Source organism: Brevibacterium oceani (assembly GCF_013623835.1).
GTDB classification, from domain to species: Bacteria; Actinomycetota; Actinomycetes; order Actinomycetales; family Brevibacteriaceae; genus Brevibacterium; species Brevibacterium oceani.
Genome location: NZ_JABKDE010000014.1, coordinates 1 through 55883, shown reverse-complemented (window position 1 = coordinate 55883; position 55883 = coordinate 1). Strand labels below are relative to the sequence as shown.

General features: G+C 66.1%; 46 protein-coding genes. 29 read left to right on the top strand and 17 right to left on the bottom strand.

Annotated elements, in window-relative coordinates:
• Positions 1-361 precede the first annotated feature (361 nt).
• From HK401_RS20025 to HK401_RS20015, 3 genes are all read left to right on the top strand, one after another.
• Entirely contained in the window at positions 362-1441 is a 1080-nt protein-coding gene (locus tag HK401_RS20025; protein WP_181276439.1) for a glycosyltransferase family 2 protein, read from the top strand.
• Positions 1438-2352 (top strand): hypothetical protein, encoded by a 915-nt coding sequence (locus HK401_RS20020; protein WP_181276438.1) that lies wholly within the window; start codon positions 1438-1440, stop codon positions 2350-2352. Before HK401_RS20025 ends, HK401_RS20020 begins: the two co-directional genes overlap by 4 nt.
• An 81-nt stretch (positions 2353-2433) precedes the next feature.
• On the top strand, positions 2434-2895 hold the full coding sequence (locus tag HK401_RS20015; RefSeq protein WP_181276437.1) for a DUF3151 domain-containing protein: 462 nt from the start codon (positions 2434-2436) through the stop codon (positions 2893-2895).
• 154 nt (positions 2896-3049) lie between these two features.
• Here the strand turns inward: HK401_RS20015 and HK401_RS20010 are convergent, their stop codons facing one another.
• On the bottom strand, positions 3050-3373 hold the full coding sequence (locus HK401_RS20010) for an ArsR/SmtB family transcription factor (protein ID WP_181276436.1): 324 nt from the start codon (positions 3371-3373) through the stop codon (positions 3050-3052).
• 222 nt (positions 3374-3595) lie between these two features.
• On the opposite strand from HK401_RS20010, the gene HK401_RS20005 reads away from it, so the two are divergent.
• Entirely contained in the window at positions 3596-4672 is a 1077-nt protein-coding gene (locus tag HK401_RS20005; RefSeq protein WP_181276435.1) for an NADH:flavin oxidoreductase/NADH oxidase, read from the top strand.
• Between the two features lie 110 nt (positions 4673-4782).
• Entirely contained in the window at positions 4783-6345 is a 1563-nt protein-coding gene (locus tag HK401_RS20000) for an MFS transporter (RefSeq protein WP_181276434.1), read from the top strand.
• A gap of 20 nt (positions 6346-6365) precedes the next feature.
• Here the strand turns inward: HK401_RS20000 and HK401_RS19995 are convergent, their stop codons facing one another.
• Together HK401_RS19995 and HK401_RS19990 are read right to left on the bottom strand one after the other, a co-directional pair.
• Positions 6366-7022 (bottom strand): TetR/AcrR family transcriptional regulator, encoded by a 657-nt coding sequence (locus tag HK401_RS19995; protein ID WP_181276433.1) that lies wholly within the window; start codon positions 7020-7022, stop codon positions 6366-6368.
• A 240-nt stretch (positions 7023-7262) separates the two neighbouring features.
• Positions 7263-7535: a GlsB/YeaQ/YmgE family stress response membrane protein gene (locus tag HK401_RS19990; protein WP_181276432.1), complete on the bottom strand. Its 273-nt coding sequence runs from the start codon at positions 7533-7535 to the stop codon at positions 7263-7265.
• A 204-nt stretch (positions 7536-7739) separates the two neighbouring features.
• Here HK401_RS19990 and HK401_RS19985 point away from each other — a divergent pair, with 204 nt between their 5' ends.
• Positions 7740-9185, top strand: a complete 1446-nt coding sequence (locus HK401_RS19985; RefSeq protein WP_258234370.1) for an alpha,alpha-trehalose-phosphate synthase (UDP-forming) — start codon at positions 7740-7742, stop codon at positions 9183-9185.
• A 29-nt stretch (positions 9186-9214) separates the two neighbouring features.
• Positions 9215-10345: an FUSC family protein gene (locus HK401_RS19980; RefSeq protein ID WP_309136060.1), complete on the top strand. Its 1131-nt coding sequence runs from the start codon at positions 9215-9217 to the stop codon at positions 10343-10345.
• Between the two features lie 66 nt (positions 10346-10411).
• On the opposite strand, the gene crcB is transcribed toward HK401_RS19980, so the two are convergent.
• The 3 genes from crcB to HK401_RS19965 are packed head-to-tail and all read right to left on the bottom strand — an operon-like array spanning position 10412 to position 11786.
• On the bottom strand, positions 10412-10792 hold the full coding sequence (crcB, locus tag HK401_RS19975) for a fluoride efflux transporter CrcB (protein WP_181276430.1): 381 nt from the start codon (positions 10790-10792) through the stop codon (positions 10412-10414).
• Positions 10789-11256 (bottom strand): fluoride efflux transporter FluC, encoded by a 468-nt coding sequence (locus HK401_RS19970; RefSeq protein ID WP_181276429.1) that lies wholly within the window; start codon positions 11254-11256, stop codon positions 10789-10791. Before HK401_RS19970 ends, crcB begins: the two co-directional genes overlap by 4 nt.
• Positions 11253-11786, bottom strand: coding sequence for a universal stress protein (locus HK401_RS19965; protein ID WP_181276428.1), 534 nt, complete (start codon positions 11784-11786; stop codon positions 11253-11255). Before HK401_RS19965 ends, HK401_RS19970 begins: the two co-directional genes overlap by 4 nt.
• 316 nt (positions 11787-12102) lie before the next feature.
• On the opposite strand from HK401_RS19965, the gene HK401_RS19960 reads away from it, so the two are divergent.
• The 4 genes from HK401_RS19960 (at position 12103) to HK401_RS19945 (ending at position 18059) form a co-directional block, all read left to right on the top strand.
• Positions 12103-13677, top strand: a complete 1575-nt coding sequence (locus tag HK401_RS19960; RefSeq protein WP_181276427.1) for a sensor histidine kinase — start codon at positions 12103-12105, stop codon at positions 13675-13677.
• Entirely contained in the window at positions 13677-14507 is an 831-nt protein-coding gene (locus tag HK401_RS19955) for a response regulator transcription factor (RefSeq protein WP_181276426.1), read from the top strand. The genes HK401_RS19960 and HK401_RS19955 overlap by 1 nt, the downstream gene beginning before the upstream one ends.
• 133 nt (positions 14508-14640) lie before the next feature.
• Complete coding sequence (locus tag HK401_RS19950; protein WP_373563666.1) at positions 14641-15480, top strand: ABC transporter ATP-binding protein; 840 nt, start codon at positions 14641-14643, stop codon at positions 15478-15480.
• Entirely contained in the window at positions 15477-18059 is a 2583-nt protein-coding gene (locus HK401_RS19945) for an ABC transporter permease (RefSeq protein WP_181276425.1), read from the top strand. The genes HK401_RS19950 and HK401_RS19945 overlap by 4 nt, the downstream gene beginning before the upstream one ends.
• A gap of 244 nt (positions 18060-18303) precedes the next feature.
• Here the strand turns inward: HK401_RS19945 and HK401_RS19940 are convergent, their stop codons facing one another.
• Positions 18304-19554 carry an aminotransferase-like domain-containing protein gene (locus HK401_RS19940; RefSeq protein ID WP_181276423.1) on the bottom strand — a complete coding sequence of 417 codons (1251 nt, stop codon included), beginning with the start codon at positions 19552-19554 and terminating at the stop codon, positions 18304-18306.
• A 293-nt stretch (positions 19555-19847) separates the two neighbouring features.
• On the opposite strand from HK401_RS19940, the gene HK401_RS19935 reads away from it, so the two are divergent.
• Entirely contained in the window at positions 19848-21134 is a 1287-nt protein-coding gene (locus HK401_RS19935; protein ID WP_181276422.1) for an adenylosuccinate synthase, read from the top strand.
• A gap of 438 nt (positions 21135-21572) precedes the next feature.
• On the opposite strand, the gene HK401_RS19930 is transcribed toward HK401_RS19935, so the two are convergent.
• Positions 21573-22205 (bottom strand): GntR family transcriptional regulator, encoded by a 633-nt coding sequence (locus HK401_RS19930; protein WP_181276421.1) that lies wholly within the window; start codon positions 22203-22205, stop codon positions 21573-21575.
• 87 nt (positions 22206-22292) lie between these two features.
• On the opposite strand from HK401_RS19930, the gene HK401_RS19925 reads away from it, so the two are divergent.
• The 3 genes from HK401_RS19925 to HK401_RS19915 all read left to right on the top strand — a co-directional run bounded on the left by HK401_RS19925 (position 22293) and on the right by HK401_RS19915 (position 24908).
• Entirely contained in the window at positions 22293-23153 is an 861-nt protein-coding gene (locus HK401_RS19925) for a helix-turn-helix transcriptional regulator (protein ID WP_181276420.1), read from the top strand.
• Between the two features lie 126 nt (positions 23154-23279).
• On the top strand, positions 23280-23693 hold the full coding sequence (locus HK401_RS19920; protein ID WP_181276419.1) for a VOC family protein: 414 nt from the start codon (positions 23280-23282) through the stop codon (positions 23691-23693).
• 168 nt (positions 23694-23861) lie between these two features.
• Positions 23862-24908 carry an NAD(P)-dependent alcohol dehydrogenase gene (locus HK401_RS19915; protein ID WP_181276418.1) on the top strand — a complete coding sequence of 349 codons (1047 nt, stop codon included), beginning with the start codon at positions 23862-23864 and terminating at the stop codon, positions 24906-24908.
• 3 nt (positions 24909-24911) lie between these two features.
• Here the strand turns inward: HK401_RS19915 and HK401_RS19910 are convergent, their stop codons facing one another.
• Positions 24912-26072: a GAF domain-containing protein gene (locus tag HK401_RS19910; RefSeq protein ID WP_258234368.1), complete on the bottom strand. Its 1161-nt coding sequence runs from the start codon at positions 26070-26072 to the stop codon at positions 24912-24914.
• 187 nt (positions 26073-26259) lie between these two features.
• Between HK401_RS19910 and HK401_RS19905 the strand changes: the two genes are divergently transcribed.
• Complete coding sequence (locus tag HK401_RS19905) at positions 26260-28080, top strand: flavin-containing monooxygenase (protein ID WP_181276415.1); 1821 nt, start codon at positions 26260-26262, stop codon at positions 28078-28080.
• A gap of 128 nt (positions 28081-28208) precedes the next feature.
• Here HK401_RS19905 and HK401_RS19900 read toward each other — a convergent pair whose 3' ends face one another.
• Positions 28209-29018, bottom strand: a complete 810-nt coding sequence (locus HK401_RS19900; RefSeq protein WP_258234367.1) for a putative endonuclease domain-containing protein — start codon at positions 29016-29018, stop codon at positions 28209-28211.
• A 351-nt stretch (positions 29019-29369) separates the two neighbouring features.
• On the bottom strand, positions 29370-29891 hold the full coding sequence (locus tag HK401_RS19895) for a TetR/AcrR family transcriptional regulator (RefSeq protein WP_181276413.1): 522 nt from the start codon (positions 29889-29891) through the stop codon (positions 29370-29372).
• 167 nt (positions 29892-30058) lie between these two features.
• Between HK401_RS19895 and HK401_RS19890 the strand changes: the two genes are divergently transcribed.
• On the top strand, positions 30059-31636 hold the full coding sequence (locus HK401_RS19890; RefSeq protein WP_181276411.1) for an MFS transporter: 1578 nt from the start codon (positions 30059-30061) through the stop codon (positions 31634-31636).
• A gap of 312 nt (positions 31637-31948) precedes the next feature.
• Here the strand turns inward: HK401_RS19890 and HK401_RS19885 are convergent, their stop codons facing one another.
• The 3 genes from HK401_RS19885 to HK401_RS19875 are packed head-to-tail and all read right to left on the bottom strand — an operon-like array spanning position 31949 to position 35230.
• Positions 31949-33496 (bottom strand): tripartite tricarboxylate transporter permease, encoded by a 1548-nt coding sequence (locus HK401_RS19885; protein WP_181276410.1) that lies wholly within the window; start codon positions 33494-33496, stop codon positions 31949-31951.
• Position 33497: 1 nt separating this feature from the next.
• Positions 33498-34172, bottom strand: a complete 675-nt coding sequence (locus tag HK401_RS19880; protein WP_309136059.1) for a tripartite tricarboxylate transporter TctB family protein — start codon at positions 34170-34172, stop codon at positions 33498-33500.
• Positions 34169-35230 carry a Bug family tripartite tricarboxylate transporter substrate binding protein gene (locus HK401_RS19875; protein ID WP_309136058.1) on the bottom strand — a complete coding sequence of 354 codons (1062 nt, stop codon included), beginning with the start codon at positions 35228-35230 and terminating at the stop codon, positions 34169-34171. The genes HK401_RS19880 and HK401_RS19875 overlap by 4 nt, the downstream gene beginning before the upstream one ends.
• Before the next feature lie 233 nt (positions 35231-35463).
• Here HK401_RS19875 and HK401_RS19870 point away from each other — a divergent pair, with 233 nt between their 5' ends.
• The 10 genes from HK401_RS19870 (at position 35464) to HK401_RS19825 (ending at position 48387) form a co-directional block, all read left to right on the top strand.
• On the top strand, positions 35464-37776 hold the full coding sequence (locus tag HK401_RS19870; protein WP_181276407.1) for a S9 family peptidase: 2313 nt from the start codon (positions 35464-35466) through the stop codon (positions 37774-37776).
• A 328-nt stretch (positions 37777-38104) separates the two neighbouring features.
• Positions 38105-39082 (top strand): ABC transporter substrate-binding protein, encoded by a 978-nt coding sequence (locus HK401_RS19865; RefSeq protein WP_181276406.1) that lies wholly within the window; start codon positions 38105-38107, stop codon positions 39080-39082.
• A gap of 96 nt (positions 39083-39178) precedes the next feature.
• Positions 39179-40159: an ABC transporter permease gene (locus HK401_RS19860; RefSeq protein WP_181276405.1), complete on the top strand. Its 981-nt coding sequence runs from the start codon at positions 39179-39181 to the stop codon at positions 40157-40159.
• A 5-nt stretch (positions 40160-40164) separates the two neighbouring features.
• On the top strand, positions 40165-40956 hold the full coding sequence (locus HK401_RS19855; protein ID WP_181276403.1) for an ABC transporter ATP-binding protein: 792 nt from the start codon (positions 40165-40167) through the stop codon (positions 40954-40956).
• Positions 40957-41068: 112 nt separating this feature from the next.
• Entirely contained in the window at positions 41069-41626 is a 558-nt protein-coding gene (locus HK401_RS19850) for a TetR/AcrR family transcriptional regulator (RefSeq protein WP_181276401.1), read from the top strand.
• Positions 41623-42027, top strand: coding sequence for an SMR family transporter (locus HK401_RS19845; RefSeq protein ID WP_181276400.1), 405 nt, complete (start codon positions 41623-41625; stop codon positions 42025-42027). Before HK401_RS19850 ends, HK401_RS19845 begins: the two co-directional genes overlap by 4 nt.
• Positions 42024-42338 (top strand): DMT family transporter, encoded by a 315-nt coding sequence (locus HK401_RS19840; RefSeq protein WP_181276399.1) that lies wholly within the window; start codon positions 42024-42026, stop codon positions 42336-42338. The genes HK401_RS19845 and HK401_RS19840 overlap by 4 nt, the downstream gene beginning before the upstream one ends.
• 364 nt (positions 42339-42702) lie before the next feature.
• Entirely contained in the window at positions 42703-45024 is a 2322-nt protein-coding gene (locus HK401_RS19835; RefSeq protein ID WP_219922104.1) for a BCCT family transporter, read from the top strand.
• A gap of 17 nt (positions 45025-45041) precedes the next feature.
• Entirely contained in the window at positions 45042-46652 is a 1611-nt protein-coding gene (gene betC / locus HK401_RS19830; RefSeq protein ID WP_181276398.1) for a choline-sulfatase, read from the top strand.
• Between the two features lie 334 nt (positions 46653-46986).
• Complete coding sequence (locus HK401_RS19825) at positions 46987-48387, top strand: TIGR01777 family oxidoreductase (protein WP_181276397.1); 1401 nt, start codon at positions 46987-46989, stop codon at positions 48385-48387.
• Between the two features lie 171 nt (positions 48388-48558).
• On the opposite strand, the gene HK401_RS19820 is transcribed toward HK401_RS19825, so the two are convergent.
• A complete protein-coding gene (locus HK401_RS19820; protein WP_181276395.1) occupies positions 48559-49788 on the bottom strand; it encodes a cobalamin-independent methionine synthase II family protein in 1230 nt (409 codons plus the stop codon).
• A gap of 147 nt (positions 49789-49935) precedes the next feature.
• On the opposite strand from HK401_RS19820, the gene HK401_RS19815 reads away from it, so the two are divergent.
• Positions 49936-50679 carry a hypothetical protein gene (locus tag HK401_RS19815; protein WP_181276393.1) on the top strand — a complete coding sequence of 248 codons (744 nt, stop codon included), beginning with the start codon at positions 49936-49938 and terminating at the stop codon, positions 50677-50679.
• Positions 50680-50777: 98 nt separating this feature from the next.
• On the opposite strand, the gene purL is transcribed toward HK401_RS19815, so the two are convergent.
• Positions 50778-53162 carry a phosphoribosylformylglycinamidine synthase subunit PurL gene (gene purL / locus HK401_RS19810; protein ID WP_181276391.1) on the bottom strand — a complete coding sequence of 795 codons (2385 nt, stop codon included), beginning with the start codon at positions 53160-53162 and terminating at the stop codon, positions 50778-50780.
• A 137-nt stretch (positions 53163-53299) separates the two neighbouring features.
• On the opposite strand from purL, the gene trhO reads away from it, so the two are divergent.
• Positions 53300-54211: an oxygen-dependent tRNA uridine(34) hydroxylase TrhO gene (gene trhO / locus HK401_RS19805; protein WP_181276390.1), complete on the top strand. Its 912-nt coding sequence runs from the start codon at positions 53300-53302 to the stop codon at positions 54209-54211.
• Positions 54212-54394: 183 nt separating this feature from the next.
• On the opposite strand, the gene HK401_RS19800 is transcribed toward trhO, so the two are convergent.
• Positions 54395-55426, bottom strand: a complete 1032-nt coding sequence (locus HK401_RS19800) for an epimerase (RefSeq protein WP_181276388.1) — start codon at positions 55424-55426, stop codon at positions 54395-54397.
• Positions 55427-55883 lie beyond the last annotated feature (457 nt).

Here is a 55883-nt window from a genome sequence, read left to right as displayed (position 1 = left end):
AGCGATTGACTACCGACCGCCGACCGAGGTCCATTCCGAATGGATCAACCAGTCCGCGACAGAGTCCGCGGCTGCTTAGGAAACCAAGAAAAGGAGCCTCTACGAAACCCGGGGCTTGACACTACGCCGCTGACGTCGACCTGAATACTGGTTCGAACAAGCCGGTCACCAAGAAATGTTGATCGGAAAGAACACGCTGACCTGATTATCTGATCATTTCAACTCGTGTGGAGCCCGGCATGAATTCGCATGCCGGGCTCCACCGTTGGGCTGCCTCGGCAAGCACGCTTGCCTACGCCAGCCCGCCCACCTGAGCGCCCCCTCAAGACCGCGCCCGCGCGCGTGTGACAAGATTGAGGGCGTGTCGAAAGTACTTGAGATCCTGACCCCGGAGGGTCTGCCGCCGCTGGCCGAGAAGCCCGGCGTCTCCTACATCATGCCGGTCCTCAACGAGGCCGAGCACATTCGGCAGGCGATCATCACGATCCTCGCCCAGGACTACGACGGGGACAAGGAAGTCGTCCTCGCCCTCGGTCCCTCGACCGACGACACGAACGCCATCATCGCAGCCATGGCCGCGACCGACTCCCGGATCCAGACCGTCGACAACCCGCAGGCAGCGACCCCGATCGGACTCAACCTCGCGATCGGCGCGACCCACCACCCGGTGATCATCCGCGTCGACGCGCACTCCGGACTCAGCTCCGACTACACGCAGCAGGCCATCGACACCCTGCGTGAGACGAAAGCCGCGAACTGCGGCGGGCTGATGCTCGCCCGCGGCAAGACCTCCTTCCAGAAAGCCGTGGCCCGGGCCTACATGTCCCCGGTCGGCCTGGGCGGTCCCGCCTACCACTCCGGCGACGAAGCCGGAGAAGCCGAATCCGCCTACCTCGGCGTCTACCGACGCGAGGTCTTCGAAGCCCTCGACGGCTTCGACGAAGGCATCAAACGCGGACAGGACTGGGAACTCAACCTGCGCATCCGCACCGCCGGCGGCCGCATCTGGTTCAACCCGGACATGCAGGTCACCTACTGGCCGCGCGGAACCTGGTCGAAGATCGCCCAGCAGTTCTGGGCCACCGGCATCTGGCGCGCCGAACTCATCCGCCGCTATGGAGGGAAGAACTCCCTGCGCTACTTCGCCCCGCCGATCCTCGTGCTCGGCATGGGTGCCGCCGTCATCGAAACCCTGCTCCAGCTGAGCGGTACGACGAAGAAGTGGCCGAAGTTCCTCCGCCGCTTCACCTCACTCATCCACGTCCCCAGCTTCGGCTACATCGCGGGAATCCTTACTACCGCCTCGGCGGCGAAGGACTGCGGACGTCGCGAACGATTCTGGTTCGGCATCGTTCTGCCCACCATGCACCTGTGCTGGGGTGCCGGATTCCTCAAAGGCCTCGTCACCGGCGCCGGAGCCACGAAGGACAGCAGCCGATGAGCAAGAAGAAGCGCAGGCTGGACAAGGACCGCTACGGTCGCAGCTTCACCGATCCGCTGCCCTCGGTCGACCCCGAAGCACGCGAGCGAGTCCCCGTGCCCGACCGCCCCGAGCCGAAGAAATTCAACGCACCCCTGTGGGCCGGCGGGATCGTCGTCCTGCTCGTCATCGGCGTCGTCGCGGTCAACGTCTTCGGATCGAAGGATCGGCTGACCGTCGATTCGCTCAACCCGCCGGCCGTCGCCGCGCTCGACGGCGGGTCCGCGGTGTACCCGGCGAACTCGAAGCGCGCCTTCACCGAGAACGTGAAGTTCGGCTACCTGCCCGCCCCGACCCTGACCGCGCTGGGGGACGGCACGATCGTCGCCGCGAACCCCGAGACCGCCACCGAGACGATGGGACTGAAGACGGGCCTCGACGAACTCACCGCCGCCGAATTCGCCGACGCCACGATCACGCCCCCGCGCAAGGACACAGAGTCCGGCGAGACGATGACCTGGGACGACCTCGTCGACGAGGTCGGCGGCGACACCGTCATCATGCCCGAGATCGACACCACCGAGGTGGCCGGCCCAGCGTTGACGACCATCACCGAGGCGGAGCTTGAGGACTCGGCGATCGTGCGCACCGATGACGCCGAGGTGGCCCGCGCCGCCGCCGACGCCGGCATCGACGCGATGTTCACCGGGGACTACGCCATGAGCTCAGCCGAAGACCTCAACTCTGCTGGATACTCGGCCGTGGCGGTCAAGGCCGATGACGTATCGACCTGGGCTGAAGAGGACCTCGACGTGTGGGCCACCGACGCGAAGGACAAGAAGCAGCTCGACGGACTCGCCGACGAGGGCGCCACCGGTGCGCTGAGCACGAACCCGTACACGGTCCTGCCCTCTGAGATGAAGACCGACTGATGCCGGTGCTGGGGCGGGGAGCAGCCTCGGTGCAATGATGACCACGACCCTGACGACGAACCTCGACGAAAAGGAGACGCTATGACCCAGCCGATCGGAAACCCCTCGCACATCGGGAACCTGGATGCGAGCCAGCTCGGCCCGCAGCCGACATACCTGCCCGAGGACCACCCGGATGTCGAGGCGAAGAAGCGCATCGACGCCGGTGAGGAGCCCATCGACGTCGCAGCGGTGCTTCCCGCCTCATCCCTGGCGTGGGCCGAACTCGCCGATGATGCGCACAAGGAAGGTCGCCTCGTCGACGCCTACGCCTATGCGCGCGTGGGCTACCACCGCGGACTCGACGCCCTGCGTGCGGCCGGCTGGCGCGGAGCCGGTCCGATTCCGTACTCGCACGAGGTCAACCGCGGGTTCCTCCGCGCGCTCTACGCTCTCGGTCGTGCGGCCGGTGCGATCGGCGAAGGCGAGGAAGCCGCCCGCATCGAAGAGTTCCTCGCCTCATCCGACCCGACGGCCGTCGACGCCATCGGCCGCGGGGAGTGAGCGGAGGCCTTCTTCGAGCGGACGGCTAGATTTCGGCACAGTCTGCGACAGAATGCCCTGGTTGCGAACCGGGCCATCTGTCGCAGACTGTGCCGCTTTTCTTTGAGAGATGGAGCCTGTGAGGTGCCGCCGCGCAGGCTCGCGGCGATGCCGCTCAGGTTTCGGCGCGCTCGATGGCCTGGGCCGCGAAGACCGCGTCGAGGAGACCGGGGAAACGGGCGTCGAGGTCGTCCTTGCGCAGAGTGTTCATGATCTTCGTACCCTCGTACTCCTGCCGGATCACACCGGCCTCGCGCAAAGTCCGGAAGTGATAAGTCGCCGTCGATTTCGACACGGGAAGCTCGAAGGTCGCACACGCGTGATCGCCGAAGGCGTCGTTGAGCTTGCAGGCGACGGTGCGGCGAACCGGGTCGGCCAGTGCGGCCAGGACGGTGTCGAGTCGCATCTCGTCCCGACTGGGGTGTGCCAGTGTGCGCATTCGAGGGCCTCCTTTCGCCTGTGAGGTCGCTGTTCTCATCGTGTCGGGGACACTCCGATCGTCTCGGAAGCGGTCGCAGTCGTGTCTGCTTCTGCCTCCATTGTACGATATATTTGGTAGTACGAATTATCTCGTAGTATCGTGTCAGTTCGAAGTACGAAGATTCTCAAACTCCCAACCGAATACTCCCGCACGAACTTCTCGACACGATTCCGAGGTCTTATGTCTCATCTGCTGTTCGAACCGCTCACCCTGCGCGGTCTGACTTTCCGTAATCGGATCTGGGTCCCGCCGATGTGCCAGTACTCGGTGACCCGCGAAGACGGCGTCCCCGCCCCCTGGCACACCGTCCACTACGGTTCGATGGCCCGCGGCGGAGCAGGCGCCGTCATCGTCGAGGCCGCCGGAGTCGTCCCCGAAGGGCGAATCTCCGCCCGCGACCTCGGCCTGTGGAACGACGAACAGTGCGACGCCTTCGTCCCCATCGTCGACTTCCTGCACTCACAGGGCGCTGCCGCCGGCATCCAGCTCGCGCACGCCGGTCGCAAGGCCTCCACCTTCCCTGAGTGGGGCACCGACCGGTCCGGCAGCCTTCCCGAGAGTGAGGGCGGATGGCAGACTGTCGCCCCGTCGGCGCTGGCTTTCGAGGGGCTCGCCGAGCCTCGCGCGCTCACTGAATCCGAGATCGCCGAGGTGGTCCAGGCCTTCGCTGCGTCGGCTCGCCGATCGATGGAGGCCGGGTTCGACTTCGTCGAGATCCACGCCGCCCACGGATACCTGCTCCACGAATTCCTGTCGCCGCTGAGCAACACCCGCACCGACTCCTACGGCGGCTCGGCGGAGAACCGTGCCCGGCTCCTCCTCGAAGTCGTCGACGCCACCCGCGCCGAGGTGGGTGACGAGGTGCCCGTGTTCGTGCGCCTGTCCGCCACCGACTGGACCGAAGGCGGGCTGAGCCTCGACGACACCGTCGAACTCGCCGGCTGGCTCAAGAGCCACGGCGTCGACCTCATCGACGTCTCCTCCGGCGGCAACGTCCTGGCGCAGATCCCCGTCGGCCCCGGCTACCAGACGGCGCTGGCCGCCGGGATCCGCGAGCGAGCCGGTATCCCGGCTGCCGCGGTCGGGCTCATCAATGAGCCGTTCCAGGGCGAACACATTCTGGCCACCGGTCAGGCCGACGCGATCCTCGTCGGACGCGAGTACCTGCGCGACCCGAACTTCGCCCTGCGGGCCGCCGATGCCCTGCGCTTTGACATCGACTACCGGCCGGCGCAGTACCACCGCGCGTACAGCTGAGCGTCTGACTCAGTCGGCGGCAGAGCCGTCGTTTCGGTCCCCGTGGTGGTGAGCAAACGCACCACGGGGACCGATTGTGCCCAGACCCGAAGCGGAGTAGAACAATATGAATGGGTAATGTTTCTGAGTCCGTGATGTCAGCTGAGCAGCGCAAGATCCTCGCGGTCATGCTCGTGCCGATGTTCATGTCGCTGCTGAGTGTGTCGATCGTCAACGTCATCCTCCCCGACATGCAGCGCTCGATCGGCGCCTCGAACTCCGCGATCCAATGGGTGCTCTCGGGCTACACCCTGGCCTTCGGCGTCTTCCTCGTCGCCGCCGGTCGCGCCGGCGACCTGTTCGGCCGCGGGCGACTCTTCGTCATCGGCGTCGGCGTCTTCGCCGCAGGTTCCCTCATCGCCGGACTCGCCCCCGACCCGCTCATGCTCAACCTCGCCCGCATCGTCATGGGCATCGGCTCCGGCCTGCTCAGCCCGCAGGGCGTGGGCATGATCCAGCAGTACTTCCACGGCAAGCTGCGCGGACGCGCCTTCGGCATGTTCGGCACCATCGTCGGCGTCTCAGTCGGCATCGGACCCGTGCTCGGCGGGGGACTCATCGCCATCCTCGGCGACGAATGGGGCTGGCGCTCGGCCTTCCTCATCAACGTCCCGATCGCACTCATCGCGATCATCCTCGGCCGCCTCTGGCTGCCGCGCAGCGCCTGGGTCGGCAGCGACACCGCCGCCGATTCCGATACTGCGTCTGCCGATGCTGTCTCGAACGACACCACCTCGAACGGCACTGCCTCGGATGAAGGTGCCTCGCCTGACCGTGCACCGAACGGCGACGACCGGACGCGCGCGGACTTCGATCCGATCGGCATCCTCCTCCTGGCCGTCGGCACCCTGCTCGTCATGCTCCCGTTCCTCGAGCGCAGCCTCGGCGCCTGGATCTACGCCCTCGTGCCCATCGGCGCCGTCGTCGTCATCGTCTGGGTCCGCTGGGAGAACCGCTACGCTCGCCGAGGCGGCTCACCGATGGTCGACATGCAGCTCTTCCGCACCCGCAGCTTCGCCTATGGCGCATCATTGTCCTCGGTATACTTCGTCGGCATGCCCGGAGTCTGGGTGATCGTCGCCCTCTACCTGCAGAACGGACTCGGCTTCCCCGCCCTCGAGGCCGGTCTCATCGGACTGCCCTCGGCCCTGCTTTCGGCAGCCGGTGCGCAGGCGGCCGGTCGGGTCGTGCTCACCTTCGGACGTAAGATGGTCGTCCTCGGAGTGGGGATCGCCCTGACCGGGGTGGTCGCCTCGGCGCTCATCGTGCTCGCCCACGAAACCTGGGGAATCAGCATCTGGTGGATGCTCGCCTCCCTCGGCGTGCTCGGCATCGGGCAGGGCATGACGATCAGCCCCAACCAGACGCTCACCCTCGCCGAGGTGCCCGTCGAATATGCGGGCACCTCGGGCGGGATCATGCAGACCGGACAGCGTGTGGGCACGGCGATCGGCATCGCCGTCGTCACCGCCGTGTTCTTCGCCTTCCAGTCCCTGGCCGGCTATTCCGCGGCCATCATCGCCGGGTTCACGGTCATCGCACTCATCATCATCGCGGCCGGGATCATCGGAGTCATCGACCTGGGCCGGGGGCGGAAGAAGGCCGCGCGCGCCGAGGAGCTCGCGAAGAGCTGAGCACCCGGCCGTCTCGGTGCTCAGGTGCCGAGCGAGGCGCGGATGCGTTCGATGAGGTCGTCGAGGCCGTCGTCGAACTCGCGGTCGGAGTGGTCCTCGGCGAGCAGATTCTGCAGCCGACTGACGGTCGCGAAGTCCTCGAGGTCCTCCTCCGCGTCACCCGCCTCGGGGGCCGTCGGGGTGTCGACGCCCATCGCGGACACCTGGAGGAACAGGTCGCCGAGGAGGAAGCTCGTGAACGCCTTGTAGGCGTCCACTGCTGCGGCATCAGAGAATCCGAAGTCCTTGAGCGAAGAGAGGAAATGCTCGACCCAGCGAATGCTCCGCAGCGGCGGGCGCAGCCATGGCGCTTCGGGCGGCTGCGTGATCATCAGCGGGAACATCCGCGGGTGGGTGAGAGCCATGCGGCGGGTGGCGTTGGCCACGCACTGCAGATACTCCTCCCACGAGTCGGGTTCCCGCTGCATGAGGTCGTCGTCGAAGAGCGCGTCGATGAGCTCGCTCACCGCCGCGGAGATGAGCTCGTCCCGTCCGGGAACGTGGCGGTACAGTGCCATGGCCTCCACATCCAGTGCTGCACCCAGACGGCGCATGGTCAGTGATCGGACCCCGTACTCGTCGATGTAGGCGACTGCGGCCTGAACGACATCGCTGCGGCTCAGGCGTCGGCGGGCCATGACCTCTCCTCACTTCGCTGATCTGCGGAAGGCCGCGAGTCTCAACTGACGGCGGCCCGTTCCAGCGATCCTACACTCAGCAGGATCGCCGGCGGCCGCCTCGGGGGAGGAGGCGGCCGATGCGTGGGGAGTGCTCCGGGTCGGTCGCCGAGGCTGCCGTCGGGGAGTCCGAGGGGGTGGACTTTCAGTGAGCATGACCCTGTCGGGTCGGCTCAGTGGGGTTGCCTCTGCAGGGTCGCCTCAGCGTGCCGCGCGACGTGAGCGGCCGGTGATGAGTCCCCATACGATGAGGACGATGATCGAGCCGCCGATCGCGCACAGCCAGGTCGAGATCTCGAAGAACGAATCGACTCCGACGCCGAAGAGGGCGCTGCCGAGCCATCCGCCGAGGAGGGCGCCGATGACTCCGATGATGAGCGTGCCGAGCAGCCCGCCCGCCTGCTTTCCCGGCAGGATGAGCTTGGCGATGGCTCCAGCGAGGAGTCCGAGGATGAGATAGGCGAAGAAGCCCATGGTGAGGTCCTTTCGATGATGGTCCTCCGAGTGACAGAAGTGTGTCCGGATGCCGAAGGTATGTTTACAGTGTAATCGACATTAACAGCGAGAATTTCACATGGCAATCTCGCTAATCGTTCACCGTACTGATAGCGTCGATCTGGTTGCTATAAAATGAGATTACAACATAAACATCATTGATCTGGAGGAACGGTGATCGAGATGTCCGGACGGCATCGCCTCGTGATGGTGTCCCCATGGCTTCCTCGCCGCAGCAGCGGCGACGACTGTGCGATAGGCGAGGACTGGGCGTCCGGTGAGGAACGGGCGTCCGGCGACGACTGGGCGACCGGTGAGGCGATCATCCCCGCGCTCATGGCTCTGACTCGCGCCGAGGACGGTATCTGGGTCGGCGGGAGCACACAGCAGCCGTGCCCGGAGGGTCCGGAGAGCCCGGACACCCCTGCGAATTCGCAGAGTCCGGATCTGCCGATGCGGTCCGTGCCTCTCGACGAATCGGCCGGCTTCATCGAGGCCGACGGTCTCGGTCTCACGCGCGGAACGCTCTGGCCGCTCTACCACGATGATCTTTCCGGGCTGCGCTTCTCCCAGTCGTGGTGGACGGCCTACCGCGAGGTCAACACCCGGTTCGCCGAGGCGGCCGCCGAGGTCGCCGATACCCAGGCGACCGTGTGGATCCACGGCCTCCAGCTCCAATTGGTGCCGCGGATGCTCAGACGCCTGCGGCCCGATCTGCTCATCGGCTTCTCGCTGCACGTGCCCTTCCCCGGTCTGCCGACCTTCTCCCAGCTGCCATGGCGAGAGGAGATGCTCGGCGGACTGCTGGCGTCCGATGTCCTCGGCTTCCAACGCGAGGGCGACCGCACGAACTTCGCCGATGTCGCCGCGGCGCTGGCGCCGGTGACGGATCTGCAGGGCAGCTCGCTGCCGTCGCTGACAGTGGCCCCGACTGCGATCGACGCAGAAGCGGTCGCGGCAGCCGCGGACACCGTGGTCGACCGCGGTGAGCATCGGCACCTGCGCAGCCACCTCGGCGATCCTGATATTCTGCTGCTCGCCGTGGATCGGCTCGATCCCACCTGCGGCATCATGCACCGCCTCCACGCGATCAGCTCCCTGCTCGAAGACGGCAGGATCGACCCGCAGGCGGTCAGCTTCCTCCAGGTCGTCCTCCCGCCGTGCGCCTCGGATGCTGCCGGGGATCGGCTGCGCGAGGACATCGAGAGGTGCATCGGCCATATCAACGGACGCTTTGCGGGGCTGGGCCGACCGGTTGTGATGTACCGGCACAGGGACGTTCCCGTCGACGAGCTCATCGGCCTCTGCCTCGCCGCCGACGTCTTCCTCTCCACACCGCTGCGGGAGGGAATGGGTCTGAGCGCCGAGGCGTACGTGACCGCCCGACGGGGACGTGGGGGAGCGCTGGTGGTCTCGGAATTCGACGGGGTCGCCGATGTGCTCGACGGTGCTGTCGTCGTCAATCCGCACGACGGTCCCGGGTTGGCGGACGCGATCATGAGCGCCATGACGCTCGATCCCCGCGACGCTGCAAGGCGTATCGACGCCATGGCCGAGACGGTAGCCTCGGATGAAAGCCAGAGATGGGCGGAGACGTTCCTTGCGACCCTGCGCGGACGTTCGTCATGATGCCCAGTCGTCGAGCAGAGGAGACCGCTGTGCCCACCCTGTCCTCCGATCATTCTTCCGCGGGAATCGCTCATCGGTTGGCGGGCTACGTCCGGCGTCCCGAATTCGTCACCGACCTGTTCCAGATCCTCAAGACCGTGCTCGCGGCCACGCTGGCATGGTGGCTCTCCGGCGCGGTGCTCGATTCCCAGATGCCCTTCCTCGCACCGTGGACCGCGCTGCTGACCGTGCATGCGACCGTCTACAGGTCGCTGTCGCGGGGCATCCAGTCGACGGTGGCGTCGACGATCGGAGTCGGCATCTCCTTCGTCATCGGGCACTTCCTCGGGGTGAGTCTGTGGACCTTCGCGCTCGCGCTCTTCGTCGGCATGCTCGGATCGCGCGTGGGCTGGCTGCGCGACGAAGGAGTGGCGATCGCGACGACGGCGATCTTCATCCTCGGCTCCGGATTCGACTCACAGCAGCCGCTGCTGCTCGACCGCATCCTCGAGATCGCCCTCGGCGTCGGCATCGGACTCGCCGTCAACCTCATCGTCATCCCGCCGGTGCGAGACCAGCAGGCGGCTCGGTACATCGACAGCATCAACGAGCAGATGGGCGAGGTGCTCATCGACATGTCGCGGGAGTTCAGCCGGTCGTGGGAGACCGACCAGGCCGAGGACTGGTTCGAACGCACCGAGGCGATGAGCCGGGAGATCGACTCCGCATGGGGTTCGGTGCGCTTCGCGCGGGAGAGCCGACGCGGCAACCCCCGCATCGCCGTGCCCCGGCCCACCCGGCGGCATCAGGTCGAGGCCGACCAGGCATCGAATGAGAGCTACGAGAACATCCTGCAGCGCGTCGACGAAGGCATCTCGCACCTGCGCAACCTCGCCCGCACGCTGCGCGAAGCCTCCTATTCCGACGGTGACTGGGACACACGATTCCGTGAGGAGTGGTCGGCGATCGTCGCCGACGCCGGTCGCTCGATCGCCGATCCCGACGCCGAGGTCGACCCTGTCTTCGACCGCCTCGAGGCTCTTGCCACGGACCTGTCATCCGATGGGAACCTGCCGGCCGCATCCTGGCCGCTCTACGGTTCGCTGCTGACCAGCCTGCGTCACATCGTCATCATCGTCGACGATGTCGCGTCGGCACGGGAGGCCCGGGAAGAGGGCTGAGGGGCGGGCCGTCTGCGGTTGATCCGAGCAGAGGGCAGACGCTGCTGCGTCGCGGGAGGGCCGGACTCACCAGGCGATGCCGCCGAACCACAGTCCCAGCCCTGCCGCCGCGGTCGCTGTGATGAGCGTGCCGAGGCCGTTGACGAGGCTGATCGCCCACTTGCGCTCCTGGAGCAGGCGCACCGTCTCGACGCTGGACGTCGAGAACGTCGTGTACCCGCCGAGGAAGCCCGTGCCGATGACGAGATGCCATGATTCGGGCAACAGCGCCTGCGCGGCCAGGCCTGTGACGAATCCGAGGGCGAGCGATCCGGAGACGTTGATGATGATCGTGCCCCACGGGGTCGGACCGGTGGTCCGGGACTTGATGAGCCCGTCGAGGACCATCCGCATGCCAGCCCCGAGTCCGCCGGCCACGGCGATCGCTGCGAACAGGAGAATGCTCATCGCGGGCCTCCGTTCTCGGCGAGGTCGGGATCCACAGGAACCTCGCTCGCATCCGGGCGGCTCCGTCTGAGAGTCCCGAGCGCGATCCCCGCCCAGGTGGCCAACCCGCCGAGGACGACCGTGGCCAGACCGTAGCCGATCCCGATCCCGGCACGACCTTCGCCGAGGAGGCTCGCGGCATCCGTCGCGAGCGCGCTGTAGGTGGTGAACCCGCCCATGAACCCGGTGCCCACGAGGATGCGCAGTCTCCTGCGCCCGCCGACGTCGGGTCCGCAGCGGGCCAGCGATTCGAGGAGGAGTCCGAGGAGGAACGCGCCGAGTATGTTGATTGCGAAGATCGCCACGGGTATTCCGTCGATTTCGGGCACGGCGAGGCTGATGCCCTCACGCGCGGCGGTGCCGATCGTGCCGCCGGCAACGGCGAGACCGAGGTAGGTGGCACGCAGGTGAACCGGGCGGCTCATGCGCGGTCCGCCTCGGCGTCCTTCCCCGGATACGCCTTCCGGCGTCGGTCGCGGTCACGGAGCGGAACGACGACGAGCGGGCGATGCTGGTTCTGCGCGAGCTGGATCGCGACGGAGCCGTTGAAGAACTCGTGGAGGGAGCCCTTGATGCCGGATTTGCGCACGCCGATGATGATCATCGCGGCGTCGACCGCCTCGGCGAGTCGATCGAGCTCCCACATCGGTCCGCCGGCAAGCGTCCGAGTCGTCCACTCGACATTGCGGCCCTCGAGGGTGCGGGAAATGTCGGCAAGGAGGTCGGCGTCGAGGTCGTCGGCAGCCTCGGTGGTGAGATCGGGGTCGATGGGCATCGTGACGAGTTCACCATCGGGCTGGACCTCGACGGTGTACCGGGAGTCATCGACATGGGCGAGGATGAGCTCGGCATCGAAGCGCTCGGCGAAGGTCGCGGCCGTCTCGAGCACCTCGGCGGGCTGATCGGGCACGAGGCCGACGACGATGCGGACTCTGGGTTCGGATTGCGGGGTCATGTGTTTCCTACCTTTCGGGCATGCTGACGCCGGTTGAGGTAGGGACTGTTGTCGACTCTCCGGGTTCGGAGCGTCTCTCCGGGTTCGGAATTCGCAGAAGCCGAGGTTGGGTGCGGCGAGCCCCACCGCCGCGACACGTCTGCGCCGGCAACGACGCGCACGAGTCCCTTTCATTGTGACACATGGGCTGTGGCACATGGGAGAGGTCAGGTGGAGGTGCGGCCAGCGGAGGTGGGCCGGGTGGAGCGGTGGGCCTGGCGGAGGTCAGACCTGGGTATGATGCGGCGGATCAGCCGACCCCACTAGCATGAAGGCCATGGACTCCCGCACTCTCTCGGCCACCGCCTCGTCGGAGCACGACACGGGACGTTTCGGTGGTTCTGAACGTCTGCGGAGGTTCCTCACCGCCCGTCCGTGGATCCTCGACTCGCTGTTCTGGGCACTGCCCGTCACGTTCTTCGGAGTCCTCACCGCCGTGTCCATCGCGCAGACGAACGTCGTGTCGATGGTGCCGTCGTTCGTCCAGATCGCCATCGCCGTGCTCGAGACAGCACCGCTGGCGCTGCGACGCACGCGCCCGCTGCTCAGTTCGTCGCTCATCGCCGCCGGCTTCCTGCTCGGCGTGCTCACGATGACGGGCCCCAACCTCGGCATCGTCGCGGTCCCGCTCACCATCTTCTCGACGACGGCATGGGGCAGCCGCACGCACGGACGCATCGTGCTCGGACTCGGACTGACCGGCTCGGTGATGCTGGGCGGGTGGATGTACCTCGTTCTTCTGCAGTCGACGATCGGACCCGGGTCCCGACCTCTGGAAGCGGGATCGTACCTGCTGCTGGGCACGGTCGTGGCGCTGTCGGCGGCGATCGTGCTCATCGCCTGGCTGCTCGGCGGGGTCGGCTACCGCCGGCGCCGGGAGCTCGAGAGCATCTGGGAGCGCAATCGTCTCCTCGAACAGGAGCGCGAATCAGAGACCCGTCTGGCCGCGGACGCCGAACGCATGCGCATCGCCCGCGAGATGCACGACGTCATCGCCCATTCGCTCTCCGTCATCATCGCGCAGGCCGACGGCGGGCGGTTCGCCGCGAAAGCGGACCCTGCCAAGGCCGCCGAGGTGCTCGAGACGATCGCCGGGACCGGCAGGGACGCGCTCGCGCAGACCCGATCCCTGCTCGGCTTCCTCCGCTCCGATGAGGACTCCGGCCGGTCAGCGGCACCGCTGCCGGGCATCTCGGATCTCGATTCACTGGTCAGCGATCTGCGTTCGGCGGGACTCGCCGTCTCACTCGTCGGGGTCGAGACGGTGAAGAACGACCTGCTGCCCGACGGTGCGGCGCTCGCCGTCTACCGCATCGTCCAGGAGGCGCTGACGAACGTGCTCAAACACGCCGGCAGCGGCGCCCGCGCACACGTGTCGCTGCAGCTCGACGGCGACGAACTCATCATTCGCATCAGCGATGACGGAGGCGGCGCTGGCGGCGCGAACGGTGTCGGCGGCGCAGGTGCTGCCGATGGCGGAGTCGAGAGCGGCCGAGGCCACGGCATCGTCGGCATGCGCGAACGCGCCTCGCTCTACGGAGGATCGCTGACGGCACGCCCGATCCGGTCGACCGGCGTCGGCCGCCCGGACGGGAAGGAATCGGGACCGGGCGCGACCGGTCGGGGTGACTCCCGTCGGAACACAGTCGCTCGGGATGACTCGCGTCGGGATGTTCCCGGGTTCGCCTCAGGCAATGTGCCTGGTCACGCCTTCGGATCGACGACCGGTTTCCTCGTCGAGGCCCGCTTCCCGCTGTCCCGCCGACTGAGCACTGCCCAGGCCTCCGACGACGCTGCCTCTGCCCTTGCCGCTGTCGTGACTCCCGACGATGGCGAGACGGAGGGTCGATGATGAGTGAGAACACTGACGCGGTGCTGCGCGTCGTCCTCGTCGACGATCAGTCCCTCGTGCGTGCCGGCTTCTCGATGGTCATCGACTCGCAGCCGGACCTCAGGGTGGTCGGACAGGCCGCCGACGGCGCGGCCGGAGTCGAGACGGTTCGGGCGGAACAGCCCGACATCGTGCTCATGGACGTGCGGATGCCGCGCGTGGACGGGATCGACGCCACCGAACAGATCCTCGCGCTCGCCGACTCGGGACGGATCCGGACCCCGAAGATCATCGTGCTCACGACCTTCGACGATGACGACTATGCGCTGCGAGCGCTGCGCGCCGGGGCCTCCGGATTCCTGCTCAAGGACACCCTGCCCGAGGTGCTCCTCGACTCGATCCGCACCGTCGTCGACGGGGGAGCGGTTATCGCCCCCACCACGACGAGACGCCTGCTCGACAATCAGCTGCTGCCCCACCTCGGCGGCGGTGGTTCTGCGCCGACGAAGCCTGACGCATCTCGGCCGACGGAGGGACACGGGCCGGCGTCGGACGGGAACTCTCCGACCGGGCATAACGGGGCCATGCCGACGGAGTCGAACCGGGTGCACACGCCGCTGCTCGACGATGCCGACGCCCGCCGTCTCGCATCGCTGACTCCACGGGAACGGGAAGTGCTCGTGCTCATCGCCACCGGGCTGTCGAACACGGAGATCGGCGAACGTCTCTTCCTCGCCCAGCCGACGGTGAAGACCCACGTCGGACGCATCCTCATGAAGCTCGAGGCTCGCGATCGGGTCCAAGCCGTCGTCCTCGCCTACGAAGCCGGGCTCGTCGGCCCCGGACAGTGACCCTGTCCGGCGCGCGCTCGCACACGTGTCATCCCCAGGTATGACACCCCATCGCCGAGGCGGCCGCTGAGTCCCTCGAAGACCATCCTCCGGTCCGATGCGCCCAGGTGGGGGCGGCGACGAAGCTGGAGGCATGAACACATCACCGACGAACCACGACACCCGCCAGTCCCCGACCGCCGCCCCCGGCACAGCCCCCGCGGCGCCCCCGATGTCGATGAACGCCCCGGCACGGCCGACCGCGATCCAGGCGATCGGTCTGCGCAAGACCTACGGCGAGGGCGACGCGACGGTCCGCCCGCTGGACAACCTCAGCCTCGACATCGAATCCGGTCGCTTCACCGCGATCATGGGCCCCTCCGGATCCGGGAAGTCGACGCTGCTCAACATGCTCGCCGGACTCGACACTCCCGATTCCGGTGAGGTCTTCATCGGCGAGACCCCGCTGTCGAAGCTCAACGATCGCCGACTCACCGCGATCCGTCGCGACCGCATCGGCTTCGTCTTCCAGTCCTTCAACCTCGTGCCGGCGATGAACGCCGAAGAGAACATCCTCCTGCCCTCGCAGCTGACCGGGGCGAAACCTGACCGGCAGATGTTCCGGCGCATCGTCGACCTCCTCGGTCTCGGGGAACGTCTCAAGCACCGACCGCACGAACTCTCCGGCGGTCAGCAGCAGCGGGTCGCCGTCGCCCGGGCACTGGTGGCCCGGCCCGATGTCATCGTCGCCGACGAACCCACCGGCAACCTCGACTCGAACGCCGGCGAGGAGGTGCTCGGCATCCTCCGGGCCTCGGTCGACGAACTCGGCCAGACCGTCGTCATGGTCACCCACGACCCGCGTGCCGCCGCCCGCGCCGACCGCGTCGTCCTGCTCGCCGACGGTCGCCTCGCCGGGGAACTCACCGAACCGAACCCCGATTCCGTGGCCACCGCGCTGATGAACGTGACGAATGCGGGAGGTGCCCGATGATCCGCATCGCCTGGTCCAATCTGCGCGGCGCCTCCGGGCGGCTGGGCGCGGCGGTCATCGCGATCGCCGTGTCGGTGGCCTTCATCGTCGCCGCCCTCCTCTTCTCCCAGGCCTTCGGCGACACCCTGCGCAACCAGGTGCAGGCCGAATGGGCCGGCGCCGATGTCGCTGTCACCGCGACCGAGAGCGACGATCCGGGAACCGCGGGTGACGCGGAGGGAGAATCCTCTCCGCTCACCGACGACCTCGCGGCGACGATCTCCGAGGCCGACGGTGTCAAGAGTGCTCAGCTCACCGAATCCTCCTTCGTCTCGGTCACCTCGTCGGGAACCTCGGTGTCGGGGACAGCGACGAACGTCCCCGAAGGTCAGCACGGCCTCCTCGAGGGGTCGACCCCTGCCGACGATGACGAGGTCATGCTCCGGGAAGCTGATGCGAAGACCCTCGGCGTCGGCGTCGGCGACACCCTGACCCTCGGGACCTTCGACGGGTCGGGGCGCAGCTCGGACGACGGCCCGACGCTGACGGTCTCGGGCATCATGCCCGGCTCCTCTGCTTCGGGGCTGAGCCTCTACCTCACCGACTCGGGGCTGAAATCGGCTCCCGGGGAACTCGTCCCGGATTCGATCCGGGTCGTGGCCGCCGATGGAACCGATCGGACCACACTCGCCGAGGCGGTCACGAGTGCCGTGGCCGGTGCCGGGGCCGGTGATGCGGCGACGGTGCAGACCGTCGACGAGGTCGTCGAGGACCAACTCGAAGCGCTCTCGGACTCCACCGACATACTCTCGACGATCGGCATCGCCTTCGGTCTGCTCGCGGCAGGAGTCGCCGCGCTCGTCATCTCGAACACCTTCAACGTGCTCGTCGCCTCCCGCACCCGCGTGCTCGCGCTCTTCCGTGCCGTCGGGGCCTCCCGGTCGCAGGTGCGTGGGGCCGCTGTGCTCGAGAGCCTCGGCCTCGGCGTCATCGGATCCGTGCTCGGCCTCGGCCTCGGATTCCTCCTCGGGTGGGGGCTCTCGGCAGCCGCGCGAGCGTTCTGGATGCCCGAATTCGGCGAGGTGGCCGTGACCCCAGCGGCCCTCATCGTCGGTCCGGTCGTCGGCATCCTCGTCACCGTCGCGGCGGGGCTCATCCCGGCGATCCGGTCCTCCCGGGTCTCGCCCATCGAGGCGCTGCGCCCGGTCGACGTGCCCGCCGCTGCTCCGCGGATCCGCTGGGTGCGCCTGACGCTGGCGGTCGTCGTCGGCGCGATCGGAATCGGTACCTGCCTTCTCGGCGCCTCCTCCCAGTCCGTGGTGCTCGGCATCCTCGGCTGCTTCGCCCTCTTCGTGGCCCTGCTGCTCGGCACCCGGGTGTTCGTGCCGCCGCTCGTGGCCCTCCTCGCCCGGATCCTCGGGGTCTTCACCCGGCGCTCACCGAGCGTGCAGCTGGCCGGACGATCGGCGAGCACAGCAGGCGGACGGACCGCCTCGACGACGGGAGCCCTGCTCATCGGCATCACGCTCGTCACCGCGGTCGTCGTCGGTTCGGCGAGCCTGCAGCGCACCCTCGAACTCGCGACTGCGAAGGACACCCCCGTCGACCTCGTGGTCTCCGAAGCCGGCCCGGCAGGGTCGGGATCTGGTGCCGGGTCGGGATCGGAGCCCGGGATCGGGAAGAAGGCCGAGTCCGTGCTCGATGACTCGCCGATCGTCGAGGACCGGGTGAACGTTCCTGCCGCCTCCGCCTCATTGGAGGTCGACGGACACGAAAGCTCCGATGATCTGTCGATCACCAGCGCCGAGGCGGCCGCCGACTCCGATGTCGTCCGCAGCGACGGCTACGACGTCGACCAGGGCACGGTGATGCTCGACCCGACGTCGGTCGGCATCGATGACTCCGCAGACGACATCGACGGCGGATCCGCGACGATCAGCATCGGTGGGAAGGAAACCGTGCTCAAGGTCGTCACCTCGTACGACGTCCCCGCGGGGACGGCCCTCGTCAGCGGGGCGGACGCCGAACACATCGATGCTGCCGCCGGGGGCGACCTCGGCGAGCAGACCTGGGCGAAGATCTCAGACGATGCGTCGACGTCGCAGATCGAGGCCCTGAACTCCGAACTCGACGCCGTCGGAGTGAAGGCCGACCCGGAACCGGCACTGAACCGCGCGCAGTTCGCGTCGATGTTCCAGGTGGCGCTGGCCGTGGTGCTCGGACTGCTCGCGGCCGCCGTGGTCATCGCGGTGATCGGGGTGAGCAATACGCTCACGCTCTCGGTCATCGACCGACGTCGGGAAGGTGCGCTGCTGCGCGCACTCGGATTCACCCGGCGGGCGATGTCACGGATGATCACCATCGAATCGCTGCTGATGACGGTCATCGCCCTCGTCGTCGGGGCCGGCGTCGGAACGTTCTTCGGCTGGGTCGGGACGGCTTCGATCACCCCAGCGGGCTCGGAGCCGGTGCTGTCCGTACCGCCGGGTCAGGTCGGACTGATCGCGGTGGCCGCGATCCTCGCTGCGGTGCTCGCCTCGGCGATCCCGGCCCGCTCGATGTCGCGGATCGCTCCGGCCAAGGGTATGAGCATGGAGTGAGTGACAGGGAATCGATCCCGGAATGACCTCCGGGAGCGGTACGCGGCGCGGCACCGAGGCAATCGGGGCCGCGCCGCGTCGGTGCGGGCGGGCGTCGTCACGTGATCGTGCGCGTCCGCGCGTGGGCGAGGCGGTGCGGTTCTTCTGCCGTGCGGCCGCCTCGGGGACGGGCAGGGTCTCAGCCTCGGTGGCCGCCTCGGGGATGGTCAGAGCCGCGGTGGCCGCCTCGGCGAGGGTCGGAGACTCAGCCTCGGTGGCGGTCGAGCGCCCGACGCAGACGCTGCAGGCCCTCGTCGATGCGGTCGGGGGTATTCGAGGCGAAGCACAGGCGCAAGGCGTTCGAGAAGTGCCCGGCCGGGGAGAACGCAGGGCCCGGAATGTAGGCGACGCCTTCCTCCAAGGCGGTCGGCATGAGGGCCTCGGTGTTGATCGATTCGTCCTCGAAGGTCACCCACAGGAAGAACCCGCCGTCGGGATCGGTGGCCCGGACCTCGCCGGGAAAGTGCCTGGTCAGGCCGTCGGCCATGGTGATCTTGCGCTCTCGGTAGGCCTCGCGCAGGGTCGACACGTGGGAGTCCGCGCCGCCCTCGGACAGCCAGCGGGCGATGAGGTGCTGGTTGGGTACGGGCGCGCACGTGTCCATCGTCTGCTTCGCATTGACCGCGAGGTCGCGGACGGACGGGTCGACGTCGATCCAGCCGACCCGCAGACCCGGGGCGACGAACTTCGAGAAGGTGTGGACGCCGAAGATGAGGGGATCGTTCGGGCTGAGATCACTCAGCGCGGGAATCGACTCACCGTCGAACCGGAGCATGCCGTAAGGATTGTCCTCGATGATGACCGAGCCGTGCCGGTGGGCGAACGCCAGCAGGCGTTCGCGGCGGGGCAGGGACATCGTCACCCCGGCCGGATTCTGGAACGTCGGGACCGTGTAGATGACCTTCGGCGCGCGACCGGTGCGGGCGGTGTGCTCCTCGAGAGCCTCGACCTGCATGCCGTCCTCGTCGACGGGGATCTCGAGGATCTCGGCCTCGTAGCTCATGGCTGTGGCCGAACCGTTGGTGTAGGTGGGCGACTCGCAGGCGACGAGGTCGCCGGGGCTGACGAAGAGCTTGAATCCGAGGTCGAGGCCCTGCATGCCGCCGGAGGTGATGAGGAGGCGATCGAGGTCGCCCTGCTGTTCGGCGGGGATCTGCTCGGTGGAGGCGAGGTATTCGTGAAGAGCGTCGATCAGGACCGGTTCGCCCTTCGTCTCCCCGTAGGTGAAGTTCGCGGGGGAGAAGACGTCGGCGGCGATGCGCGCGAAGTCATCGGCCGGCAGCATGTCCGGGGCGGGTGCGCCCATCCCGAACTTGACGATGTCGTGGTCGTAGGCGGCCAGCAGCGTGGTGGAGGCGTCGATGACGGATCCGACGAGCTTGTCGCGACGGGTGGCGTAGGGCAGGTCCGGGTGCTGCGAAGAATTCGTGGCCGGATTCACTGAGGTGGTGGACATGAGCGACCTCCTTTGAGCGGTGATGCCCTGAAGTCGACTGCTCCGGCGACGTTCAGAAGGCTCCTGCCCGAACGACGGGTTACGTGGTGACCTCAGCATAGGGCCGGGTGACCTGCCGAACAAGGATGTGGATCGCGGGAGTCTGCGGGCGAGTCGGCGATCGGGTCCGCCCTCCCTCGCCGAGGTGGCTCCAGGCTGGCGAGGGGATGCTCCCACTGACGGCCGTGTCGGTGTGACCCAGTAGACTTAGCGAGTAATGACATCCCCCTCTCACTTCGAGGTGAAGCACTCTCATGCCAGCAATCGTTGTCGTCGGCGCTCAGTGGGGCGACGAAGGTAAAGGTAAGACCACCGACATCCTCGGCACCAGCGTCGACTACGTGGTCAAGCCCAACGGCGGGAACAATGCCGGCCACACCGTCGTCGTCGGGGGAGAGAAGTACGAACTCAAGCTCCTGCCCGCGGGAATCCTCTCACCGAACGTCACCCCGGTCATCGGCAACGGCGTCGTCGTCAACCTCGAGGCGCTCTTCGAAGAGATCGATGCACTCGAATCCCGCGGTGCGGACACCTCGAAGCTGAGGATCTCGGCCAACGCCCACCTCGTTGCGCCTTATCACCAGACGTTGGACAAGGTGACGGAGAGGTTCCTCGGCAAGCGCGCCATCGGCACCACGGGCCGCGGCATCGGCCCGGCGTACATGGACAAGATCGGACGCCTGGGCATCCGCGTGCAGGACGTCTTCGACGAGTCCATCCTGCGGCAGAAGATCGAGGGTTCGCTGCGGCAGAAGAACGAACTGCTGGTCAAGGTCTACAACCGTCGCGCCGTGTCCGTCGATGAGATCGTCGACTACTTCGAACCCTTCATCGAACGACTGCGCCCCTACGTCGCCGAGACCGAGCTCATGCTCAATGAGGCGCTCGACCGCGGAGAGGTCATCGTCATGGAGGGCGGCCAGGCGACGATGCTCGACGTCGACCACGGCACCTACCCGTTCGTCACCTCCTCGAACCCGACAGCCGGCGGCTCCTGTGTGGGGACGGGCATCGGACCGACGCGGATCAACCGCGTCGTCGGCATCGTCAAGGCCTACACCACGCGGGTCGGTGCCGGCCCGTTCCCGACCGAGCTCTTCGACGAGATGGGCGAGTACCTGCAGAAGGCCGGCGGAGAATTCGGCGTCAACACCGGACGCCCGCGCCGGTGCGGTTGGTACGACGCGGTCATCGCCCGCTACGCGGCACGGACCAACGGCTTCACCGACTACGTGCTGACCAAGCTCGACGTGCTCACCGGCATCGACCGGATCCCCGTCTGCGTCGCCTACGACGTCGACGGGCAGCGCGTCGACGAGATGCCGGTGTCCCAGACCGAGTTCCACCACGCGAAGCCGATCTTCGAGTACTTCGACGGCTGGACCGAGGACATCACCACGGCCCGGACCTTCGACGACCTGCCGGAGAACGCGCAGAAGTACGTGCTGGCCCTCGAGGAGCTCTCGGGCTGCCGGATGTCGGTCATCGGCGTCGGCCCCGACCGCGAACAGTCGATCGTGCGACACGACCTGCTGGACTGAGGGGTTGCCTGGGCACGTCCCAGATCGGACCAATCGTCGAAGGGCGGAACAGACAGTGCGTCTGTTCCGCCCTTCGACATCTGCCCGTCAAGTGGGAACACCTGGCGAAGTACTCAGGTTGCTTGTCTCATTCTCGCAGGGTTCATTGAGGCTTGACGCCGCTCCGGGGTAACGTGCCGGTCATGCTCCACTTCGGATTCCCAATGGCGAGAATTTCCTCCCTGAAGCGAACACTTGTACGCGTCGCCGAGGATGGGGTACTTCGACTACACCGTGGTCACAGAGACCTTCGAGATGCGTGTGCCGGGTGCCGATGGGGACGCACAGGCGGGGCTGTCGGGGAATCCGACCTGAGTCAGCTCGCGTTCGTCTCGTGAGTGGGGCCCGCGCCACAGTTCTGGGCTGTCGGGACTCAAAGATGGCAGGGTTATGCCATGGTCAGGAATCCCTTGCCGAACGGGTCGCGAAATCGACGAGGTAGTCGTTGAGTTCGTAGGCGGCCGCCTCGGCGGACTCAGGGTCACGGTCTGCCGCTCCGCGTAGCATCCTAGCGTGGCAGGCAGAACTTGTGGTGATCTCCGGGGCGGGGTCGATGATGTTCGAGACCCAATAACGCCGGGAGAGATTCTGCAGCGGCAGCATGGACTCAACGAGGTAGGGGTTCTTCGTCGCATCTGCGAGCAGCTGGTGTGTCTCGCGGATGGTCTCGGCGTAACTGGCGAGGTCGGCGTCGAGGTGATCGAGCCGTTCGGCCATGGCCCGCATCTGGCTCCGCTGGTCCTCGGTGGCGCGCTTCGCTGCCAAACGGACGGCGACGACGTCGAGTTCGCGTCTCACCTCGAGGATCCGTAGCTCGGTCTCGAAGTTGAGGATGGGGATGTAGATGCCCTTGCGCGGACGGATCGTCACCATGTGTTCGTTCGAGAGTCGCTGCAGCGCTTCGCGAATCGGGGTGCGCCCCAGGCCGACCTTCTCGATGATCTGATTCTCCGTGACATAGGACCCGGCTTCGAGTCTGCCGTGGATGATCATGTCCTCGATCGCACCGTAGGCCTGTTCGGAGAGTGTCAATGCAGGGGGAACCGTTCGTCGAAGTCTGAGATCCGTTGGTGCGATTTTACTTCACGACGGTCGCCGAGGCGGGTCTACACTGACGACATGTCCGCGGTGCGATCCGATGACCTTGTTCGTGCCCCGCACCCGCGCCTGCGACCCTTCGTCGGCGATTACGTCGGCTACGACATCTCAGGCGTCCCCGCGGGGACGCACCTCGGTCTGCCCTCGGGAGCGCTGGCATTCATCGTTGCGATCGACGAGCCTCTGTGCCAGGTCGATCCAGGGACGGGGGAGAGCGAGAGCTTCGACGTGCTCCTCGCCGGCCTCCACCTGCGTTCGACGCTCATCCGGCACAGCGGCACGATGGCAGGCATCCAGATCAACTTCGGCCCATTCGCCCCGCGGGCACTCTTCGGCATCCCGGCCGCTGACTTCGCCCATCGCACCTATGACCTCGACGTGGTTTCCCGGCCTCTTGCGGCCGAGCTCCATGACAGGGTCAATGCGGCGCAGAGCTGGCCGTGCCGGTTCGACGCCATCGATGATGTGCTCATCCGGTGCCTCGGCGACCGGAGGAATCCCCGCGCCGAGGTGGTCGAATCGTGGCGACAAATCGCCGTCGGCCGTGGCGGACTCCCCGTCTCTCTCATCGCCGACCGGATCGGGTGGAGCAGGCGTCACCTCGCCTCTCAGTTTCGATCCGAGCTCGGGATCGGCCCGAAAGACGCCTCCCGGGTGCTGCGCTTCGACCGCGCCCGCCGGCTCATCGCTGTGGGCAGGGTCCCGTTGGCCGAAATCGCTGCGACCTGCGGCTACGCCGACCAATCTCATCTCAACCGGGACTTCAGAGCGCTGACCGGAACCAGCCCGCAGGGATGGCTGCGTGGTGATGACGTGGCGCGATTGTCCGCGGTCGATGACTCCGTTGTCGATAACCATGCCGCTCACTCAGTTCACGTTTGAGCGGAACTCGGAGCCGCCTCGGCGAGTTCCCATTTCTCCAATACGCGGCGCACGAACGTCGCCGACGATGGTGACAGCGGCCGGGCGCACAGCTTCGGCCCGATGAACAGAGGGAAAGGAATCGCCATGTCGGAGACCAACCAGGGAGCCAATGTCTGGCCCACCTTCCGCTACCGCGACGCCAAGGCGGCGATCGCATTCCTACAGGAGGCGCTCGGTTTCGAGGTCGCAGCCGAATACACGAATCCGGATGACCCGGGCCGAGTCGAGCACGCCGAGCTGCGGTGGCCGGCCGGTGGGGGAGTGATGTTCGGCTCCGCCCGCGACGAGGGAGTGATGACGAAGGCAGGAGTCGCCTCGGGGTCGGTCTACCTGGCCGCGGACAACGTCCGCGAACTCCACGCCCGAGCGCTCGCCGCTGGTGCCACCGAGGTCATGGGACTGACCGAACAGGACTACGGATCCCTCGACTTCGCCATCCAGGATCCGGAAGGCGTGCTGTGGTCGGTGGGCACCTACCGCGGGGCGGATTCGGAGTGAGCATTGAGACGATTTGAAAGACTGTGCGGGGTCAGCTGCCGACTTCCTAGGTGCTGAAACAGTCCCGTCCACCAGGCAATATCAATGTCGGTGCATTCGTCGTGAGGTCTATTGTGTCAATCGGGACGGCGTTTCTCCGTTCCGATTGACACGAGAGGAGATCACTCGATGAAAGCGATCGTGTTCGACAACTTCAAGACCTTCCCCACTCTTAAGGACATTGACACACCGACACCTGGACCTGGCGAAGTTCTGCTCAAGGTCGCTGGAGCCGGAGCTTGCCATTCTGACGTTGCTGTCTACAACGATTTTGAAGAAGGCGGTCCCGGATCGGTGCCGCCTCCATTCGTCTTAGGACATGAGAACTCGGGATGGGTCGAAGATCTCGGCCCTGGAGTATCCGGATTCAGCAAGGGCGACGCGTACCTCGTGTATGGTCCGATCGGCTGTGGTCGCTGTCGCGCGTGCTCGCGCGGCCAGGACACCTACTGTGAGAACGCCGCAACAAACCCATACCTCGGCATCGGACTCGGTCGTGACGGCGGAATGGCCGAATACGTCACCGTCCCTGCCCGCAACCTTGTGCCGCTCGGAGATGCTGATCCGGTGGCTGCGGCGCCACTCTCCGACGCCGGCTTGACCCCGTACCACGCGATCAAGAATTCGCTGCCGAACCTCGCGGGCGGTGGGCGCTTCGCTCTCGTGATCGGTCTGGGTGGACTCGGCCAGATTGCGGTGCAGATCCTCTCGGCGCTGACCGGTGCGACGATCATCGCCACGGACATGAAGCCTGAGGCCATGGCCAAGGCAGAAGCGGCCGGCGCGGTCACCGTCGGCGGCGGTGATGACCAAGTCGCCCGAATTCGTGAGATCACCGGCGGTCGGGGCGTCGACGCGGCTTTCGACTTCGTCGGCGCCTCGGGAACTGTGGCCGTTGCCGCACAGACGATGGCTCGAATGGGTCGTTGCACGATTGTCGGCATTGCAGGCGGCTCATACGAATGGTCGTTCTTCACCAGCCCCTACGAGGCGACGTTGACTAACACTTACTGGGGCACGATCGAAGACCTCCATGAGGTCGTTGACATGTACAGGGCCGGACAGATCGTTCCCGAGGTAGAACGCTTCAGCCTCGATGACGGGCTCGAGGCCTACCGTAGGCTCCAGGCCGGTGAACTCTCCGGTCGAGCCGTCGTCGTCCCGCACGGGGACTGACCATCACTCCACCCGCGCGCTCACCCCGTCGGCCCACCGGTAGGGCCGGGTGGCGAGCAGGGCACCGATCGAGCGGCGGAGGCGGGACACCTCGGCGCGGACGGTGACCACATGGTCACAGTCGCCGTAGAGATGCCGGCTCAGCTCGGCGGCGCTGATTCCGGCCGCCCCCGCCGAGGTGACCGCCGCCAGAATCTGCGCCCGCCGCGGCGTGAGCGGAACGACGAACGGATTTGCTCCCGAATCGATGTCGAGCACGGGTGGATCGGCGGCGGTCCGCAGGATCACCGAGGCGCGACGGTCGCCGGTGGGCCGCAGCAGCCAACCGCCGGTGATCCGTTCGGGCAGGCACAGGCCCGCCCCGGGGATGAGGATCGAGCGGTCGGCCACAGGCGCCTCGATGCGGTCTCGGCTGCGCACTCCCTGCTGATAGGCCACCCAGCCCTCATCGTCGACGACGAGCGCCGGCCCGGGTGAACCGGCGAGCATCGCCGACATCCGGTCGCGCAGACTGTTCAGCTGCTCCTGCTGGGCGATCATCAGCCGCGCCTCGGCGAGTCGGACCGCCGTCGTCACCAGGGACTGCACCGCAGGATGGAGAGTCATGGCCGGCCCGCTGATGTCGACGATCCCCAAGAGGGCGCCGGTGTGCGGGTCGTGCACCGGCACCGCGCTGCAGTACCAGGGGTGCTGGGTGGATTCGAAATGCTCGGCGGAGAAGAGCTGGACGTCGGTCTCCTCGGCCAGAGCCGTGCCGATGGCATTCGTACCGACGACGGACTCCGACCAGTGCGCTCCCTCGACGAAGCCGAGGCTATCAGCCTGATGCCTCGCCGAGGCGGCCCCGTCTCGCCACAGAATGACCCCGTCGACATCGGTGACGACGAGGATGAACGGTGCGGCGTCCGGAGCGCGAAGCAGCACCGAGCGCATCTCCTCGACCACGAGCCGCAGCCGCGAGCGCTGCCGGCGCGATTCGACCTCTGCCTCATCGTCGACGACCCGACGATTGGCGCCGGCCGGATCGAGGCCCAAGCGCAGCATTCGGTCCCACGACCGCTTGACGAGCGCGCGCGGTTGCACCGGCGGCGAGGCCCCGGTGATCACAGCATCGTGAATGCGTGTCAGATCCCTGGCAAGATGCGCCAGATCCGGCTGAAGCATGCCTTGAGTATAGGTGCGGTACGTCCACCTGGCCATGGGCTTCGTTTTCCTCGGCGCGGGGAGGCGAAGCACGACCGGAGTACGGCCGCCGGACCACGTATCCGCCGTGCAACTCGGTGCAACTCTTCCGGTCTCCTTCTGCGCGGCATAGCGTGGACTCACTGAACTCAACGAGGAGGAATGAGAGATGACCACGACGATCGAACGCCCGCAGCAGACGGCCGATGACATCGCCACAAAATGGCTGGAGGACTTCGAATCCGCTCTGGCCACCCGCGACATCCCCGCCGCGGCCGGCCTGTTCGCCACCGCCAGCTACTGGAGGGACCTCGTGTCCTTCACCTGGAACCTCAAGACGGTGGAGAATCCCGACGGCGTCACCGATCTGCTCACCCACAACCTCGACCGCGTCTCACCGTCCGAATTCGAACTCGCCGAACCGGCGGTCACCGACGACGGGGTCACCGAAGCCTGGTTCACGTTCGCCACCTCGGTGGGACGGGGAAAGGGCCTCGTCCGCCTCATCGATGAGGACGGCACCAAGGCCTGGACCCTGCTCACCTCCCTGCAGGAGCTCGCCGGCCACGAAGAGCCGCGCGGCCCCCGAAGGATCAAGGGAGCCGAGCACGGCGTAGACCCCGACCGGAAGAGCTGGTCGGAAAAGCTCGCCGAGGAGGATGCCGCTTGGGGTCACACAGCCGACCCGTACATCCTCGTTGTCGGTGGGGGACAGGGCGGAATCGCCCTCGGCGCTCGCCTCCGGCAGCTCGGGGTCTCGTCCCTCGTCATCGACCGGTGGGATCGGCCCGGCGACCAATGGCGCTCACGGTACAAGTCCCTGTGTCTGCACGATCCGGTCTGGTACGACCACCTGCCGTATATGAAGTTTCCGGACAACTGGCCGGTGTTCGCGCCGAAGGACAAGATCGCGGACTGGTTGGAGTCCTACACGAAGGTGATGGAGATTCCGTATTGGTCGGCTACGAAAGCCACCTCGGCGAGCTATGACGAGGAGGCCGGCCGGTGGACGGTCGAGATCGACCGCGGCGGGGAGAAGCTCACGTTGCACCCGACGCATCTGGTGATGGCGACGGGGATGTCGGGCAAACCGAACATTCCCACCTTCCCCGGTGCGGACGTCTTCAAGGGCGAGCAGCAGCACTCCTCCCAACACCCGGGACCGGACGCTTACGCGGACAAGAAGGTCGTCGTCATCGGCAGCAACAACTCGGCCTTCGATATCTGCGGAGCGCTGTACGAGCACGGAGCCGATGTCACGATGGTTCAGCGCTCGAGCACGCACATCGTCAAGAGCGATTCGCTCGTGGACATCGCGATGGGCGACCTCTACTCCGAACGTGCGTTGGAAAACGGAGTGACGACGGAGAAGGCCGATCTCATCTTCGCGTCGCTGCCGTATCGGATCATGCACGAATTCCAGATCCCGCTCTACGACCAGATCCGGGAACGCGATCGCGACTTCTACGAGCGGATGGAGGCAGCAGGATTCGAGCTCGACTTCGGCGACGACGACTCCGGTCTGTTCCTCAAATACCTGCGCCGCGGCTCGGGCTACTACATCGACGTCGGGTCGGCCGAACTCGTCGCCGACGGCAGGGTCAAACTCGTCAAGGGGCAGGTCGACCACCTCACCGAGGATGCCGTCGCGCTTTCCGACGGGACGGAACTGCCGGCCGACCTCGTCGTCTATGCAACCGGCTACGGTTCGATGAACGGCTGGGTCGCCGACCTCGTCGACCAGGAGACCGCGGACAAGGTCGGCAAATGCTGGGGACTCGGCTCGGAGACGACGAAGGACCCGGGTCCGTGGGAGGGCGAGCAGCGCAATATGTGGAAGCCCACGCAGCAGGAGAACCTGTGGTTCATGGGTGGCAACCTCCACCAGGCCAGGCACTACTCGCTCTATTTGGCGCTGCAGCTCAAGGCCCGCTACGAAGGGATCGACACTCCGGTCTACGGCCTGCAGGAGGTCCACCACCTGAGCTGAGGCGCGGTGCGGGTGCCTGGTTCCGGCGAGTTCCGGACGATGTGTGCGGGAATTCAGCGCCGATTCCCGCACACATCGTCCGGAACTTGCTGTATTTTGGGGGCCTGATGCGCTCGAACAAGGTACATCTAAGCCTTGTGCGGCTCGGACAGCCCCAGATGATGACGGATCTTCGTCTCTAGCTGCCGGTAGTTGACGGTGCTCGTCACATGGAGGACGGTCCACCCCTCGGCGCGCAGTCCTTCATCACGGTTGAGATCGCTCACACGCTGCCGCTTCGACTGGAAGTGGTGGGCACCTTCGTATTCCAAAGCGAGCTTGGCGTCCGGGTAGCCGAGGTCCGGTTCGACCACACGCCCAAGAGTGTGGCAATGAACCTTCGGATGGACCAGGGGTTCTGGGAGGCCAACCTCGACGGCCCACAGCCGGAGGTCAGTCTCCGGTGGAGAGTCGACAGATTCGCGGACGCAGTCGAGGGCATCGACGAGCCGTTGTCGACCGCGGACGAACGGTCGATTGCGCACACAGCTGCGCAGCTCGTCGAGTCCGATCTGGGGCGGGCCGTGCCAGTTGCCGACAGCCGCATCGCCGAGTTTCACCAGGTCGCGGTGGAGCAGATTGCTGCCGAAGCCGATGAAGATGTCTTCGGGGGAGAGGACCGGTAGGCCGAACCATTGCCTGACCGACATCGACGCAGTGCGGTGGAGGGTGACCTGGGCGAGTCGGATACGTGAGTTCGGATTCGCGGTAGCAAGGTGGAGTTGTGGGGTGAGCCAATTCGACGGCAGCGGCCATCCGTAGAGTCGAGCGGCCATCGCATGACAGGCCGCGATGCCCGGATAGAGGAGGAGCGCTGCTCGGAGTCTTTGGGCGTCGAAGAGCCAATCTGCATCGGCCCAGATCGGAGTCGGGCGTCGGTCGAACCTCTCCATGTCCATGCGCACGCCAGGGAGCACTTCCTCGTAGCGTGCGGAGTGGTAGACGCTGTGTCTGGTGATTCCTCTCGCGCCATGATCTCGGGTACGAAACACTTGCGCAAAGTCATGCATCTGCCAGCGGGCACCATTGGACATAGGCATTAGCATCGTTCATCTGGCGCGAGAACTGAACGGTGAGATTTGGCCCTGTGGATGAAGTTTCGCTGTCCACAGGCTATCGCGCTTGAGTCAATAGGGTATTGTCAGCCGAGTTCAGGACGATGCGTGCGGGATTCGTGGGTGGAGTCCCGCATGGATCGTCCTGAACTCAGCGCTCATGACGATTGAGAGTCTGACGAATGGGATCTTTGCTCACAGGCCCAGACGCGTGAGGATGCGCTTGACGTGCTCGAGGGCCTCATCCTGTGAGAGCCCGAAGTTCTGATTGAAGTACATGCCGTCGCCGATGAGCTGGATCGTCATCGCCAGATCCGCATCGCCGAGGTGCTCGTTGAGTGTGTCGAACCACGCTTCCCGGGTCTTGCGCAGCGCCGCCTTCGCGTCGTCGTTCTCCAGTGCCAGGCAGCCTGCGGCGATGAGGCTGCGGTCGAGAGGCGTGCCGACCTCGGCCGAGGTCTCGAGATAGTAGTAGTGGAGACGATCGCCGGCGGCCTTCATCTCCTCGACATCCTCGGCGACGAGGCGGTCGAGCCGCTCGAGACTGCCCTTGATGAGCTCGGCCTTCGAGCCGAAGTGATAGAGCAGGCCGCCCTTCGAGACTCCGGCCTTCGCGGCCACCGCATCGAGTGTGGTTCCCGACGTGCCGTGCTCGTCGAGGAGGGTGTCGAAGGCGTCGAGCAGCTTCTCTCGGGTCTCGGTCGGATTGCGTGCCATACTCACGAGCCTAGTCGATGGGACCGCCCCGGCCGCCCGGCACGACGAAGCCGGTCCAGGCCCTTGGATTGAGCGGACCCGCTTTCGGGACAATGCCTCGTGTGACTTTCCTGACCTGGCGAGCTCTGCCCTTTAAACTGTACCGTCCAGACGGTACAGTTGAGCGTATGACGACGACACTGACTCCTCAGCTGCGCGCCGGCCGACGCGAATGGGTCGGCCTGGCTGTGCTCATGATCCCCGTGCTGTTGATCTCGATCGACAACACGGTGCTCGGCTTCGCCATCCCGGCCATCAGCACCGGGCTGCACCCGACCGGAGTGCAGCTGCTGTGGATCGTCGACATCTACCCGCTCATGCTCGCCGGTCTGCTGGTGGCGATGGGCAGCCTCGGCGATCGTGTCGGCCGTCGGAAGCTGCTCATCATCGGCGCGAGCGGATTCGGCGCAGCCTCGCTGCTTGCCGCGTTCTCGACATCGGCCGAGATGCTCATCATCGCCCGTGCCCTGCTCGGCCTCTTCGGCGCTACGCTCATGCCCTCGACGCTGTCGCTCATCCGCAATATCTTCGACCACGACAAGGACCGCCGGATCGCGATCGCCACCTGGGCTGCGATGTTCTCCGGCGGTGCCGCGCTCGGGCCGATCCTCGGCGGCATCCTGCTCGAGCACTTCCACTGGAGCTCGGTGTTCTTCATCAACCTGCCGCTGATCGCCCTATTCATTCCTGCGGCTGCCGTGCTGCTGCCCGAATCCCGCGACCCGAACCCCGGCCGCTTCGACCCGTTCTCCATCGTCCTGTCGATGCTCGCCCTCGCCCCGCTGGTCTACGCGATCAAACACAGCATGTCCGAAGGCATCGACATCCTCTTCTGGGCCAGCCTGTCCGTGGCGATCGTCGCCGGCGCGAGCTTCGTGCTGCGCCAGCTCGCCACACCGAACCCCATGCTCGACGTCAGGCTCTTTGCCAACCGAGTCTTCACCTCGGCGGTGGCCTCGAACCTGCTCAGCGTCATGGGCCTGGCCGGATTCCTCTACTTCGGCACCCAGCTGCTCCAACTCGTGCTCGGCCTCTCCCCGGTCGAGGCGGCCCTCGTCCTCATTCCAGGGCTGGCGACCTCGATCGCGGCCGGCTACCTCGCGGTGCCGATCGTCGCCCGCTTCGAACCGCGGGTCGTCGTGCCGTGCGCGCTGGTGCTCAACGCGACCGGAATGGGCATCGTCGCCTTCACGCCCGATCATTCGGTGGCGGGCATGATGCTGGCCTTCCTCATCCTCGGCATCGGACTCGGTACAGCCGAGGTCATCACGAACGACCTCATCCTCGCCGCGGTGCCGGCCCGCAAGGCGGGGGCCGCCTCGGCGATATCGGAGACCGCCTACGAATTCGGGTCGGTGCTCGGCACCACCGTCCTCGGGGGACTGTCAACCTTCGTCTACGGATCCGCACTGCAGTCTGCGATCGGTGACCGCGCGGGCCGCTCGGAGTTCGACACCCTCGGCTCTGCCCTCGAACAGGCCGAGAGGATGAGCGCTGCTGCGGGGGACCGGATCACCGAGGCGGCCGTCTCCGCCTTCGACCTCGGCGTGCAGTGGGCAGCCGGCGCTGCCGTCGTCCTCGTCCTCATCGCCGCGGTGCTCACGAGCTTCGGGCTCAAGGGGGCGGGTCGCCTCATGCCCGGTGCGAACGCCGAGGTGGGCGAGGAGGCCGCCGAGGAGGCAGGTGCTCAACGCTCGCGGACGTGAGCCGCGGGAGACGGTCCACGAGGTCCGGTCCACGAGGTCCGGTCCACGAGGTCTTCTGGGGGCACCGTTCGGGCGGCCCAGACTTCCTCAATCAAGACGAAGCGCGGATGTCGAGTCGTGTGCGACTCGACATCCGCGCGTGGCCTTGAACGACGGCCCGGCACCGCGCGTGGCCTTGAACGACGGCCCGGCACCGCGCGTGGCCTTGAACGACGGCCCGGCACCGCGCGTGGCCTTGAACGACGGCCCGGCACCGCGCGTGGCCTTGAACGACGCCGCGGCACCGCGCGTGGCCTTGAACGGCGGCAGAGATCAGCTCTGTGACGAGTTCGCCGGGGCGAGGACCTCCTGCGTCGTCTGCTTCTGCCGCTTCCGCGCCAGTACCCGTCCGATGCCGGTGTAGACGAGGGCTCCGATGAGGACGAGGTAGAGCACGATCGTGATCGGCGAGGACACGAGGGTCGCGGCATCACCGCCGGCGGCCAGAAGCGCATCGCGCAGGTTCGATTCGGCCAGAGGCCCGAGCACCATGCCGATCATCAGCGGCGCCAACGGCACACCATAGCGTTTGAGTACGAAGCTGATGATGCCGATGCCCAGCAGGATGAGCAGCTCGAACGTCGAGGCCGACGTCGCGTAGATGCCCAATCCGCAGAAGACCGCGATGCCGCCGTAGAGGTAGGGATCCGGGATCTTCAGCAGCTTCGCCCACAGGGGAGCGAAGGGCAGATTGATGATGAGCAGCACGATCATCGCGATGAAGAAGCTCGCCAGCAGACCCCAGACGAGCTCGGGGGAGCGGTCGAAGAGCAGCGGTCCCGGCTGCAGACCGTACTGACGGAACGCCGCCAACATGATCGCCGCGGTCGCCGAGATCGGCAGACCCAACGACAGCAGCGCACCCATGGCGATGCCCGTCGTCGCCGAACCAGCCGCCTCGGGGCCGGCGAGTCCGCGGATCGCACCCTTGCCGAACTGCGGGTCCTTCCGTCGGGAATCGAGTTTGCGCTCGAGGCCGTAGGCCATGAACGTCGGCACATCGGCGCCGCCGACGGGGATGACTCCGAAGGGCAGACCGATCGCCGTGCCGCGCAGCCACGCCGGGAGGGCCTCGCCGAACTCCTTGCGGGACAGGTACGGGCGTCCCGAAGCGTTGATCGTGTTGTCGTTGACCTTCCGGCGGATCCGGGAGGCGATGAAGAACACCTCGCCGAGCGCCAGGATGCCGACCGTCACCGTGACCAGGGAGACTCCGTCGAAGAGCTCGGGGACTCCGAAGGTGAAGCGCTCGGTGCCCGAGACCGAGTCGATGCCGATGACCGAGATCCCGATGCCCAGCACCAGGGCCATGAGCCCCTTGAGTACCGAATCGGCAACCACCGAGGACGTGGCGACGAAGGCGAACAGCGCCAGCGCGAAGTACTCGGCCGGGCCGAAGCTCGTCGACAGGTCCGCCAGAGCGGGAGCGACGAAGACGACGAGGAAGCAGGAGATGAATCCGCCGATGAACGCGCCGATCGCAGCCGTGGCCAGAGCCTGCGGCGCCCGGCCGGCCCGTGCCATCTTGTGACCTTCGAACGTCGAGGCGATCGCCGAGGCCTGGCCCGGGGTGTTCATGAGGATCGCCATCGTCGAGTCGCCGAAGAGACCACCGAAATAGACGCCGGCGAACATGATGAACGCGCCGGTGGGGTCGAGTGCGAAGGTCATCGGCAGCAGCAGGGCCACTGCCATCGACGAACCCAGACCCGGCAGCACGCCGACGGCGGTGCCGAGGAAGCAGCCGACGACGACCCACAGCAGGTTCATCGGCGTCAGTGCGTGAGCGAAGCCCTCGAAGAGGGACATGAGTGCGTCCATCTCAGAACCCACCTCCCAGGATTCCCGAAGGAAGATTGAGCCCCAGCATCACCGCGAAGGCGATATAGACCAGGGACGAAAACGTCAGTGCCACGGTGAGGTCGAACAGAGGCTTCTTCGACCCCATCGATCGCGCCACGCACCAGAACAGGAGGGCCGCTGCGATGATCCACCCGGCGAATTCGAGGATCAGGGCAAAGGCGGCGAAACCGCCGGCGCCCCAGGCCAAGGACACGAAGTCGCTGTGAGTCCGGTGCTTCGCATCGGCGGCCTTCGCCTCGGCGAGTGCCCTGCGGTCCGCGGCCGGCTCATCCTCTTCGTGCGGTTCGAGTCGGGAGGCGGCCACTGCCGAGGTGACCGGCGTCGAGAACGCCCTGTCCTCCTGTGCCTCGGCGGGCTGCTCGTCGTCGACGTCGACCGGTTCGGGATTGCGGATATAGGCGATGGTGAGCAGGATCGTCAGCGCGTAGCCGACGATCATGATGATCATCGGGAAGAACTGCGGACCCGGCTTGTCGGCATCCTCGGCGACCTCCATGGTGAGGATCCCCACGAGCAGATACGTCGAGAATGCCCCCATGATGAGCGGAACGAGGAGTCCCGATCGACCCTGCCACCAGGTGCCCTCGCCGAGGTGGCCCGTCCTGGCCGTGTTCGTGTGCGTCTGCGTGCTCACAGTCCCAACTCCTTGAGAAGCTTCTCCACCCGTGAGGTGTCTTCCTTGACGAACTCGGCGAATTCCTCGCCGGTCTGCCACACATCTGTCCATTTGTTGCGCTCGAGGGCATCCTTCCAGGCTGCGCTGTCGCGGGTGGCCTGGAGGATGTCGAGCAGCTGGCTCGATTCGTCGCCGGTGATGCCTGGCGCACCGAGCCACCCGCGCCAGTTGGTCAGGGTGATCTTGTAGCCCTGTTCGGACATCGTGGCGACATCGTCGAAGCCTTGGACGCGTTCGGGGGCGGCGACTCCGATGGCTTTGACCCTGCCGGCTTCGATCTGGTCGGAGACCTCGTTGAAGCCGCAGGAGGCGAAGTCGGTCGTGCCCGAGAGCAGCGTCTGAATCGCTTCGCCGCCGCCGGACTTCGGAATGTAGGTGATGTCCGAGGCGGGGATCTTGCCGAGCAGTGCGAGCTGGGCGATGGTGAGGTGGTCGACGGAACCGGCCGATCCGCCGGTCCATACGAAGTCCTTCGGCTTCTTTTTCCACGCCGCGATGACGTCGTCGACGGTGTCGTACGGAGCATCGGCAGGGGCGATGAGCACGTCGTAGTCCTCGGCCACACGGGCCAGCAGCGTGGTGTCATCGAATCCGACGGGCGACTTGTTCAGCGCGATGCCGCCGACCATGGCGGTGCCTGTGGCCAGAATGGTGTCGGCTTGGCTGTGCATCGTTGAGAAGCTGCCCAAGCCGATCGTGCCTCCGGCGCCTGGAATGTTGACGACCTGAGCGTTGTTGGCCAGCGCTTCGACGCGCATTGACTGCTGGGTCTCTCGGGCGAACCCGTCCCACCCGCCGCCGGCACCGGCCGGTGCGATGAGGGTGAGGTTCGAGGACAGATCGCCCTTCGCCGAGGCGGCCCTGACCGAATAGGTCGTGGCGGTGCCGATCGCGGCTGCCGCGATCACCCCGTAGGCGATGCGGCCGAACATGCGTCGGGACGGATGTGAGGATCCGGCAGGGGAGTCTGCGGGAGTTCCCGCGGAAACATCCCCGGGAGGTGGCGCCTTTGGCACGGACTTCTCCTTTGAAGACAAGTGTGATGTGAGACTCACCTTAGAGGTTCCTGGGCATGAACTGCTCGCTTGTGCTCACTCAGCGCATTCTGCGCATTGAGTGCGTTGTGTGCATTCTGATCAATCGCTGGTTCTCCGCTCGCTTATCGCTGTGGCGAAAGAACTCGTCGTGCACGGTGTGATCGTCAACCGCAGCGGTAAGTGACGTTTGCCGCAGTCGATAGGGTGGTGCCATGACGCATTCCGACTCACCGCACACGTTACCCACGGCAGACACCGACGCGGCTCCCGCCTCGGCGCCGGTGGCCAAGAAGGTCCCCTTCGAGCGCACGCATCACGGGCACACCTTCGTCGACGACTACGAGTGGATGCGGGAGAAGGAGTCCCCGGAGGTCATTGCCCACCTCGAGGCCGAGAATGCGTGGACGAAGACACAGACCGCCCATCTCGAGGGACTGCAGGAGTCGATCTTCACCGAGATCAAGACCCGGATCAAGGAGACCGACATGTCCGTGCCGACCCGGCGCGGAGACTACTGGTATTTCTCCCGCACGCAGGCCGGACTCGACTACGGCATCAGCGTTCGCGTGCCTGTCTCCGGGCCCGACGACTGGACCCCGCCGGAGGTCGGCGACGATGCACTGCCCGGCGAGGAGGTCGTCTTCGACTCGAACGTCGCAGCCGAGGACCAGGAATTCTTCTCGCTCGGATCATTCTCGCTCTCCGACGACGGCACCCGGCTGCTCTACGGCGTCGACACCAGCGGCGATGAACGCTACACCCTGCGACTGCGCGACCTCGCAACCGGTGAGGACCTCGCCGACACGATCGAGGGCACCTTCGCGGGAGCCTCCCTCGACCCGACCGGGCGCTACGTCTTCTACACCACCGTCGACGATGCCTGGCGGCCCGAAAAAGTCTGGCGCCACCTCGTCGGCACCGACAGCAGCGACGACGTGTGCATCTTCGACGAGCCCGATGAACGCTACTTCGTCGGAGCGGGCTTCACCCGATCGGGCAAGTACCTCTTCGTCGTCACCGGGTCGAAGACCACCACCGGCTACTGGAGTCTCGAGGCCGACGACCTCGAAGCCGAACCGCGAGTCGTCTGGCCCCGCGTCGACGGGGTCGAGTACTCCGTCGAGCACGCCGTCATCGGCGGCGAGGACCGATTCCTCATCACCCACAACAGGGACCGGGCCGACTTCGAACTCATCGACGTCCCCGTCGCCGAACCCGCCGCACCAGGTCGACCCGTCATCGACGACATCGACGGTATGCGCATCGAAGACGTCGACGCCTTCGCCGACTTCATCGCGGTCAGTTACCGTCGCGGTGGCTTCGCCCGCGTCGGCACCGTGCGCCTCACCGCACCCGCAAGCGGTGGTACAGCGTCGACCGACACCTCCTCCCCATTCGGTCCGCTGCGCGAGCTTCCCTTCGACCGGGAGACCGGCACCCTCGGACTCGCCGGCAACCCTGAGTTCTCACAGACGAGCATCCGACTTCTCTTCACCTCCATGTCCACGCCGACTGTGATCTATCAGCACAGCGCCGCAGACGGCACTGACACGGTTCTCAAGCGACAGCCCGTGCTCGGCTCCGTCGATCTCAGCGCCTACGACGAGGCCCTGCTGTGGGCCACGGCCGAGGACGGGACGCAGATTCCGATCTCCCTCGTCTATCGCAAGGATCTCGTCCCACTCAGCCCCGCCGCACCCGACGCGGGAGCGACCGCCTCGGCGGGGGACGGATCCGACGACACCGGCACGGACACCGGTCAGGGCAGCACCGCCTCGGCGAACGACCCGGCACCCGGTGGCCCGGCACCGCTCGTGCTCTACGGCTACGGCTCGTACGAGGCGAGCATGGACCCGTACTTCTCCGTCGGGCGACTCTCGCTGCTCGACCGCGGGGTCGTCTTCGCGATCGCGCACGTGCGCGGCGGTGGGGAGCTGGGTCGGCACTGGTACGACCAGGGCAAGACCACGACGAAGCGGAACACGTTCACTGACTTCATCGACGTCGCCCGTCATCTCGTCGACACCGGGTGGACCGCACCGGAGAGACTCGTCGCCACGGGAGGTTCGGCCGGTGGCCTGCTGATGGGGGCCGTGGCGAACATGGCGCCCGAGCTCTTCGCCGGAATCAGCGCGCACGTCCCCTTCGTCGACGCTCTCACCTCGATACTCATGCCCGAACTGCCGCTGACGGTCATCGAATGGGAGGAGTGGGGTGACCCCCTGCACGACGCGGAGGTGTACGAGTACATGCGCTCGTATTCGCCGTATGAGAACGTCGCCGAGGTGGCCCACCCGAAGATCTTGGCCGTGACCTCCCTCAATGACACTCGGGTCCTCTATGTGGAGCCGGTGAAATGGGTCGCGCGTCTGCGTGAGGTCGGTGCCGATGTGCTGCTCAAGACCGAGATGGTCGCCGGTCACGGTGGTGCCTCGGGCCGCTACGACACCTGGAAGGAGACGGCGTTCGACTTCGCGTGGATGCTCGACGTGCTCGGACGATCGGATGTCGAGATCGAGCCGTGAGGGACGTCTGTCGCTTGAGATAACGATACTGGGACGATTGTCTCCAAAAGCCGGAATCGGCGCCCGGTGTCAGTGCCGCATCATAGAGTGGATATCATCACAGTCGAAGTGATGCGCGTCGGTTTGCCGCGCGAAGGCTCTGCGAAGGCTGGGAGCCTTCGTGGGCAGTTCAGAATGATCTGAAGAATCGACGCATCGCTCATCTGCGTCGACCGCGTCTTCGCGCAGAGCACTCCTGTCTTCGGAGGCTCTGCCGGTGGCGTTGGAGCCGCACGCAGATTTCGTGACGGTTCCGCACGGGCGGACCGCGCTTTCAAAGGGGAGAAGCATGCGTCTGAGGAAAATGGCCACAGCGATGGTGGCGGTCGGTTCGATTCTTGCGGTTTCGGCCTGCTCCGGCGGTGACGGCGGCAGCGGCGAGGGGGACTCGTTCAAGATCGGCATCTCGCAACTGGTGCAGCACCCGGCTCTCGATGCCGCCAGCAAAGGCTTCAAGAAGTCCTTCGACGATGCCGGCGTCGAGGTCGAGTGGGACGAGCAGAATGCTCAAGGCGAACAGGCCAATGCGACGTCGATCGCGCAGAACTTCGCGAACGAGGACCTCGACCTCGTCCTCGCCGTCGCGACCCCGGCCGCTCAGGCCGCGGCGCAGGCGATCACGAACCAGCCCGTGCTCTTCACCGCCGTCACCGACGCGGAGGAGGCAGGACTCGTCGACAGCAATGACAAGCCCGGCGCCAACGTCACCGGCACTTCGGACCTCAACCCGGTCGAGGAGCAGCTCAAGCTCGTCAAGGACGTCAAGCCCGATGCGAAGACCGTCGGCATCGTCTACAGCTCGGGTGAGGTCAACTCGCAGGTGCAGGTCGACCTCGCGAAGAAGGCCGCCGAGGGACTCGGCGTGAAGATCAAGGAAGCGACGATCGCGAACTCGGGCGAACTCGCGCAGGCCGTGGACTCGCTCGGCAAGGTCGACGCCTACTACGTGCCCACCGACAACAACGTCGTCTCGGCCGTGTCCACCATGGTCCAGGCCGCCGAGAAGAACAAGGCTCTGCTCGTCGGCTCCGAGGCCGGACAGGTCGAATCGGGTGCGGCGATCACGCGCGGAATCGACTACACGAAGCTCGGCGAGCAGACCGGACAGATGGCTCTGAAGATCCTCCAGGACGGGAAGAAGCCTGCGGAGATGCCGGTCGAGACCAGCTCGGACCTCGAACTCGTCGTCAATCCCAAAGCCGCGAAGGCCCAGGGCGTCGAGATTCCGCAGGACCTCATCGACGAAGCCGACAACGTCATCGAGTGATCGGCCGTTGAAGCCACCGGCACCGAGGTTGCCGACCGTCAGATCGGCAACCTCGGGCCACCCTGAACCACCTCACCACCCTATGAACGGAAACCCATGTTCGGAGCATTGGAGCTCGGGCTCATCTACGGCGCGATGGCGCTCGGGGTCTATCTGACCTTCAAGGTCCTCAACTTCCCCGACCTCACCGTCGACGGAAGCTTCACCACGGGAGGCGCCACCGCGGCCTCCCTCATCATCGCCGGGGTCAACCCCTTCCTGGCGACCGCCGCAGCCATCGGCGCGGGACTCGTCGCCGGCTACATCACCGGGCTGCTGCACACCAAGGGCGGCATCGACGGACTGCTCGCCGGAATCCTGACGATGATCGGTCTGTGGTCGATCAACCTGCGGATCATGGGCAAAGCGAATCTGCCGCTGCTGCGCGAGGACACCGTGTTCACCCCGCTGCGGGAGAACATGTGGCTGGGCTCGTGGATCTCGATCGCGATCCTGCTCATCTTCGCCCTCATCCTCAAGTTCGCCATCGACTGGTTCCTCACCACCGATCTGGGTCTGGCCATTCAGGCCACCGGCAACAACCGGGAGATGATCCGCAGCCTCGGCGTCAACACCGACAACACGACGATGCTCACCCTGGCGCTGTCGAACGGATTCGTCGCCCTCTGCGGCGCGCTCATCGCCCAGTACCAGGGCTTCTCCGACATCAGCATGGGCATCGGCCTCATCCTCGTCGGACTCGCCTCGGTCATTCTCGGCCAGGCCGTGTTCGGCAGTCGCAACATCTTCGTGGCCAGCCTCGGTGCGCTGCTCGGATCGGTCATCTACCGGCTCATCATCTTCCTCGCTCTGCGCGCGGGCCTGGACACGAACGACATGAAGCTGACCACAGCCCTGCTCGTCGTCATCGCCCTCCTCCTGCCCAGATGGGGTTTCCTCAAGCGGATCCCTTCGCTCAAGGGACGCGGCAACCGCGCTCCCGCCTCGGTGCCGGCAGGCACGACAGACATGAAGGGCCCCGCCGAGATCGCCGACGTCTCGACGACCTCCGGCGCAGGCGCTGGGAAGGAAGGCTGAGGATCATGCTCACGATCGACAACGTCTCCAAGACCTTCTTCCCCGGAACGGTCAACGAACGCAAAGCCCTCCAAGGGCTCGAGCTCAGACTCGAGGAATCCGATTTCGTCACCGTCATCGGTTCGAACGGCGCCGGCAAATCGACCCTGCTCAACACCATCTCCGGGCGGCTGCCCATCGACTCCGGATCGATCACGATCGACGGCGCCGAGGTATCCCGGATGCCCGAATACAAACGGGCGAAATACCTCGGCCGGGTCTTCCAGGACCCGATGGCCGGCACCGCACGGGATCTCACGATCGAACAGAACCTGTCCCTGGCTCTCAGGCGCGGACAAGCACGCGGTCTGGGGCGGGGAACCACCTCGGCGCGGCGGGAGCACTTCACGGACGAGCTGGCCACACTCGAACTCGGCCTCGAGAACCGACTGAAGACGAAGGTCGGACTGCTCTCCGGCGGTCAGCGGCAGGCGCTGAGCCTGCTCATGGCCGGATTCACCCAGCCCCGGATCCTGCTGCTCGACGAGCACACCGCAGCCCTCGACCCGCAGCGGGCGGCGCTGGTGACGACGCTGACGAAGAAGATCGTCGAAGCCGACGGGCTGACCACGCTCATGGTCACCCACAACATGGAGCAGGCGATCGCGCTGGGCAATCGGCTGATCATGATGCACGAGGGTCGGATCATCTACCAAGCCACGGCCGAGGAGAAGAAGGACCTGACCGTCGAGACCCTGCTCGGGGAGTTCTCGAAGCTCAAGGGTGCGAGCCTGGGGGACCGGGCACTGCTGAACTGACGTATCTGACCTAACTGACCTAGGCGCCCCGGCTGACCCGACTGACTGTGGCTGACCCGCCTGACCTCGGCGACCTGGCCGACTTTACCAACCGGATGGTAAAGTTCCGGGCGTGGTTGCAGATGCGAAGACTCGGATCCTCGAAGCGGCGAAGGCCCTGGCCGAATCGAACGATTCGGTCCAGGGCGTGACGATCTCGCTCGAGACGGTTGCGCAGGAAGCGGGGCTGACCAAGCCGGGGCTGATGTACCACTTCCCGTCGAAGGAAGCGCTCATGGTCGGCCTCGTCGACCGTGCCGCCGCGCACTGGGCGCAGATGCTGGGCGAACACACCGGGAAGTCGGCCGAGGAGCTCTCGAGCTTCGAGCGGCATCGCGCCTACGTCGCCGTCGCCACCACCGCCGAGGTCTCCCGCGCAGACTATTGGATCTTCTCCGACGCGCTCTACCACCCCAAGCTGGGCCAGGCGTGGAGAGACCACCTCGGCCCATGGTTCGACGTCGACGGCCTCAACCCTCCCGTCGTCTCGCTGCTCACGACGGCGCGCTTCTGCGCCGACGGCGCCTGGATGTCCGAGGCCACCGGGGTCTTCCCCGCCGCTGATCTGGCCGCTGTGCGCGAGCACGCGCTCGGTCTCATCGACACCGCTGAGGCGGAGGAGGCCGCATGAGCCCCCGTCGAATCCTGCTCCTCACGGGGGCGATCGTCGCCGAGGTGGCCGCCACCCTGATGCTGCGCGCCTCCGTCGCCGATCCGATCTGGATCCCCGGGGTCGTCGTCCTCTACGCCGCCGCGTTCTTCATCCTCGGCCTCACGCAGCGACTCGGGATGCCGCTCGGGGCGGTCTACGCCACCTGGTCGGCCAGTGGAGTCGCCCTCGTCGCCGTGCTCGGCGTGGTGTTCTTCGGGGAGCTGCTGAGCATCGGAGCGATCATCGGCATCGCCGTCATCATCATCGGCGTCATCCTCGTCGAATCCGGCAGCTCGGACGATTCCGGCACTCCTGACGATGCCGGCACTCCCGACGGTCCCGTCGCCCCTGGCAGCGGATACACGGAGGTGACCGAATGAGCTGGGTCTGGCTCGCCCTGTCGATCCTCAGCGAGGTGGCCGGTACCCTGTGTCTGCGCGCCAGCGCCGGACTGCAGCGCAGGGTCTGGTTCATCCCGGTGGTCATCAGCTACACTGCGGCCTTCCTGTTTCTCAGCCGCACGCTCGCTGCCGGCATGCCGCTCGGCGTCGCCTACGGCCTGTGGGCCGCTTGCGGGGTGGCCCTGGTCTGCCTGCTCTCACGCGTCATCTGGAAGGACTCGCTGACGCGTCGCGCGCTCATCGGCATCGGCTGCATCGTCGTCGGCGTCATCCTCGTCGAAGCCGGATGACACACCTTGCCGAGGTCGGATGACCTACCTCGCCGAGGCTGGATGACCCCACCCGCCGAGGGGTAACCGACCGTCATCGTGCAGCCGACCCCGCCTCTTGTGTGAAGCGAACCTTTGAGAAGCTCTCAGCAAACTGTTATGGTCCGAAATTATGGCATACAGAGGTTTCACTGCGGCAGCTGACCGCGGTCGAACCCGCCCGGCCACCGTCGCACCGCGCCCGACACAGGGCTATGCCAACGATTCGTGGGAAGGCGCGGCGATCGGGTGGTGCGGCAGCGAACCCTGAGCGATCCGGTTGCTTTCGATCATCCGTCACGTCTGAGTTCCAGACACTCCTGCGAATGAGAAAGGACCATCGCCCATGTCCGATGACTCCACCCCCGGATCCGAGGAACACTCCTCGGATGTCAGACCACGCGCCACCGCACGCGATGCCGCCGACCAGGCGAACGCAGCCTCCGCGCACGACAACGCCACCGCGACGAATGCCGCCGAGCAGGCGGACTCCGCCGCAGCGGCGAACGACAAGGCCGCCGAGGCGAACGGCAGCGCCGAGACGCACCCGAACGACCGTCGCGTCTCCCGGGAGCGGATCAAGGCCGACGCCCGTCGAGTCGGCGCCGACGCCAAGCGTGTCAGCCGCGAGACCGGCAAGCGCCTCGGCAAGCTCGACTACGCCCGTCCGCGTTACCCGTACGGCGAGAGCCCCCAGGACGGTTCCTCGACCGAGACGAACACGCAGTACCCGCACAACACTCACCCGATCCTCGTGCCCGGGATCGCGATCGACGAGCAGCGCCGTCGGTACTCCCTCGACAAGGTGATCTTCGCGATCGCCGGCTCGCTGACGGTGGCGTTCGTCATCTGGGGGATCACGGACTCCGGCAGCGTTGCCTCGGTGGCGAAGGCCGCGTATGACTGGTCGACGATGAACGTCGGCTGGTTCTTCAACCTCGTCGCGATCGTCGTCCTCGTCGCCCTCCTCATCCTCGCGTTCTCGCCCTACGGGAAGATCCCGTTGGGCAAGGACAGTGAGAAGGCCGAGTTCAGCACCTTCTCTTGGGTCGCGATGCTCTTCGCGGCCGGCATCGGCATCGGCGTGCTCTTCTTCGGGCCCTCCGAACCGCTCACGTACTTCATCAGCCCGCCGCCGCTGACGAACGATCCGGAGACGACCGAGGCCCTCCACGGTGCGATGGCACAGACCTACTTCCACTGGGGCTTCCACGCCTGGGCGATGTATGCCCTGGTCGGCGGCGCGATCGCCTACGCCGCCTACCGTCGCGGCCGGTCCCTGCTGCTGTCCTCGATCTTCGTCTCGCTCTTCGGCAAAAGACAGACCGAGGGCTTCGCCGGCAAGCTCGTCGACATCTTCGCCATCGTGGCCACGCTCTTCGGCACGGCGGCAGCGCTGGGCATCGCGGCGATGCAGATCGGCACGGGCGTGAGCATCGTCTCCGGAGCGGGTCCGATGACGAACAACATGCTCGTCATCATCATCCTCGTGCTCACCATCGGCTTCATCATCTCCGCGGTCTCGGGCGTCTCGAAGGGCATCCGCTACCTGTCGTCAATCAACATCGTCCTCACCGTCGGCATCGTCGCGCTTGTGCTCTTCCTCGGCCCGACGCTCTTCCTGCTCAACCTGCTGCCCTCGGCGCTCATGGAGTACTTCGGTTCCCTCTTCGACCTCATGGGCCGGTCCCTGTCGTGGGGCACGGAGACACAGGAGTTCCAATCGGTGTGGACCGTGTACTACTGGGCCTGGTGGATCTCCTGGTCGCCGTTCGTGGGCACCTTCATCGCCCGCATCTCCCGCGGGCGTTCGATTCGCCAGTTCATCCTCGGCACGATCTTCATCCCCTCGACTCTGCTCTTCGTTGCCTACGGCATCATGGGCGGGACCTCGATCTCGATGTACCGGGACGGTGCGGCCGGCTTCACCGACAGCATGGAAGCCCCCGAGGTGTTCTTCACCCTCATCGACAACCTGCCCTACGTCGAATGGCTGCCGTTCGTGGCGATCATCGTCCTCGCGATCTTCTTCATCACCTCGGCCGATTCCGCCTCGGTGGTCATGGGCATGCTCACCAGCCGCGGTGATCAGGAGCCGAAGAAGTGGGTCGTCGTGTTCTGGGGTCTCGTGATGTCGGGCATCGCTGTCGTCATGCTGCTGCTGGGCAACGCGAACGCGCTCGAAGGCCTCCAACAGCTCGTCATCGTCACGGCGGTGCCGTTCGCGATCGTCATGCTCTTCATCATCTTCGCGTGGTACAAGGAGCTGCGGACGGATCCGCTCGCGTTGCGCCGCCAGTACGCACTCAATGCCGTCGACAACGCCGTCGTCGACGGCGCCGATCGCTATGGCGACGACTTCGCCCTCCAGGTCGTGCCCACCGAGCCCGGCGACGGCGCGAACGGCAGCATCGACTCCGAGCACGAGGACTACACCGACTGGTACCAGCGCACCGACGAGAACGGCGATCCCGTCGGCTACGACTACGAGACCGGGACCTGGGACGACGGGTGGACTCCCGAATCCGACGCGAACCCCACCGCCGAGGCGGACGGCCCCACCACGGAGGCGGACCCCGCCGACCCGGACGCCACCTCGGCGGATGATACCGACCCTCAGGCCACCTCGGCGATGGACGCCGACTCCGCCTCAGAATCCCGCTCCTGAACGAAAAGAGAACCACCATGACCACCCCGAACATCGTCGTCATCCAAGCCGATCAGATGGCGGCGCAGGCACTCGGCACCTACGGCAACGGCGCAGCACTGACCCCGAACATGGACGCCCTGGCCGCCGATGGTGCGGTCTTCGACCGCGCCTACTGCAACACCCCGCTGTGCGCGCCGTCGCGGGCATCGATGATGACCGGGCGGATGCCCGCCGATGTCGACTGCCTCGACAACGGTGACGACTTCGCCGCCTCGGTGCCGACCTTCGCCCACCGTCTGCGCACGCTCGGCTACCACACGGCGCTCATCGGCCGTATGCACTTCATCGGCCCTGACCAGCACCACGGTTTCGAACAGCGTCTGACCACCGACGTCTACCCGGCCGATCTCGACATGGTCCCCGACTGGAATCGCCCGTTGGAGGAGAAACTGCAGTGGTACCACGAGGCCGACCCCGTGTTCACCGCGGGTGCTGCGACGGCGAACGTGCAGCAGGACTTCGACGACGAGGTGATCTTCAAGACCTTGCGCCACCTCAACGACCGCAAGCGCGCGAACCAGGCGGCCGGGGCCGACCAGCCGTTCCTCATGGTCACCTCGTTCATCCACCCGCATGACCCGTACGAGCCGCCGAAGGCCAACTGGGACCGGTTCGCCGAGGTGGACATCCCGGACCCTGCCCATCCCGAGGTCCCTGACGCCGCCGTGGATCCGCACAGCCATCGGCTGCGCACGATGTGCGGCTTCGATCAGCGGGAACCCGGCATCGAGGACGTGCGCAGGGCCCGCCGCGCCTACTATGCGGCGGTGAACTACATCGACGACCACGTCGGGGCGATCAGGCAGCGGCTCGAGGAGCTCGACCTGCTCAAGAACACCGTCGTCATCGTCACCAGCGACCACGGCGACATGCTGGGGGAGAGGGGCCTATGGTTCAAGATGTCGCCCTACGAGCAGTCCTCGCGGGTGCCGATCATCGTCAATGGCCCCGCCGAGGTGGTCACCCCCGGCCGCTACCAGAACCCGGTCAGCCTCGTCGACCTTGCGCCCACCCTGGTCGAGATCGCCCGCGGGAGCGCGAACGGTGCCGGCGGGGCAGAGAGCACGGCCGCCTCGGCGGTGGGATCTGACGTGGAGGGCACGGCCACCTCCGCGGTGGACGACGGCCTCGTCGGAACGTCCCTGCTCGAATCGGCTCGGCGGGAAGCCATCGGGGAATTCGGCCCTGAGGACCGAGACGTCATCATCGAGTACTTCGCCGAGGGCACTTACCGCCCGCAGGTCACACTCGTACGCGGGGACTGCAAGCTGACCCTGTGCCCGGGTGATCCTGAGCTGCTCTTCGACCTCGCCGCGGACCCCGACGAGCTGGACAATCGTGCCGACGATCCTGCGTATGCGCAGACGCTGGCGGCGATGCGGTCAGAGCTCGAATCCCGCTACGACCTCGACCACCTCGAGGATCATGTACTCGGCTCGCAGCGCAGCCGACAGCTCGTCGCCGATGCGCTCAAGGTGGGCACGGTCCGTCATTGGGATTTCGATCCGGAACCGGAGCACGGCTATGTGCGCGGTGACTTCTGGTCGGCCTTCCGCTTCGGGAAGATCCCCGCAGCCGAGGGGTGAGCGGTCGCCGCTCCGTTGCTGTCAGCTGACTGGAGTTCGGTCTGCAACTGTCGGCTGAGTGAGGGTCGGTCCGCAACTGTCTAGTGGATGTGCCAGCGACCTGATTTAATGCTGGTCTCCTGCACATTCACTAGACAGTAACGCGGCGCCGACTATGGTCCGGTGCGGACTGCGGCGCGGCTCCGACTGTGGCTTAGCGCGCCTCCGACCGTGGCCCGGTGCGGACAGTTGCCCGGTGTGACGACTGTGACGGCGGACAATTCATCTGCGCTTGGGCGCGTTGTCGGTCACACTCTCAGAATCCGGTGGCATCATTCGAGGTAGGAGGGATGCCATGACCATCTTTGAGTCGACATCTGAAATTCCGCTCGGCGCGGAGACCACGTACGACTGGCACGCTCAGCCAGGTGCTCTGACCAGGCTTTCACCGCATTGGGCGCAGGAGATCGTCGAGGAGAGCTACCCCCCGATCGCCCCTGGTTCGGTTGCGCAGGTGCGCACGAGCGTGCCCGGCACGTACGGCCTCGTGCGGCGTCCCTTCAGCTCGGTGCATTCGGAGGGCCCGTCGCGGTTCTCCTTCGTCGACGAGCTGAAGAAAGGCCCCCTGAGCCAGTGGAAGCACACGCACGAATTCACCTCGGTGGCGGGCGGAACGAAGATCGACGACCACGTCGAATTCTCCATGGCACCGCAGGGCTTCGACGTCATCGATCGCAGCCTCACCCGCTACCTCGAGGCCACCTTCGAAGCCCGGCACCGGCGCATGCTCATGGACATCGACTTCCTCGAATCCACGAACGCGCCCCTGCTGACCCGGAAGAAGGGCAAGCACATCCTCATCGCCGGCGGCAGCGGACTGATCGGCCGGCAGGTGGCCGCACTGTTCTCCACCGCCGGACACTTCGTCCGCCTCCTCGTGCGCGAGACCCCGAAGTTCCCGTATGAAGTGCACTGGAACCCCGACCTGGGAATCCTCAACCCGCGGGACCTCGCGTGGGCGGACGCGGTGGTCCACCTCGGCGGGCGATCGATCGCCACACGGTTCACCAAGCACGCGAAGGACGAGATCTGGTCCTCCCGCATCGACTCGACGAGGCTGCTCGTCGAAACGATGCGCAGCCTGCCTGAGGCGAAGCGGCCCTCGGTCTTCGTCTGCGCCTCCGCGGTCGGCTACTACGGGTCGAAGGCGGATGAGCCGGTCGACGAATCAGGGCCGGTCGGCGAGGGATTCCTCGCCGAGGTGTGCCAGAAGTGGGAAGAGACCGCGGCCGGAGTCGAGGACGCCGGGATCCGGCGAGTGTCGATCCGCACCGGGGTCGTGCTCAGCTCATTGGGCGGACTGCTCAAACTGCAGGCGCCGCTGTTCCTCGCCGGTGCCGGCGGTCGCTTGGGCAGCGGTGAGCAGGCCCTGGCCTGGATATCCCTCGACGACGTGGCCCGTGCCTATGTGCATGCGGTGCTCTATGACTATGTGCGGGGTCCGGTCAATGCCGTCGCTCCCGAACTCGTGTCGCAGGCGGAATTCGCCGAGGCGCTCGCCGCCCACCTGCGCAGGCCCGCGTGGATTCCGACGCCCGGTTTCATCACCGAGCTCATGCTCGGCCGTGACGGTGCGAAGGAACTCGCTCTGGCCGATCAGCGTGTGGTGCCGGAGAAGCTGCAGGAGACCGGATACCGCTTCGCCCAGCCGACGCTGTCCGACTGCTTCGACGAGGAGCTCGGCCACGGGGCGTGAAACAGCCATCTCCTCTGCCTGGCCCTAAGGCTGGGTGGTGGCCCGAGAACTGCAGAAGTCCCCTCCGTTCGGTTGGTACGCCGAACGGAGGGGACTTCTGTTGGTGGAGATTCCGCTGATCGAACTCTGACCGCAAAGTTCGATCAGCAGAGTTCCGTCTGCAGACCTGAGTCAGAAGCGCTTCGAGGCGATCTCCGCACCTTCGGTCAGCGACTGCAGCTTGGCGATCGCGATCTCCGGATGAATGCGGCCACCCAGACCGCAGTCGGTCGAGGCGACGACGTTCTCGGGTCCGACGAGCTTGGCGAAGCGTCCGATGCGTTCGGCGACGAGTTCCGGGTGCTCAACGACGTTGGTCGCATGGGAGACGATACCGGGGATGATGTACTTGCCCTCAGGCAGCTTTGTCTCTTCCCAGATGCGCCATTCGTGCTCGTGACGGACGTTCGCAGCCTCGAAGGTGATGCCGGCGGCGTTGATCGAGAGGACCTGGTCGACGATCTCGGCGAACGGCAGGTCGGTGACGTGCGGTCCATGCCAGGAACCCCAGCAGGTGTGGATGCGAACCTGGGCCGGGTCGATGCCGCGCAGTGCATGGTTGAGCGCATCGATGCGGATCTGCGTGAAGGCCCGGTAGTCGTCGAAGGACGGCTCGGGGTTGATCTGGTCGAAGTTCTCGGCCAGCGACGGATCGTCGATCTGGACGGTCAGCCCCGCCTCGGTGATGGCGAGGTATTCCTCGCGCAGCACATCGGCCCAGGCCCAGATGAACTCCTCGTCGGAGGAGTAGTATTCGTTGGCCACGCGGGAGGCGGAACCAGGGGATAGGGCGTTGATGTAGCCGGCGCGCTCGTCGTATCCGGCGGCGGCCAGACCCGCCTTGAGATTGGCGATGTCCTGGGCCACGGCCTGCTGACCGATGTAGCTGATCGGACCGGTGGCCTTCGGGAACTGGACCTGCTCGCCGGTGGACGTGCCTGCTTCGGGGTCGGCGTACACGTTCGGAAAGAGGTGGCGGTCGCGACGGTCAGGGAAGCTCGTCAGGACGATCGAGCCGTCGGTCGAACGGTTCGCAGGAGTGTCCCAGAGGTTGTGATCGGCGAGTTCGAGCCCACCCGTGCGGTGGAACGAATAGTGCCACCAGGCGCCGTAGTCGAGATCCGAGGCCATCGCGTGGCCGTATTCGCCGTCATTGGGAAGCGAAAGGCCCAGGGCCTTCTGGCGCTTGACGAGGTCGACAACACTGGCGGCGAGGAGCTCGTCGAACTCCTGGGCCTGCTCGTCGGAGACCTCCTGGCCGGCGAGGCGAGCAGTGTTCTGCGCCTGCTTGACCTTGTTGGCCTCGATGAGTTCGGGTGTGCGGGGTAAGGATCCCGCGTGGGATGTGCGAATCGTCGCCATGTCTGACTCCTCTGGTCGATCGTGCGGTGTGGCCGCGACGGTTGTGCCGCAGCAGTTCCCTTCAGGCAATCACATTCGTGATTGCGCATGTGTGTTCGCTGTCATCTTGGGTCACGTGTGTCGGCGGTCGAATCGTAGGGTAGGACCATGAGCTATGGACAGAGCAGTCACAGCAACGGCCCTTGGCAGAGTCAGCCGGCGGCAGGATCGCCGACTTACCCGTCGCCACCACCGCATGCACCGGCACCCCGCGAAGCGCAGGAATCGCAGCATCCCGGATGGCTCGCGCGCTCGCTGTTCTGGGCGGCCCTCATCATCGGCATGCTGCCCGCCCTGGTGCTGACGCCGCTGGCGACGACAGGTGGCACGAGCGCAGTTGTTCTCTTCAGTCTCGGATCGATCATCTGCGCATGTCTGCGGCTGATCCTCGGCACGGCAACCATCCTGCTGGTGAAGAACACCAGCTGGGCGCGGAGACTCATCGGTGCCGGAATCTTCTTCCTCGGATGCGCAGCCCTGCTGATTCTCACGCCCCTGACGGGGATCATCCTTTCGGCTGGGACGGAAGCCGGAGGCTCAATGCTCACCCTCAACATCATCCAAGGGGTGCTCAATGCGTTCTTCCTGGCGGCGGTGTTCTGCGGATGGAACATCGCCCGCAATCGACGGTGGTGGATCCTCGTCATTGCGGTCGCGCTCGGCTCAGTGCTCGCCGTGCTCAATATGACCGTCGCCGAACCTTTGGCCGAGAACGTCACGACCGGTGTGATGGCCGGGGTGCTCGTCCAAAGCGTGTGGTTGGTGCTCGTCTTCGCATGCCTCGGGCTCTTCCATCTGCTCGGCCGCAACCGTGGGGCGACGGTGCCGTCGGCCTCACGAATCGCACCGTGAATGACTCAGGGCCACCTCGGCGAAGATCATCCGGCGATGCCGGGGAACTCCACGAGGTGGCCCTTCGTCCGATCTGGACGCTCAGTCGGCGACTGCCCTCACACGGCCCCTTCGACCGCGGCGGCAGCGGCCGAGCCGAAGCGCTCTGCCAGCGTGCCTTCGTGCGCCTGGCCGAGTTCGGTCAGTCCGATGGAGAAGTGGTCGACGATGTCGAGGGAGGGATCCGGGTCGCCGGCATCGGTCATGCCGATGCGCACGAACGGGAATCGCCGGGCGGTGCACATGTCCTTGAACCGGACTTCTTCGGATCGCGGAACGGCGACGATCGCCCGTGCCGTCGACTCGGAGAACAGCGCGGTGAACACGTCGATGCCGTCGCGTTCGCACACCTCGTCGAGCCAGATGCGCGCGCCCGTGCCGTAGCGCAGGCAGGATTCGACGAGCGCCTGGGACAGCCCGCCCTCGGAGAGGTCGTGCGCGGCGTCGATCATGCCGTCGCGCGAGGCGTTGATGAGGATCTCGCCGAGTTCCTTCTCCGTCTCCGGCTTGTACTGCGGAGGAATCCCGCCGAGGTGGCCGGCAGTGACGTCGGCCCACGCCGATCCGTCGAGCTCGGCATCGGTGGTGCCGAGCAGGTAGATGGTCTGGCCCGGGTCCTTCCAGCCGCTCGGGGTGGCGCGGGTGACGTCGTCGAAGACGCCGAGCACACCGACGACCGGTGTCGGGTGGATGGCCACCCCGCCGGTCTGGTTGTACAGGGAGACGTTGCCGCCGGTGACGGGGATGCCCATGTCCTGGCAGGCCTCGGCCAGCGCCTCGACGGATCGGGCGAACTGCCACATGATCTCCGGGTCCTCGGGGGACCCGAAGTTGAGACAGTCGGTGACCGCGCGAGGGATGGCCCCGGCGGTGGTGACGTTGCGGTACGCCTCGGCCAGTGCGAGCTGGGCACCGCGGGCCGGATCGAGGTAGCCGTAGCGGCCGTTGGCATCGGTGGCGATGGCCACGCCGAGGCCGGACTCCTCATCCACGCGGACGACGCCGGCATCATCCGGGTAGGCCTGAGCGGTGTTGCCCTGCACGTACTTGTCGTATTGCGAGGTGATCCACGACTTCGACGCGAGGTTCGGAGAGCTCGCGAGCGCGAGCACGGTCGAACGCAGCTCATCGTCGGTCGTCGGTCGCGCCAAACCGGCGGATTCGACGGTGTCCGCGGCCACCTCGGCGGTCCATGAGGGCACAGCCATCGGACGGTTGTACACGGGGCCGTCGTGAGCGACCGAGCGCGGCGGCACATCGACGATGACGTCACCGTGCCACTCGATGACGAGGCGATCGGTGTCGGTGACCTCGCCGAGCACGGAGGTCTCGACCTCCCACTTGCCGACGATTTCGAGGAACTCCTCGAGGCGGTCGGGACGGACGACGGCCATCATCCGCTCCTGCGACTCCGACATGAGGATCTCTTCAGGGGTCAGCGTCTCATCGCGCAGCAGCACGTCGTCGAGGGCGATGTGCATTCCGCCGTCGCCGTTCGAGGCCAACTCCGAAGTCGCGCAGGAGATGCCGGCCGCGCCGAGGTCCTGGATGCCTTCGACGACACCGGCGTGGAAGAGTTCGAGGCAGCATTCGATGAGCACCTTCTCGGCGAAGGGGTCGCCGACCTGCACGGCCGGGCGCTTCGAGGGCTTCGTGTCGTCGAAGGACTCCGAGGCGAGGATCGAGGCCCCGCCGATGCCGTCGCCGCCGGTGCGGGCACCGAAGAGCACGACCTTGTTGCCGAGTCCCGAGGCGTTGGCCAGGCGGATGTCCTCATGCCGCATGACTCCCACGGCCAGGGCGTTGACCAGCGGGTTTCCCTGGTAGACGGAGTCGAAGACGGTTTCGCCGCCGATGTTCGGCAGGCCCAGGGAGTTGCCGTAGTTGCTGATGCCGGCGACGACGCCGTGGACGACGCGGGCGGTGTCCGGGTGGTCGATGTCGCCGAAGCGCAGCTGATCCATCACCGCGACCGGGCGGGCGCCCATCGAGATGATGTCGCGTACGATGCCGCCCACACCCGTGGCGGCACCCTGATGGGGTTCGACGTAGCTTGGGTGGTTGTGGCTCTCGACCTTGAAGGTCACCGCCCAGCCGTCGCCGATGTCGACGACGCCGGCGTTCTCGCCGATGCCCACGAGCAGGTGTTTCTTCATGTCCTCGGTGACCTTGTCGCCGAATTCAGACAGGTGGACCTTCGAGGACTTGTACGAGCAGTGCTCGGACCACATCACCGAATACATGGCCAATTCCGCCGAGGTGGGGCGGCGTCCGAGGATCGTCCTGATCTGCTCGTATTCGTCGGCCTTGAGGCCGAGGTCGGCGAAGGGCTGTTCGACGTCGGGGTTCGCCGCAGCGAACTCGACCGTCTCCTTGACCTTCTTCGAAGCGTTCTGCACGGAATCGACCTCCGCGGATTCCGCGGAGCTGAGGTTTGACGTCATGTCCTCTTCGGGGCCCTTTCATACGACACGGCACTCGGGGCCAATCTTAGCCGGGGTCGCACCGACGGGGCGAAGCGCGTCCACAACGGGCCACCTCGGCGACGGTCGAGCGGGCGCACCCACTTAGAATAGGGGTCATGGCAACTCCCAAGATCGTCCTGTTCTACGTCTTCACGCCGCTGCCCGACCCGGAAGTGGTCAAGCTGTGGCAGCACACCCTGACCGAGAGCCTCGGGCTCAAGGGTCGCATCATCGTGTCCAAGGACGGCATCAACGCCACTGTCGGCGGGGATATCTTCGACGTCAAGCAATACGTGCGGGCGACGAAATCCTATGCACCGTTCAAGAAGGCCGACATCAAATGGTCGAACGGTCAGGGTGATGACTTCCCGCGGCTGAGCGTGAAGGTCCGCGACGAGCTCGTCACCTTCGGCACCCCCGACGAGATCACGGTGACCGAAGACGGCGTCCAAGGCGGCGGCCGGCACCTCAAGCCCGGAGCCCTGCACAGACTCATGGACGAACGCGGTGACGACGTCGTCTTCTTCGACGGCCGCAACGCGATGGAAGCGCAGATCGGGAAGTTCCGCGACGCCATCGTCCCCGACACCGACACCACCAGGGACTTCATCGCCGAGATCGAATCCGGCAAGTACGACGAGCTCAAGGACAAACCGGTCGTCACCTACTGCACCGGCGGAATCCGCTGCGAGGTCCTGTCCGTGCTGATGAAGAACCGCGGCTTCGAAGAGGTCTACCAGCTCGATGGCGGCATCGTCCGCTACGGCGAGACCTTCGGCAGCTCCGGCTACTGGAATGGCTCGCTCTACGTCTTCGACAAGCGGATGCACGTCGAATTCGGCGACGACGTCGAATCGATCGGCCACTGCGTGAGCTGCGGCACGAACACTCCGGAGTTCGTCAACTGCGCGAACCTCGCCTGCCGCAAGCAGTACCTGCGCTGCACCGAATGCACGGAGCAGGGACGGCAGCCCTACTGCGCCGAGTGTGTGGAGCAGGGAATCCCCGCCGAGGCGGCCGCCGGCTGACGCGGTTCCGCGCGGTTCCAGTCCTGCTCACGTCCGACAGGCGATTCTGACCAGCAGTTCCGACCGTACTTCCGGCACGCGTCGACACGACTGCTTGGTGAACCGACACCGGCTTGGTCCATGCACCAGGCTGGTGTCGGTTCACCGAGCTGGTGCAGAGAGTTCATCGGCCTGAGGGCGAGATCAGCGCAGCAGATGCTTCGTCGCCGCCTCGATATCGGTCCACCGGAAGTCGAAACCGGCGGCTTCGAGGCGTTCCGGCAGAACCCAACGGCTCTTGAGAACGAGCTCCGATTCCTGCCGCAGGACGATCATCCCGAGTTCCAGCAGCCACCTCGGTGCGGGGATGCCGATGGGCATTCGCACTGCCCGACGCAGGGCAGCCATGAGAGTGACATTGTCCGTGACCTGCGGGTTCGAAACGTTGATCGGTCCGGAGAGCTCCTCGTGGGAGATGATGAAGCGGACGGCGCGGAGCACATCGTCGATGTGCACCCAACTGAATCGCTGCCGCCCGTGCGTTGGTGGGTGCTGGTGCCACACGGTCGGCCCCGAGGCTTCCGGGCCGATTCCGCGACAACGCCGATGCGGGAACCAGCGGCCCTCGTGCTGGGGGCCACCGGCGCCGAACCTCGCCGCCGTGGCGAGCATGTCCAGCGCGGCGCCGTCTCCGAGCACGATCGCCATCCACAGGGCCACGCGTCGGGTTGCCGGCAAGCTGCCCGCGAAGAACTCCTTCTCCCAGGCCTTTGCGATGTCCACGGAGAATCCCTCGCCGATCTCCCCGCCGTCCTCGGTCTGCGGACGATCGGTGGCGTGGCGATAGATTGTCGCCGTGCTCGAGTTGATCCACAGACGCGGAGGCGCCGAGGCGGCTCCGACCGCATCTTTGAGCGCTGAGGTCGTAAGAATCCGGGAGTCCCAGATCTCCTGCCGATTGGCGTCCGTGTACCGGCACCCGACGCTTCGCCCGGCGAAATTGATGAGCAGGTCGGTGCCGTCGACGAGCTCGCGGATACGTGAGGGGTCCTCCCAGGTCGCATCGCAATGAGTGTCGGCGCGACCGATCGTGCGGGTCTCGTAGCCCCATGTCCGCAACGCGGTCAGCAGCTGTCCGCCGATGAAACCGGAAGCACCGGCGATCACCGCGATAGGAGCGGGAGGGACAGGAGGGCCGGAACCCTCGGACACTTGGTCATCTGGGCGGATGCTCATAGTGGGACGCTAACACCGGGGGACAGTGGGAGAGGCATCTCGGCAAGTTCCACAATCGCAGGGAGGGCCTGTGCCGGGTGACGGCCAGACCTCTGTCACGGGCTCCGGCATGGGCCCGAGCGAGATGTGGTGGGTGTCACGTGGTTGGGGTGGGGTTTGGATTTGCGTGGTCGGGTTCGCCTGGTCTAGAGTTATATCTCGTTGCCCCGCCGGAAACGAGGTTCTCAGAACAGAGTTTCCACCGGGCCTGACCAGGACAAACAGGGTTTGTCAGGTGGTTGGGACGGATGGGGTGGCCAACAGAAACTGATACCCCCAGTGAACGCGCACTGTTGTGTGTGGTGATGGGTGTGTGTTTGTGGTTTGAGAATCCAATAGCGTGTTTGTTTGAACAAGTTGTGATGCCAGAACATTTATTTTCTGGTGAGACAATCACACGATCGAGCATCTGTGTTCG

Bases quoted from the DNA above. Each gene is read 5' to 3' on its own strand.
- HK401_RS20020 (WP_181276438.1), top strand. From the start codon at position 1,438: ATGAGCAAGAAGAAGCGCAGGCTGGACAAGGACCGCTACGGTCGCAGC.
- HK401_RS20015 (WP_181276437.1), top strand. From the start codon at position 2,434: ATGACCCAGCCGATCGGAAACCCCTCGCACATCGGGAACCTGGATGCG.
- HK401_RS20010 (WP_181276436.1), bottom strand. From the start codon at position 3,373: ATGCGCACACTGGCACACCCCAGTCGGGACGAGATGCGACTCGACACC.
- HK401_RS20005 (WP_181276435.1), top strand. From the start codon at position 3,596: ATGTCTCATCTGCTGTTCGAACCGCTCACCCTGCGCGGTCTGACTTTC.
- HK401_RS20000 (WP_181276434.1), top strand. From the start codon at position 4,783: ATGGGTAATGTTTCTGAGTCCGTGATGTCAGCTGAGCAGCGCAAGATC.
- HK401_RS19995 (WP_181276433.1), bottom strand. From the start codon at position 7,022: ATGGCCCGCCGACGCCTGAGCCGCAGCGATGTCGTTCAGGCCGCAGTC.
- HK401_RS19990 (WP_181276432.1), bottom strand. From the start codon at position 7,535: ATGGGCTTCTTCGCCTATCTCATCCTCGGACTCCTCGCTGGAGCCATC.
- HK401_RS19985 (WP_258234370.1), top strand. From the start codon at position 7,740: ATGTCCGGACGGCATCGCCTCGTGATGGTGTCCCCATGGCTTCCTCGC.
- crcB (WP_181276430.1), bottom strand. From the start codon at position 10,792: ATGAGCATTCTCCTGTTCGCAGCGATCGCCGTGGCCGGCGGACTCGGG.
- HK401_RS19970 (WP_181276429.1), bottom strand. From the start codon at position 11,256: ATGAGCCGCCCGGTTCACCTGCGTGCCACCTACCTCGGTCTCGCCGTT.
- HK401_RS19965 (WP_181276428.1), bottom strand. From the start codon at position 11,786: ATGACCCCGCAATCCGAACCCAGAGTCCGCATCGTCGTCGGCCTCGTG.
- HK401_RS19960 (WP_181276427.1), top strand. From the start codon at position 12,103: ATGGACTCCCGCACTCTCTCGGCCACCGCCTCGTCGGAGCACGACACG.
- HK401_RS19955 (WP_181276426.1), top strand. From the start codon at position 13,677: ATGAGTGAGAACACTGACGCGGTGCTGCGCGTCGTCCTCGTCGACGAT.
- HK401_RS19950 (WP_373563666.1), top strand. From the start codon at position 14,641: ATGAACACATCACCGACGAACCACGACACCCGCCAGTCCCCGACCGCC.
- HK401_RS19945 (WP_181276425.1), top strand. From the start codon at position 15,477: ATGATCCGCATCGCCTGGTCCAATCTGCGCGGCGCCTCCGGGCGGCTG.
- HK401_RS19940 (WP_181276423.1), bottom strand. From the start codon at position 19,554: ATGTCCACCACCTCAGTGAATCCGGCCACGAATTCTTCGCAGCACCCG.
- HK401_RS19935 (WP_181276422.1), top strand. From the start codon at position 19,848: ATGCCAGCAATCGTTGTCGTCGGCGCTCAGTGGGGCGACGAAGGTAAA.
- HK401_RS19925 (WP_181276420.1), top strand. From the start codon at position 22,293: ATGTCCGCGGTGCGATCCGATGACCTTGTTCGTGCCCCGCACCCGCGC.
- HK401_RS19920 (WP_181276419.1), top strand. From the start codon at position 23,280: ATGTCGGAGACCAACCAGGGAGCCAATGTCTGGCCCACCTTCCGCTAC.
- HK401_RS19915 (WP_181276418.1), top strand. From the start codon at position 23,862: ATGAAAGCGATCGTGTTCGACAACTTCAAGACCTTCCCCACTCTTAAG.
- HK401_RS19910 (WP_258234368.1), bottom strand. From the start codon at position 26,072: ATGCTTCAGCCGGATCTGGCGCATCTTGCCAGGGATCTGACACGCATT.
- HK401_RS19905 (WP_181276415.1), top strand. From the start codon at position 26,260: ATGACCACGACGATCGAACGCCCGCAGCAGACGGCCGATGACATCGCC.
- HK401_RS19900 (WP_258234367.1), bottom strand. From the start codon at position 29,018: ATGGACATGGAGAGGTTCGACCGACGCCCGACTCCGATCTGGGCCGAT.
- HK401_RS19895 (WP_181276413.1), bottom strand. From the start codon at position 29,891: ATGGCACGCAATCCGACCGAGACCCGAGAGAAGCTGCTCGACGCCTTC.
- HK401_RS19890 (WP_181276411.1), top strand. From the start codon at position 30,059: ATGACGACGACACTGACTCCTCAGCTGCGCGCCGGCCGACGCGAATGG.
- HK401_RS19885 (WP_181276410.1), bottom strand. From the start codon at position 33,496: ATGGACGCACTCATGTCCCTCTTCGAGGGCTTCGCTCACGCACTGACG.
- HK401_RS19870 (WP_181276407.1), top strand. From the start codon at position 35,464: ATGACGCATTCCGACTCACCGCACACGTTACCCACGGCAGACACCGAC.
- HK401_RS19865 (WP_181276406.1), top strand. From the start codon at position 38,105: ATGCGTCTGAGGAAAATGGCCACAGCGATGGTGGCGGTCGGTTCGATT.
- HK401_RS19860 (WP_181276405.1), top strand. From the start codon at position 39,179: ATGTTCGGAGCATTGGAGCTCGGGCTCATCTACGGCGCGATGGCGCTC.
- HK401_RS19855 (WP_181276403.1), top strand. From the start codon at position 40,165: ATGCTCACGATCGACAACGTCTCCAAGACCTTCTTCCCCGGAACGGTC.
- HK401_RS19845 (WP_181276400.1), top strand. From the start codon at position 41,623: ATGAGCCCCCGTCGAATCCTGCTCCTCACGGGGGCGATCGTCGCCGAG.
- HK401_RS19840 (WP_181276399.1), top strand. From the start codon at position 42,024: ATGAGCTGGGTCTGGCTCGCCCTGTCGATCCTCAGCGAGGTGGCCGGT.
- HK401_RS19835 (WP_219922104.1), top strand. From the start codon at position 42,703: ATGTCCGATGACTCCACCCCCGGATCCGAGGAACACTCCTCGGATGTC.
- betC (WP_181276398.1), top strand. From the start codon at position 45,042: ATGACCACCCCGAACATCGTCGTCATCCAAGCCGATCAGATGGCGGCG.
- HK401_RS19825 (WP_181276397.1), top strand. From the start codon at position 46,987: ATGACCATCTTTGAGTCGACATCTGAAATTCCGCTCGGCGCGGAGACC.
- HK401_RS19820 (WP_181276395.1), bottom strand. From the start codon at position 49,788: ATGGCGACGATTCGCACATCCCACGCGGGATCCTTACCCCGCACACCC.
- HK401_RS19815 (WP_181276393.1), top strand. From the start codon at position 49,936: ATGAGCTATGGACAGAGCAGTCACAGCAACGGCCCTTGGCAGAGTCAG.
- purL (WP_181276391.1), bottom strand. From the start codon at position 53,162: ATGACGTCAAACCTCAGCTCCGCGGAATCCGCGGAGGTCGATTCCGTG.
- trhO (WP_181276390.1), top strand. From the start codon at position 53,300: ATGGCAACTCCCAAGATCGTCCTGTTCTACGTCTTCACGCCGCTGCCC.
- HK401_RS19800 (WP_181276388.1), bottom strand. From the start codon at position 55,426: ATGAGCATCCGCCCAGATGACCAAGTGTCCGAGGGTTCCGGCCCTCCT.